38 protein-coding genes are annotated in these 48,640 nt (G+C 35.8%); 9 read left to right on the top strand and 29 right to left on the bottom strand.

All coding sequences use genetic code 11. The features are described from left to right. Positions 1-146: 146 nt before the first annotated feature. The 11 genes from J8281_RS18245 to J8281_RS18295 form a co-directional block, all read right to left on the bottom strand. Positions 147-809, bottom strand: coding sequence for an ABC transporter ATP-binding protein (locus J8281_RS18245; RefSeq protein ID WP_210199105.1), 663 nt, complete (start codon positions 807-809; stop codon positions 147-149). Between the two features lie 12 nt (positions 810-821). Continuing rightward, positions 822-3,176: an ABC transporter permease gene (locus J8281_RS18250; RefSeq protein WP_210199106.1), complete on the bottom strand. Its 2,355-nt coding sequence runs from the start codon at positions 3,174-3,176 to the stop codon at positions 822-824. Between the two features lie 96 nt (positions 3,177-3,272). Beyond that, positions 3,273-5,696: an ABC transporter permease gene (locus J8281_RS18255; RefSeq protein WP_210199107.1), complete on the bottom strand. Its 2,424-nt coding sequence runs from the start codon at positions 5,694-5,696 to the stop codon at positions 3,273-3,275. A 46-nt stretch (positions 5,697-5,742) separates the two neighbouring features. After that, positions 5,743-8,163, bottom strand: a complete 2,421-nt coding sequence (locus J8281_RS18260; RefSeq protein WP_210199108.1) for an ABC transporter permease — start codon at positions 8,161-8,163, stop codon at positions 5,743-5,745. Between the two features lie 11 nt (positions 8,164-8,174). Continuing rightward, positions 8,175-9,278: a S41 family peptidase gene (locus tag J8281_RS18265; RefSeq protein ID WP_210199109.1), complete on the bottom strand. Its 1,104-nt coding sequence runs from the start codon at positions 9,276-9,278 to the stop codon at positions 8,175-8,177. 18 nt (positions 9,279-9,296) lie between these two features. Then, positions 9,297-11,681 (bottom strand): ABC transporter permease, encoded by a 2,385-nt coding sequence (locus J8281_RS18270; RefSeq protein ID WP_210199110.1) that lies wholly within the window; start codon positions 11,679-11,681, stop codon positions 9,297-9,299. Between the two features lie 21 nt (positions 11,682-11,702). Further along, positions 11,703-14,135, bottom strand: a complete 2,433-nt coding sequence (locus J8281_RS18275; RefSeq protein ID WP_210199111.1) for an ABC transporter permease — start codon at positions 14,133-14,135, stop codon at positions 11,703-11,705. A gap of 46 nt (positions 14,136-14,181) precedes the next feature. Continuing rightward, positions 14,182-14,934, bottom strand: a complete 753-nt coding sequence (locus J8281_RS18280; protein WP_210199112.1) for a head GIN domain-containing protein — start codon at positions 14,932-14,934, stop codon at positions 14,182-14,184. A 33-nt stretch (positions 14,935-14,967) separates the two neighbouring features. Next, the gene (locus tag J8281_RS18285) at positions 14,968-15,663 is read right to left on the bottom strand and encodes an ABC transporter ATP-binding protein (protein ID WP_210199113.1); all 696 of its coding nucleotides are present in this window, start codon (positions 15,661-15,663) and stop codon (positions 14,968-14,970) included. Between the two features lie 110 nt (positions 15,664-15,773). After that, on the bottom strand, positions 15,774-17,024 hold the full coding sequence (locus J8281_RS18290; protein WP_210199114.1) for an efflux RND transporter periplasmic adaptor subunit: 1,251 nt from the start codon (positions 17,022-17,024) through the stop codon (positions 15,774-15,776). Position 17,025: 1 nt separating this feature from the next. After that, positions 17,026-18,381, bottom strand: coding sequence for a TolC family protein (locus J8281_RS18295; RefSeq protein ID WP_210199115.1), 1,356 nt, complete (start codon positions 18,379-18,381; stop codon positions 17,026-17,028). A 218-nt stretch (positions 18,382-18,599) separates the two neighbouring features. On the opposite strand from J8281_RS18295, the gene J8281_RS18300 reads away from it, so the two are divergent. Further along, positions 18,600-19,964, top strand: coding sequence for a sigma-54 dependent transcriptional regulator (locus J8281_RS18300; RefSeq protein WP_210199116.1), 1,365 nt, complete (start codon positions 18,600-18,602; stop codon positions 19,962-19,964). Beyond that, a complete protein-coding gene (locus J8281_RS18305) occupies positions 19,964-21,316 on the top strand; it encodes a PAS domain-containing sensor histidine kinase (protein ID WP_210199117.1) in 1,353 nt (450 codons plus the stop codon). Before J8281_RS18300 ends, J8281_RS18305 begins: the two co-directional genes overlap by 1 nt. Before the next feature lie 119 nt (positions 21,317-21,435). On the opposite strand, the gene J8281_RS18310 is transcribed toward J8281_RS18305, so the two are convergent. The 12 genes from J8281_RS18310 to hemA all read right to left on the bottom strand — a co-directional run bounded on the left by J8281_RS18310 (position 21,436) and on the right by hemA (position 32,394). Then, on the bottom strand, positions 21,436-22,881 hold the full coding sequence (locus tag J8281_RS18310; protein WP_210199118.1) for a BLUF domain-containing protein: 1,446 nt from the start codon (positions 22,879-22,881) through the stop codon (positions 21,436-21,438). Positions 22,882-23,017: 136 nt separating this feature from the next. Continuing rightward, positions 23,018-23,413 carry a hypothetical protein gene (locus tag J8281_RS18315; protein WP_210199119.1) on the bottom strand — a complete coding sequence of 132 codons (396 nt, stop codon included), beginning with the start codon at positions 23,411-23,413 and terminating at the stop codon, positions 23,018-23,020. Positions 23,414-23,514: 101 nt separating this feature from the next. Beyond that, the gene (locus tag J8281_RS18320; RefSeq protein ID WP_210199120.1) at positions 23,515-24,129 is read right to left on the bottom strand and encodes a hypothetical protein; all 615 of its coding nucleotides are present in this window, start codon (positions 24,127-24,129) and stop codon (positions 23,515-23,517) included. An 81-nt stretch (positions 24,130-24,210) separates the two neighbouring features. Then, complete coding sequence (gene hemF, locus J8281_RS18325; protein ID WP_210199121.1) at positions 24,211-25,113, bottom strand: oxygen-dependent coproporphyrinogen oxidase; 903 nt, start codon at positions 25,111-25,113, stop codon at positions 24,211-24,213. Positions 25,114-25,134: 21 nt separating this feature from the next. Further along, positions 25,135-25,923, bottom strand: coding sequence for an EI24 domain-containing protein (locus J8281_RS18330; protein ID WP_210199122.1), 789 nt, complete (start codon positions 25,921-25,923; stop codon positions 25,135-25,137). 61 nt (positions 25,924-25,984) lie between these two features. After that, a complete protein-coding gene (locus J8281_RS18335) occupies positions 25,985-27,340 on the bottom strand; it encodes a TrkH family potassium uptake protein (protein WP_210199123.1) in 1,356 nt (451 codons plus the stop codon). Between the two features lie 4 nt (positions 27,341-27,344). Beyond that, positions 27,345-27,653, bottom strand: coding sequence for a hypothetical protein (locus J8281_RS18340; protein WP_210199124.1), 309 nt, complete (start codon positions 27,651-27,653; stop codon positions 27,345-27,347). Between the two features lie 79 nt (positions 27,654-27,732). After that, positions 27,733-27,990 carry a hypothetical protein gene (locus J8281_RS20010; RefSeq protein WP_371812636.1) on the bottom strand — a complete coding sequence of 86 codons (258 nt, stop codon included), beginning with the start codon at positions 27,988-27,990 and terminating at the stop codon, positions 27,733-27,735. Positions 27,991-28,071: 81 nt separating this feature from the next. Beyond that, a complete protein-coding gene (gene hemE, locus J8281_RS18345; RefSeq protein ID WP_210199125.1) occupies positions 28,072-29,109 on the bottom strand; it encodes a uroporphyrinogen decarboxylase in 1,038 nt (345 codons plus the stop codon). Positions 29,110-29,204: 95 nt separating this feature from the next. Next, the gene (locus J8281_RS18350; RefSeq protein WP_210199126.1) at positions 29,205-30,176 is read right to left on the bottom strand and encodes a uroporphyrinogen-III synthase; all 972 of its coding nucleotides are present in this window, start codon (positions 30,174-30,176) and stop codon (positions 29,205-29,207) included. A gap of 53 nt (positions 30,177-30,229) precedes the next feature. Further along, positions 30,230-31,141: a hydroxymethylbilane synthase gene (gene hemC / locus J8281_RS18355; RefSeq protein ID WP_210199127.1), complete on the bottom strand. Its 912-nt coding sequence runs from the start codon at positions 31,139-31,141 to the stop codon at positions 30,230-30,232. Positions 31,142-31,143: 2 nt separating this feature from the next. Further along, positions 31,144-32,394, bottom strand: coding sequence for a glutamyl-tRNA reductase (hemA, locus tag J8281_RS18360; protein WP_210199128.1), 1,251 nt, complete (start codon positions 32,392-32,394; stop codon positions 31,144-31,146). 295 nt (positions 32,395-32,689) lie between these two features. Between hemA and J8281_RS18365 the strand changes: the two genes are divergently transcribed. Next, positions 32,690-33,580, top strand: a complete 891-nt coding sequence (locus J8281_RS18365; RefSeq protein WP_210199129.1) for an AraC family transcriptional regulator — start codon at positions 32,690-32,692, stop codon at positions 33,578-33,580. A 7-nt stretch (positions 33,581-33,587) separates the two neighbouring features. Here J8281_RS18365 and J8281_RS18370 read toward each other — a convergent pair whose 3' ends face one another. Further along, on the bottom strand, positions 33,588-33,767 hold the full coding sequence (locus tag J8281_RS18370) for a hypothetical protein (RefSeq protein ID WP_210199130.1): 180 nt from the start codon (positions 33,765-33,767) through the stop codon (positions 33,588-33,590). 512 nt (positions 33,768-34,279) lie between these two features. Here J8281_RS18370 and hemH point away from each other — a divergent pair. After that, entirely contained in the window at positions 34,280-35,317 is a 1,038-nt protein-coding gene (hemH, locus tag J8281_RS18375) for a ferrochelatase (RefSeq protein WP_210199131.1), read from the top strand. Next, complete coding sequence (locus J8281_RS18380) at positions 35,317-36,699, top strand: MATE family efflux transporter (RefSeq protein ID WP_210199132.1); 1,383 nt, start codon at positions 35,317-35,319, stop codon at positions 36,697-36,699. The genes hemH and J8281_RS18380 overlap by 1 nt, the downstream gene beginning before the upstream one ends. Before the next feature lie 36 nt (positions 36,700-36,735). Here the strand turns inward: J8281_RS18380 and J8281_RS18385 are convergent, their stop codons facing one another. From J8281_RS18385 to J8281_RS18405, 5 genes are all read right to left on the bottom strand, one after another. Next, complete coding sequence (locus tag J8281_RS18385; protein WP_210199133.1) at positions 36,736-37,158, bottom strand: nuclear transport factor 2 family protein; 423 nt, start codon at positions 37,156-37,158, stop codon at positions 36,736-36,738. A 14-nt stretch (positions 37,159-37,172) separates the two neighbouring features. Beyond that, positions 37,173-38,336 (bottom strand): PQQ-dependent sugar dehydrogenase, encoded by a 1,164-nt coding sequence (locus J8281_RS18390; protein ID WP_210199134.1) that lies wholly within the window; start codon positions 38,334-38,336, stop codon positions 37,173-37,175. 142 nt (positions 38,337-38,478) lie between these two features. Next, positions 38,479-39,492 carry an AraC family transcriptional regulator gene (locus tag J8281_RS18395; RefSeq protein ID WP_210199135.1) on the bottom strand — a complete coding sequence of 338 codons (1,014 nt, stop codon included), beginning with the start codon at positions 39,490-39,492 and terminating at the stop codon, positions 38,479-38,481. Positions 39,493-39,562: 70 nt separating this feature from the next. Further along, positions 39,563-41,770, bottom strand: a complete 2,208-nt coding sequence (locus J8281_RS18400; RefSeq protein ID WP_210199136.1) for a DUF5916 domain-containing protein — start codon at positions 41,768-41,770, stop codon at positions 39,563-39,565. Positions 41,771-41,839: 69 nt separating this feature from the next. Next, positions 41,840-43,129, bottom strand: coding sequence for a retropepsin-like aspartic protease (locus tag J8281_RS18405; RefSeq protein ID WP_210199137.1), 1,290 nt, complete (start codon positions 43,127-43,129; stop codon positions 41,840-41,842). 557 nt (positions 43,130-43,686) lie between these two features. Here J8281_RS18405 and J8281_RS18410 point away from each other — a divergent pair. From J8281_RS18410 to J8281_RS18425, 4 genes are all read left to right on the top strand, one after another. Beyond that, positions 43,687-46,830 (top strand): glycosyl hydrolase, encoded by a 3,144-nt coding sequence (locus J8281_RS18410; RefSeq protein ID WP_210199138.1) that lies wholly within the window; start codon positions 43,687-43,689, stop codon positions 46,828-46,830. Positions 46,831-47,005: 175 nt separating this feature from the next. Beyond that, positions 47,006-47,557, top strand: a complete 552-nt coding sequence (locus J8281_RS18415; RefSeq protein WP_210199141.1) for a CopD family protein — start codon at positions 47,006-47,008, stop codon at positions 47,555-47,557. A gap of 200 nt (positions 47,558-47,757) precedes the next feature. Continuing rightward, the gene (locus tag J8281_RS18420; RefSeq protein ID WP_210199139.1) at positions 47,758-48,153 is read left to right on the top strand and encodes a transposase; all 396 of its coding nucleotides are present in this window, start codon (positions 47,758-47,760) and stop codon (positions 48,151-48,153) included. Positions 48,154-48,164: 11 nt separating this feature from the next. Further along, positions 48,165-48,640 (top strand): DDE-type integrase/transposase/recombinase (locus tag J8281_RS18425; protein ID WP_210199140.1); only part of this gene is annotated, 476 nt, incomplete at its 3' end.

Genomic DNA, 48,640 nt, shown 5'->3' on the forward strand with positions numbered 1-48,640 from the left:
AGAAAATTTATTTCTTTCACAAACTGCCTCCATAAATCAAGAGGTAGTTGAGAAAGAAATAAATTTAGCGCAAAGGCATGATGTCGGATAAGTAACAACTGTCAGATCAAGTAGTGGCTACTACAGCTTATTAGCTGTGTAATTATTTACACAATCTCTCCATCCAACAAATTAATGATGCGAGAACCGTAACTAGTATTTTTTTCTGAATGGGTGACTTGGATGATTGTTACTCCTTCGTTATTTAGCTCTTTGAAAATTTCCATGATTTCTTCTCCTTGCTTAGAGTTTAGATTTCCAGTTGGTTCATCGGCAAGTATAAGTTTAGGGTTAGCGATAAGTGCCCTGGCAATCCCAACTAATTGTTGTTGCCCACCACTTAGCTGTGGCGGGAAAAGATCTTTTTTGCCTACAATATTAAAGCGATCTAACATATCGGCTACTAAAGCCTTTCGTTCAGACCCACCGTGCTTTTTGTACAACAGGGGCATTTCCAGATTTTCTTTTACCGTTAATTCATCAATCAAATGATATGACTGAAACACAAAACCGATATATTGCTTGTATAAATTTGCTCTATGTTTTTCTTTAAGCGTGTGCACAGGTTCATCAAGAAAGGTATACTCACCTTCATTAAACCCATCTAGCATTCCAACTACATTGAGTAAAGTTGTTTTTCCAGATCCCGAAGGCCCCATTATTGAAATAAAATCTCCTTCGTGTACCCAAAGGTTTACATCCTTAAGCAGGAATGTTTTTTGACCTCCAGATTGTACCCATTTTGATATTTTATTTAGTTGTAATAACATAGTATTTGTTTTTTATTCTGTTCGTAAACTGTTAACCGGATTGGCTACTGCAGCTTTAATCACCTGAAAACCTACAGTTACAAACGCAATCAGTAGTGCAATTACAGTAGCAGAGGTAAAAAGCCACCAGCTCATTTCGATTTTATATGCAAAATTCTCAAGCCATTTGTATCCAAGGTAGTATGCCAAAGGACTTGCTATTACCATTGCCAAAAGCACTAGTTTTAGAAAATCTTTAAGATGCATTGATGTGATCCCCATAATAGAAGCTCCTAACACACGTCTTATCCCAACTTCTTTTTTACGTTGTTCTGTGGTGAAAGATGCCAGACCAAATAATCCTATACAGGCTATAAAAATGGCAATAAACATAAAGCTAAAAACAACCTTAGACGTTTGTGTTTCTGTCACATAGTTTTTCTCAAAATCCTGATCCAGAAACGAATATTCAAAAGGGATTTCTGGATTTATCTTTTGCCAGGTATTTTTGATACTAGCAATAGTACTTTGATAATCTACTCCATCTCGTAATGTTGCTATGAAATAATTGGCCTGCCCACTCGTGATTCTGGTAATCCCAAATGGTGTTATGGGTTCATGAAGACTTTTGTAATTAAAATCTTTGATGACTCCAATAATCTCTAAATGAAATTTTTCTTTATCCCATTCATAATAGATCTTTCGCCCAATTGCATTTTCTGGCTCGTATCCTAGATTTTTTACAGCCATTTCATTAAGAATGATCCCTAATGAATCCTTGGATGTATTTGTAGAGAAAGCTCTGCCGTGTAGTAATGTATACCCTAAGGTTTTTACATAACCTTCTTGCGATCTAGCAAAATGGGTCCACACATGATCTTCCATGGTTTTATCTTCGGCATAGAAAGAATTATCACTCAACATTTCAAAACCAGGATAACTATCTCCTGCACTAGCCGAAACGACATCCGGGTTTTTCAATAATTCTGTTTTAAACGTCTCATAACTGTTTGCAGCTACCTCGCTGCGTAGCGGAATTACAAGCTGTTGATCTTTTTTAAATCCGAGATCTTTCTTTTGTAAAAATTCCATTTGCTGCCATATAATTCCTCCTACCAAAATAAGTGATGCCGAAACGGTAAATTGAAAAACGACTAGTCCTTTTCGTATCGCTATTGCCGAAAATGAGTTGACAAGTTTTCCTTTTAGTGTTGTAATAGGTGCGAACGAGGAAAGATAAAATGCAGGGTACAATCCTGATAGCAATCCCGTTAACAAGGTAAAGCCCAAAATCCAATAAACAATACTTGGATATTGTGCTAATGCAAGTTCTTTGCCCGTAAGTATATTAAAAGTTGGTAACATAAGAAATACTAAGGCAATCGCAATGCCCAGAGATAGGACGCACAATAACATTGATTCTCCTAAAAATTGAAAGATAAGCGCCTCTCTTTTGGCTCCAAGCACTTTTCGCATACCAACTTCTCTGGCTCTTTTTTCGGATCGCGCAGTGGAAAGATTCATGAAATTAATACACGCAATTAATAACAAGAATGCAGCAATAGCACTAAAAATGTAAATGTAAGTCATGCTTCCATTTGCAGCTACTTCCCATTGAAGGTCTGAAGTTAAGTAAATACTAGCCAGTGGTTGCAAAAAAATTCTTTTCGTAATACCAGGAGTAGTCATATCTGGCATTATATATTTATCGACAAAAGCAGGAAACTTTGCTTCAAGTTGAGATGCACTACTTCCTTTTTTAAGTTTTATATAGGTATAAAAAAGGTTATTCGTCGCCCAGTTTTTTTGTTGATCGATCCATTGTCCCATATCAGAGTTTTTCATGGACAAAAAGATGTTTCCATTGATATGTGATCTGTATTTATCTTTAAAAACTCCTTTTACCGAATATTCATTTTTGGCATACGGTATCTCAATACCAATAACTTTGTTTATCGGATTGACATCCCCGAACATCTTTTTGGAAACTTCTTCAGAAATCACAATGCTATTAGGCTGATTTAAAGCAGTTTTTGGATCTCCATAAACAAAATCATAGGTAAGTACTTTAAAAAAGGTTGAATCGGCATAGTAACCATGGTTCACATAGAATTGTTTGTTTTTGGTTTCATCCTTGAGCAAAAACTTCTCTACATTGGGAAATTTCAACATTCTGGCAGCCTCTTCGATTTCGGGATAATCATTTTTAAGTCCTTCTGCCATAGGCGCAGAAACTGTAGCAATCTGATCATCTAACGCTTCCATGGCAACTCTATAAATTTGATCGGCATCGGTATGATGTTTATCATAACTCGTTTCATCCATGATATATAGTGTAAGCAACAAACAGGTAGCCAACCCAACGGATAATCCAAAAATGTTAATCATTGAAAAGAGCTTGTTCTTAAGTAAGTTTCGCCACGCGATTTTGATATAATTTTTAAACATAACTTTTTCGTTTTTTGATACTGAAGATTTAATAAATTATTCTGCTTTCAGGCTATTTACTGGATTCATCGATGCAGCCTTAAAGCTTTTCCAGCCAATGGTTATAAAAGCAATACACAAGGTGATTAGTCCCGCTAATGCAAATATCCACCACTCTAGTTGTATTCGATACGCAAAATCTTGCAACCAGATATTCATCAAATAAAAACCTAACGGAAATGCTATTAAAAATGAAATGAAGACCAGTTTTAAGAAATCGACAGACAGCATCGCCATAATCTGAGATATACTAGAGCCCAACACTTTTCTGATCCCAATTTCTTTAAAGCGCTGTTCTGCGGTAAAAGTAATGAGTCCAAAAAGGCCCAGACATGCTACAAATATGGTGAGCAAAGCAAATATTCTAAGGATGGCACTCATTTTTTGCTCTTTGATATAGGTTCGGTTATATAATTCATCTAACAATCCATAGCTAAACGGTTCTCCAGAGTTGAAACCTTTCCATAAGCCCTCGGCACTTGCAATCAGTCCTACCATATCAGCTGTTTTTGCTCGAACAATAAGACCCGAACTCTTATTATTCAGCATTATGAGTTGATCAATGGGTTCATGTAACGAATTGAAGTGGAAATCTTGAACTACTCCAATCACCGTATATACTTTAATGCCTCCTTCATTATTGATGGCCATAGTTACGGTCTTTCCAACAGCGTCATCTGCAAATCCCATAATCTTTGCAGAAGTTTCGTTAATGATCATGTTATTTGCTTCTGCACCAAAGTCTTCAGAAAAATTTCTGCCTGCAACAAGTTTCATTCCCATGGTCGGAATGTATTGTTCGTCAATATGATAAACAATACTTCTTCGAATTGCTTCAGAATTCTGACCTGGGTAAATGCTGGTCATATTTGTATACGAAGGTCCCGCGGGAATATGTCCAGACATTGTTATATTAGAAACCCTAGGATCTTTGGCCAATTGTTCCTTAAAAACCTCTTCATCTGTTCCTAGCATCCACGAATCTCTTAACACTAACATCTGATCTTTTTGATAGCCGATATCTTTATTTTGTATGAATGCCATTTGTTGATCTACCACTAGAGTAGCAATGATAAGTCCGACAGATATCATAAACTGAAAAACAACCAAACCACTTCGTAGACCTTTGGTTTTTCCGGTGTTAACAAACTTGTTCTTAAGTGCTGTAATAGGTTTAAATGAAGACAAGAAAAACGCAGGATAACTTCCTGCCAAAAGACTTATAAGCAACCCAGCTATTCCGAAGTACATTAAAATTCTGGGTTCCATGATATAAGATAAATTCAGTGCCTTGCCAGATAACGTATTGAATAATGGCAGTACTATTATAACGGCAATCATTGCTATAGCCATTGCAATGATGGTTGCAATACATGATTCTGCCAAAAATTGTTTGATCAACCCTTTTTTTGAAGACCCTAATACTTTTTTAACGCCTACCTCTTTGGCTCTTTTGGAAGCGGCGGCGGTAGAAAGATTCATAAAATTGATACATGCAATAAGCAATATAAATATGGCTATAGCGCTAAAAATATACACCGTTTTTATATCACCCCCTGGTTCGAGATTAGTGACATCGGCAAAATCTGAATGTAAATGAATATCGGTTAGAGGTTGCAGAAAAAGTCCTATTTCATTTCCCTGCTTAAATTCTTCAAAAGTCATACCCATTGACTGTTGTATCTGGGGACCCATATATTTCTCAACTATCCCAGGCAACTTACTTTCCGTTGCTTTAAAATCTGCTCGGTTATCAAGGAGTAAATAATTGTGATATCCGGATTCTATCCATCGTGCCTCTTTTGCATGAGCTAATCCTTCTAGAGCCCCAAATACATCAAAATGAAAATGAGAATTGTCGGGTAATTTTTGCATCACTCCGGTAACCTTAAATTGCTGATTCCATTCTTTAAAATCAAGTGTTTTTCCTATGGGGTCTTCATTTCCGAAGTATTTTGAAGCCAATTCTTGAGTAACAATAATGGAATTTGGCTCTTTTAATGCAGTTTTCGAATTCCCTTTGAGGAAAGGAATGGTAAATATTTCGAAAAAATTAGAATCTACGTATGCAAATTTATTATCCCTAAAGGTTTGGTTTTGATAAGAAATTTGGGGTGTTCCCTGAGATTTAAGACGGGTCGCTTGAAGCACTTCTGGGAATTCTTCTTGAAGTGTGGAAGCCACAGGGCCAGGAGTAACCGCTTCTTTAATCAACTCGCCATTCATCTTACCCTTAAGGACAACGCGTACAATTTGATCTGATTTTTCGTGAAAACGATCGTAACTCAATTCATCTGAAACAAAAAGAAATATGATTAAAGCGGCTGCAATACCAATGGATAAGCCTAAGATATTGATTGCAAATAATCCTTTATGTTTCAAAAGGGTTCTCCATGCAATTTTTATATGATTGTTAAACATGATTTAATGTTTTTTGATCCGCCACGGCGGACAAGTTGATTTCTAATTATTCATCTCTAAGTGCATCTACCGGATTACCATTAGCCGCCATATAACTTTGCCAACTTACCGTTAATAAAGTAACGCCCAGTGCCGCAAGTCCTGCCAGTACAAATATCCACCAGCTCATCGTTGTTTTTACGGCAAAATTTTCGAGCCATAAACTCATCGCATACCACGCAACAGGAATCGCAATAACAAAAGCAATACCCACCCATTTGATGAAGTCGATGTTGAGCAACTTTAGTATTTTAAAAACCGAAGCGCCATTCACCTTTCTAATACCGATTTCCTTTTTACGTTGTATACAGGTATACGAAGTTAACCCAAAAAGTCCGAGGGCCGCAATAAAGATGGCTAAAGCTGTAAATATGCTGAAGGCGTCATTAAACTTGGTATCTTCATCATATTGAGCCTGAAACTTTTGATCAAGAAACGTGTAATCGAAGGTACGTTGCGGTTGTATTTGGGTCCATTTTTCTTGTATCTTAGAAATAGTGGTACTTAACCCACCACTAGACGCAACAGTTTTATCTAATTTTACCAGCAAATTGCTTCTACTGTTACGATGTAAAATAATAGTTGGCAAGACCTCTTTTTTTAATCCAAAATGATGATAATTTTCTATCACACCAGCAATTATCCAGTCCCTACCAAAAAAGCCTATCGTTTTATGTACTGCATCTTCTGGGTTAAAAATTTCAATTTCCCGCATACAGGCTTCATTGATAAGAATCGTATTACTTTCTCTGCTTGGTTCTCCAATAAAATTTGATCCTGCTAGCAATTTAATATCCAATACATCGAGATAGTTTTTGTCTACTCTATAATTGTAAAATGTTTTCTTTGAATCTTCGACTCCATTAGGATATTTCAGTCCCGTAAATGATGATAAGTTATCATAACTATCACCGGGATAGGTCTGGCTTTTAGCAATATTTTGTACAAAAGGTAATTTTTTAAGTTCGGTTTCTAGCATTTTATATCTGTTCTTCATCAAAGAATCTGATACTTCGTTTAAAAATTCTCCTTGAAAAGAAACCACCTGATCAACTTGCGCCCCAAAGGGTTGCTCTTTTATAAAATTTATTTGTCTTGTTACAACAATGGTTCCTATTAGTAATACAATTGTTGCTAAAAACTGTGTTATGATAAGCCCTTTTCTAATGTTTAATCCTTGCGCAGAAGCACGCACTTTACCTCTAAGCGCTTTTGTTGGCGTGTAATTACTAAGCAAAATAGCGGGGTACAGTCCTGCCAGTAGCATTCCCAATAGGATGACGCCTAAAACAGGTAAGAAGTTAATACTACTACTTTGGTTGAAGTAGAGTTCTTTTCCTGTAAAAGTATTATAAATTGGTAATACAATAACAGCAATACCTATTGCTATTGCGATAGCTATGCTATTTAAAACCAACGACTCAATTAATGATTGAAAAATGACTTGTCTTTTTTGAGCTCCTACCACCTTTCTAACTCCAATTTCTTTGGCGCGCTCCAGCGATTTTGTAGTTGAAAGATTAATATAATTAAGCCATGAAAGAATTAAAATTATAAAGGCTATGGCTGATAAAAACCTAATGCGTGTCACGCTTCCGTTAACTTCGGCTTCATAAGGCTTATCAGAATATAAATGAATTGCTTCTAAGGGTTCTATATTATACCGTTCTTCTTTATCATCTTCAAAATCACTAGCGATAATTTTGTCTCTTAAAATTGTTCTGTTTGCATTTTGATCAATCTTGATGTAAGTAAAAAAATTACAATATGACCAATTCAATTTTGTTTGTTCTTCTGAAGCGAACCAATTATTATATGTCTTAAAAGAAATCAGGAAATTTGTTTTCATGTGCGTGTTTTTAGGAATATCTTTTAAAATTCCTGTAACCGTTAGCACCACTTCTTGACCATTATAAAATCCTGATAAGGTTTTTCTTATCGGGTTTTGGTTACCAAATATTTTTTTTGCAAAAGATTCTGTAAGAACAATTGAATTTGGTGCTGTAAGCACCTTATTGCTCTCACCTTCTAAAATCGGGTACTTAAAAACATCTAGATAGGTTTCATCGGTTAAAGAGCCATTGATCTCTTCAATTATTTTTTCATCATATTTAAATGTGACTTTTTCTAAACGATAGATTCTAACTTGCTCTAATACCTCAGGAAATTCTTGTTTTAAGGTGGGCCCAATGTAATTAGAAGTCTGTGCATCAGATTCTTCAAAAGTTTCTCCTACCAAAGCATCCATGTACACTCTGTATACATTTTCTGATCCTTTAAACGTATCATAGCTACGCTCATAATTCACATAAGCCATGATTAATATAAAAGATGCAATGCCTATGGCTAATCCAATGATATTGATAAACGAATACAGTTTATTCTTCAACAGATATCTAATTGCTATTTTGAAATACAGCGTGTGCATGTTCTTTTGGTTTATGGTTTTTTGATCGATGACGTTGCTTTTTCCTTAAGCACTTCTAGAGCTTTTAAGAGTACTGTATCCGACCCCTCTTCGATATCTGAAATTGGATTTACGATCTGAATGTGAGGTGCTATTCCTTTCCCTTCATAATTGATCATATCTGCTGAAAAATATTGTTGATGTGATAGCGTAACCCACCAACCGTTTGGTAATTTAAAATCATCCATATCCGAGAAAATACCTCGGGTATAGTCCCCTACAATGGTCACATTGGGTAGTTCATTCATCACCAATGTAAATACATCGGTAGCACTTGCAGAATAATCACTGGTAAGCAACACCACTGGTTTTAAAAACTGTTTGTCTCCCATGGGTTTTAGGTACCAGGTTTTAAGGGGTGTAAACTCGTTAGTTCCTTTTTTCCTGGTTTTTTTTCGATGTCCTACTATAGTTTGATCTGTAAATCTACCGGCAATGTGGTATGAGAACTTATCGTCACCACCTCCATTAAACCGAACATCGATAATCACCGCTTTCTTGTTTTCAAAAGCATTTATGGCATCGCTTAAAATAGCTTTTAATTTCCCTTTACTTATTCCTTGCATCGATCGAATGTCTATATAACCATATAGATCTGATGTCGAATATCTTATAATCTTCTTCTCCTTTATAAATTCGGAAAACCCATGTGCGTGCAAAGTCGAACCTGTAACTTTTATAAGATCAGTGATATTTGGAGATTTTTTCTTTGACTTTGGAAATTTCTCGAGCATCCTGGTTGGTGTAGCATTTTCATTAAGCTTTACAATTTTTCCTTTTTTGTACTCGATTAAGTTGACATGATCATCTTTCAATTCATTAACCATTTGACTGCATACCTCAAAAAGCGAGTCGTTAGATGTTTTTTCATTCACTAAAGGACGATATTTCTTGTACACCTCATCCCAATCTACATTTTTGAGTTCAAAATTGGCATATCGATCATTAAACGCTGACCAAAGCTTTTCGAAATTCTCAATGGGCTTATCAACCTTGTCAATTTGAGCGATTAGCTTTTTAGTTGTTACTATAAAAATGGATAGTACGATTAGTATTTTAGATGTAGATGATTTCATTTTTTATTGATGATTTTATTATTCTGTTCTTAAACTTTTTACCGGGTTTTGTAAGGCTGCCCGAACTGCCTGATAACTTATGGTCATGATTGTGATAATCGTTACGCCAACAATCGCAATAGCAAATACCCACCAATCTATAGAGATCCGGTACTGATAATTTTCTAACCAATTATTCATGAAATACCAGGCAAGAGGTGAAGCAATTATTCCTGCAATTAGAATAAGTTTGAAAAAGTCTTGCGTGAACAACAGTAAGATATCGCTAATTTTTCCTCCCAGTACTTTTCTAATCCCGATCTCTTTGGTCTTTTGTGCGACAAAAAATGAAATCAAACCATACAACCCAAGACAGCTAATAAATATGGCTAATCCAGAAAATAATTTGGATAGTGATAAAAACCGTTGTTCTTCTTGATATTGCTCAGCCACACGTTCGTCTAAAAAGGTATAATCAAATATATTTTTCGGAAAAGCTTTTTCCCAGTGTTCTTCAATTGATGCAAGGGTAGGATTTACGTTTTTCCCACTAATTTTTATTGCAAATTCACTATACATATCAATTCGTGGAGCAATAAAAATCGGGGTAATACTTTCATGAAAATTTTGGTCATGAAAATTAGCCACTACTCCAGAAATGGTTGCTTTTATAAACCCTCCATTCAATTCAATAGGTTTACCTACCAATTCTTTTGATGTTAATCCAAGCTTTTCAGCTAATTTTTCGTTAACAACTACTTCTGTAATCGAATCTGATTCTCTAAAATTGCGTCCGGCAATCAATTCTAAACCAAAGGTTTCGATATAATCTTTGTCAGACAGCTTTGCAGAAATAAAAAACTCTTCGTATTCTGGTCGAGTACCAAGTTTTACTCCGGTTCCCCAATTGCTATACGCTGCACCAGGACTCGCAAAACACGCGGTTACATTTTCTACCCCAGCGATTTGAAAAAAGCGATCTTTAAGTGCGTCTAACTTTATTTTTTCTAACTCTTCTGGGATAGCAACCATGACTATTGCATCTTTTTTGAATCCTAAATCGGCATTTACCGCATAATTTATTTGTTTACCAATAACAATAGTCGATACAATAAGTAGTATTGAAATCGCAAATTGTGCAGTAACCAGTATTTTTCTGGTTAATCTTCCACCTGTATCTTTCTGTGTTAATTTGCCTTTTAGTGCCAACGTTGGTACAATTCTAGATAGTAGCACTCCAGGATAACTTCCCGCAAAAAGAGATACAACTACAAGTAATATTAGCGCAAAAACAACCATTTCAAAAGTCATTAATGATGAAATAGACAAACTAAGCCCAAAAAGCTTATTAAACGTTGGGAGTGCAAAAAATGCAATGACACAACCTATTATTATAGCAAAAAGACTGATGATAAAGGTTTCTGAAATAAATTGCCAAAATAAGTGCTGCTTGTACCCTCCTAGCACCTTTCTAATTCCTATCTCTTTTGAACGTGAAAAAGCTTGTGCGGTAGAAATATTGATGAAATTAATACAGGCAACAGTGATAAGAAATAGGCCAACAAGACCAAAAATCCAAAGTAAACTTGTATTAATACCACCATAATTACTATTAAAATGAATGTCATTTAAGGGTTGTAATTTATAACGATGTACATTTTTACTTTTTGGACGATGCTTATTTACTAAAGAAATCAAGGATTCTTCTATATTAGCCACATTTTGATTAGGATGTAATAAAGTATAACATTTCAAAGAGAAATTAATGCCAGTCCAAACATCTTTTGCCACAAAATCCCCTGAACCCTTTAACGTAACAAAAGATACAAATACTTCGCCCTGGACTGTCGAGTTTTTGGGTAGATCTTTTAGAATCCCTATAATTTGTATCGTTTTATTATTTTCTAGGACAAAACTTTTACCTAAAGGATTATGCCCTCCAAATACTTTTTTTGCAAAAGACTCAGTAACATATGCCGTATTGGGATCTGATAAAGACTGACCGCTGATCTTATCCAATAAAGGAAAGCTCAATATTTCAAAAATATCTTGTTCGGTATATGCTACATCATTTTGAAACTGTTTGGGGTCATTATGATCCTGAATATTAATTTGCAAAGCATCTTGGTAATAAATTTTGGCAACTTTCTCTGCATAGTCATACTCTGTTCTAAATGCATTAGCAAAAGCCGGTGGTACAGCTGCTTCGTATCCTATTTCGTTCCCGTGATGCTCCTCGGTTACCACACGGTATATTCTATCTGAATGTTCGTGAAAATTGTCAAATTGAAGATGATGGTTGATAAACAAGAAAATTAATATCGAGCAACCAAAGCCAAGTGCCAATCCCAAAATATTGATAAAAGCAAAGACCTTTCTTTTTTGAAGGTTTCGCCAAGCGATTTTGATATAATTTTTAAACATAACTTTTCGTTTTTTGATGATTTACTCGGCTCGCAAGCTTTTTGTTGGATTAACCATAGCCGCTTTTATACTTTGAAAACTTACAGTAAGTATTGAAATTACAACCGCCAATAACGTTGCAATTACAAAAACCCAAATATTAATTTCAATTCGATACGAAAAACTTTCTAACCATTTTGCCATGGCATACCAACCTAAAGGAAGTGAAACCAGAATAGCGATTCCTACCAATCTCAAGAAATCAATCGATAACTTATACGTGATTTGACCAACACTTGCCCCAAGCACTTTACGGATGCCTATTTCTTTAATACGTCTTTCGGCATTAAAAGTGGCCAACCCAAATAATCCAAGACAGGCAATGATTATTGAGAGTAAAGTAAACGTCATAAAAATACGACCCAATCGTTGTTCTGCCTGATAGGTGTTATTAAAGGACTCATCCATAAAGTAATACGCAAAAGGAGCTTCTGCCGCCATATCATTCCATATGCTTTCTATTTGAGCAATGGACTCAGAAAAATTTCCTGCTTCTAATTTGGCAACCATCACATCAGAGTCCCTTCCTAAAGAAAGGCTTAACGATGCTATATCATTTTTTAAGGAAGTAAAATGAAAATTCTTTACCACGCCTATAACTGTAGAAAATGTTTGGTTTTCTTCTCCTAAATTAGGTGTAAGCCTCATTCCTAAAACTTCTTCTGGTGTAACACCCATGTTTTTTACTGCGGTCTCATTAATAATAATAGCCGTAGAGTCTGATACAAACTGGCGATCAAAATCTCTACCGGCAATAATCTCAAGACCTAATGTTTTTATGTACTCATGATCTACTCGCCAAGCTTGCATGTTGATTGCATGCTCTTGATCCATTACTCCTTCTATGAAAAAAGAGCTATCAGTTCTAGCAGAAGGTGTTGGTAAAAAGCTACTCATAGAAGCGCTTTTTACTGACCCCAATTTTTGCACTTCTTCTTTAAACGACAAAGCCTGATCCCCTGCACTGTATACGTCTTCGATCACCAAGACCTGATCTCTAGAAAAACCTAAATCTTTATTTTGAATAAATTTGAGCTGTTGAAAAACGACCAATGTACTTACAATCAGAAAAATTGAGATTGTAAACTGTACTACAACCAAGGAATTTCTGATTCCACTGCCCCCTATATTACCTTTACCTGATCCTTTGAGTACTTTGGCAGGAACAAATTTTGACATAAAAAATGCAGGATAAGATCCTGAAAGGATTCCTAACAATAAAGCTGAGATCAATAGTAAAATCGAGAAATAAGGATCGCTAAAAGGAATGGTAATATTGGTATCTGCCAGCTCATTAAACAATGGTAACACTAAGGTTGCCAATAGTACTGAAAACAGAAGTGAAATAAATGAAATCAAACTAGATTCAGTCAGAAATTGTCTGATTAATCCGGCTTTATTAGATCCTAAGGTTTTTCGAATTCCAATTTCTTTTGCTCTTTTTAGCGATACTGCTGTCGACAAGTTCATGAAATTAACACTTGCCAACACAATTAAAAATATTGCTATTACTGCAAGAATATATACATTTTGTATACTACCATTCCTGCTTAACTCTGCAGATCTGTCTGAATACAGATGAATATCTGTTAAAGCAATAGAATCATAGCGTAGATGATTTCCTGCTGCGATAAATTGTTCCTCAGTGATCCCAGGAAAATATTCTTGCGCCCACGGAATTACATAAGCTCCTAAAACAGTATTCAAATACGCTTGGAAACCTTCAATTTCAGCATTAGGTGTAAGTTTTATAAATGTAGGATAATTATGATTTCCCCATTCACCATTTCTAGAATCCTCATAACTTGCCATGGATATAAAAATCCCATGATTTCTTAGAAATGAGTTTTTGGGCATATCTTCAATAATCCCGGTTACGGTATAGGTAAATTCATTATCCATTACTAACGTTTGCCCAACAGCATCGGCAACATCAAAATGTTTTTCTGCTGCCGTTTTGGTCATTACAAGCGTATTAGGCTCGGTTAACGCGGTTTTTGAATCTCCATACAGCAAATCAATACCAAACATTTTAAAAAAGGTAGAATCTGTAAAAGCAACACCGTTTTCTTTTACGTTTAGTGATTCATCCTTTTTTCTAATCAGCATACTACCGTTATTCCTGAAACGGGTAGTCAACTCGATATAAGGATAATCCTTTTGAACGGCTTCGGCCATCGGTGCTGATACCTCGGCAAACACTTGTTCGGCTCCTCCAAATTTTACATCAGCATTGATTCGATAGATGCGATCTGCGTCTTTGAACATCCTATCAAAATTGAGTTCGCTATGTATGTATAAAGAAATAAGAATACCTCCAGCCATACCCAAAGCAAGCCCAAAGGTGTTCAAAAATGTAAAAAATGGCTGCCTTTTAAGGTTTCTCCAAGTGACTTTGATATAGTTTTTAAACATAACCGTTCGTTTTTTGATTGTTGAAATAAGCGTGATTGATGAGCACTTAGTTCATTTTTTGAATTTTTGCTTTGCCAATAACGATTCCTTTATTGACAGACGGATTTCCGTTATATGCTACGTTTGCTTCTCCGTAAGCCGTTACCTTTAAGTTATCTGAAACATTGATTCTAAAGTTTCCTTCACCATAGGCAGTGATCTTGGTTCTTTCATTATTCATCCCTAGCGTATTTACTTCTCCTTCACCATAGACCGTATATTTTTGACGCTCCACCCTTCCTTCTTTTACTTCAAAATATCCTTCTCCATACATGGTTACGTTTAGTTCTTCGGTCTTTAAAGCATTCATAGTAATTTTAGATTCTCCGTATACTTTAAGTCTAAAATCTTCTTGCTTAATTGGGCTTTTGCATAGGATGACTTCTTCTCCTCGAATAGAAAGTTCGTTCAGGGTTTTGTAGGTTACTTTTGCTACTACCTGGGTACCTTTGTACATAGGTTTTTTGGTTTTCCACCCTTTGTGATTGTACTCTTTTTCAGTTTTAGTAACCATTTTTGCACCATCTAGATAGATTCTTAATGTTTTTCCTTCTACTTCTACATTAATTTTGTTTTTGGCAACACTGGCACTTTCTATAGTTACATTATCTTGAGTTCCTTCTTCAAAAGTTACTTGTATGTGTGGACTAACGATTACTTTATCAAAGTTATCTACGGCAATAGTTTCCTGAGCATAACTAGTTATGATCGAAACCAGAAAAAGAACTAAGGCTACTAGGTATTGAGATACTTTTGTCATGACTTAAGATTTTTGTGTGTTTAATGATGTTGTTTATGCATTTACCTCGAAAGGTTTATTTTGACTTTCAGTTACAATTTGTCCGTCGAATAGATTGATGACCCTGTGTGCGTAGTGCGAATCTCGATCAGAGTGCGTTACCATTACTATAGTGGTACCTTCTTGGTTTAACTCGGTAAGAAGGTTCATCACCTCGATCCCATTTTTTGAGTCCAGGTTTCCGGTGGGTTCATCGGCAAGAATCAATTTTGCATTGGTTACTACCGCTCTTGCAATTGCTACACGCTGTTGTTGTCCCCCTGATAATTGCTGCGGAAAATGTTTCTCACGATGTGCAATTTTCATGCGTTCAAGCACTTGTTTTACTTTTTGTTCGCGTTCACTTTTTTTCATGTTAAGGTAAATCAGCGGAAGCTCTACATTTTCAAAAACCGTAAGCTCATCAATCAGATTAAAACTCTGAAATACAAATCCAAGGTTTCCTTTTCTGATTTTGGTGCGTTGGTTTTCTTTTAACCCTCCTACTTCGTGACCACCAAAATGATAAGTACCTGCTGTGGGATTATCCAACATACCGATAATATTAAGCAAAGTGGATTTACCACATCCCGAAGGACCCATGATGGCTACAAACTCACCACCTTCTACAGTTAAGTTAACACCGTTTAGTGCTAGGGTTTCTACTTCTTCGGTTCTAAAACTCTTTTTTAAGTTTTTTATCTTTATCATCTTTTGATTGATTTATTGGCACCGCCAAAGGGTTTAATACCTCTGAAGCTTGCCTCGAAATTAAAATTCAGTTTCTTACGAATGTCTCGCGGGCTTGCCTCGAGGTCATCTTACTTTAATATTATTTTTTCGGCATCACCAAAACTATCGTAGTTTGATGTAATTACTTTTTCTCCGGCTTCAAGTCCTTCTAACAACTCGTAATGTCTTGAGTTCTGCTTTCCGATTCTAATTGGTCTTTTCCATGCTGTAGTTCCAGAAGCATCTACCACAAAAATCCATTGCCCACCCGTACTCTGAAAAAAGCTTCCTCTTGGTAAAAGCAAGGCATCGTTTGAAGCACCAAGCTGTAATCTCAGGTTATAACTTTGACCTGATCGGATGGTTTCAGGTTTTTGATCTACAAAAACCAGGTCTACATTAAACTTACCGTTACGCACTTCTGGATATACTTTTCTTAAGCGCAATTGGTATTCGGTTCCGTTACGCTCTAGTACTGCGATTAAATCTCTTTTCACTCGATCGATATAATGCTCGTCTATAGCTGCTTCAATTTTATAGTCGGTTAGTACGTTTACTTGTCCTATTCGCTGACCTTGCTGAATGTTTTGTCCTATTTCGGCATCTAAAAACCCAAGTTGACCGTCTGCAGGAGCTCTTACATTAAGGTGATCGATACGCTCGTACACCATTGATAATGTTTTTTTCATTCTAGCCAAGTCAGCGTCTAGTTCTTTTAAAGAGGTGCTACGCAAAACATTATCCTGATCGGTTTGTAATTTTATGATATCGAACTGCTTTTGTGATAAATCATAATTCTCTTTAGAGGTAAGATATACTTCTTTCGATATCAGCTCGTCTTCGTACAATGCTTTATTTTGTTCGTAGTTTCTTTTTAACCTTTGTAATTCATACCTTGAATTTACCAGATCCTTTCTTCCTTCAACTTGCCTGGAATCAAAAGTAAGTTTGGTAGATCTCAAATCATTTTGTTTTAATGCCAGGTTGTTTTCACTTGCTAATATTTGTTCATAGAGACCTCGGTTTTCAAGTTTCAGGATAATATCTCCTTTTTTGACCATGGCTCCTTCTTCGATTAACTTTTCTGTTACTCTACCTCCTTCATAAGCATCCATGTAAATTGTGCTAATCGGCGCTACTGATCCATTTATAGTGATATAATCATCAAATTTTCCGAAGGAGACCTCTGCAATCGATAATTTTTCTTTATCTGTTCTAAAGGTAGCCGCCGAATTTCCGAAGGCAATTTTCCAACTTAAAAAAACCAATACTACCCCTATAACAATATACCCATAATGTTTAGGTCTTAGTCCTTTTTTCTTTTCAATTTTTATGTCCATTTTATGGTGTGCTATCAATGTTAAATACTGGTAATCCTTTATAAAAGTCTAAGGTACTTTCATTCACTTTTAATCGCAATTGTACCTGTAGATTTTCGTTTTGTGAATTGGCAAAAAGATTTTTTGATTGGTTAAGCTCAATAGCATTGATCATTCCTTTTTGATATCGTTTTTGTGCAATCTCAAATGCCAATAGTTGTGCTTTCATTTTTTGTGAGCTTTGCTCATATTCTGTTCGTAACGCTTCTCCTTCTTGCACAAGCTGTTGTATTAACTGATACATTTCTTGTTTTTGAAGATTATAATTATTTTCGGCTCGCATTAAAGCCACCTTCTGCTGTTTTACACGAGAGTGATTTGACCATCTGTTACTTATAGGAATATTGATGGATACGCCTACAAATTGAGAAGCATTATCCTTTATTTGCGTTGAAAACGGAACCAACATGCCAGTATCGTTATCAAAATTATTATCTACATACCGTGATTGATATCCTGCAGAAATTGCCAATGTTGGAAACAAATTTCCTTTGGCCATAGCTAATTGTTTCTTTGCTGCTTTGGCTCTTAGTTCTTGTGCCTTAACGATAGGTACAAAAACTTTGGCCTTACTAAAAATAGAATCCTGATGGGTTTCTAAAGCGTTGCTATCGTTAAAATCTACAACTGAAGATGTAATCGAAATTGTAGATGCATTTTCAAGATTCATTTCCTGCATCAATCTTAGTTTTGCAGCAACTACGTTATTTTGGTTTTGCGTGACTATTAATTGATCTGCAATCAAAGCAGATTCTGCTTCATACAGATCTGCTTTAGCCATTTGTCCTAACTCTACTTGTCGTTGTACCAAATCAAAGTTATTTTGTGACACCTCTTTTTGTTCTTTGGATATAGAAAGTAAACCTTCCATAAACTGAATATCATAAAAGGCAGCCATTACTCTAAAGGCCAACAAATATTTTTGATGTAGCGTTTCTTGGTTGGTAGCCTTATACAAAAATTTTGATGCTTTAATAGCATTTACTTTTTGAAAACCCTGAAACAAATCGATCTGTGCATTTAAGGCATAATTATTAGATATAAATTCATTGTTCACGAAGTTACTAGTATTTGGGTCTAATGATCTACCAAAATTAAGATTGTAGTCTGAGTATGCACTAACACTGGGTAAAAGGCTTCGTATGGATTGTTTGTAGGTCTCTTTATTAGACACTTGATTGTATTTAAAATCTTTAAGCTGAAGATTATGTTGTATTGCATAGTTAACACACTTGTCTAACGACCAGGATTCTTGAGCATAACTTGTGCTAAACACAAGAAAGAGTATAAATGATATGATGTTATTTGTATACTTCATTGGTTATACCTATCTAAATAACGTTTTGATGCCAAACTATAACCTAATCATGTGCCAAAAATGTAATATTTTTAAAATCAAATAATTACAATTAATCTTTTACATACCTGAATTTAGAATTGTAAAATAATTATACAAATAGTGTCCAGTTTTTTTACACAATGTGTTATGTAATGGTTCTAATTTGTAGTTTTATTCTAGAATTCAAACCCTTTATCATGCAAGACGGGAAAATCTTAGTTATCGACGACAATAAAAGTCTATTAAGTGCTCTTGAAATTTTATTGCAATTCGAATTCAAAACCGTCAATACGATTTCGAATCCTAATCAAATTTCATCATTACGCAATTTAGATACTTATGATATTGTATTGTTGGATATGAATTTTTCGGCTGGCGTTAATACCGGAAACGAAGGACTGTTCTGGTTACGAGAAATTAAGAAAAAAGTACCTTCTATTTCTGTTATTATGATGACGGCTTATGGAGCGGTAGATCTTGCAGTAAAAGCTCTCAAAGAAGGTGCTTCTGATTTTATTTTGAAACCCTGGAATAATGACAAACTACTCGCCACTATCAATTCGGCATACCTATTACGCAAATCTCAAAATGAGGTACAAGAATTAAAGCAAAAAGAGAGTAGTCTTAAACAAGTAATTAATCAGGACGGCAATCTTATTATTGGCAACTCTAAAGCATTGATGATGGTACTCAATCTGGTACGAAAAGTGGCCAAAACTGATGTGAATGTGCTCATTACCGGTGAGAATGGTACAGGTAAAGAAGTAATCGCCAGAGAATTGCACAGATTATCTTCGCGACAAAATGAAGTGTTTATAGGGGTAGATATGGGTTCAATATCTGAAACTTTATTTGAAAGTGAATTGTTTGGACATACCAAAGGAGCTTTTACCGATGCAAAAGAGGATAGAGCCGGTAAATTTGAAGCTGCTAATAAAGGTTCTTTATTTCTAGATGAAATAGGAAATCTCTCGTTACAAACACAGGCTAAACTATTGTCTGCTATACAGAACAGAACTATAGTTCGTGTAGGTTCTAATAAAGTCATTCCCGTAGATATACGTTTAATTTGCGCCACTAATTGTAACTTAGATCAAATGGTTACAGATGGCATTTTTAGAGAAGATTTGTTGTATCGAATTAATACCATTCATATCGAAGTACCCCCACTACGCGATAGAGAAAATGATATTCTGATACTTGCTGATTTCTACCTGAAAAAATACATATCAAAATACAACAAACCCGCTGTAAGAATAAATAATGCTGCCCAAGAAAAATTATTGACCTATGCATGGCCAGGTAATGTTCGAGAATTGCAACATACCATAGAAAGAGCCGTTATCTTGTCTGAAGGTAATGTGCTCAAACCTACAGACTTTCTACTAAGTAAAAATACCGATTTGGCCTTAAGCGCCAAGCCAGAAACGCTAGACGAGATGGAGCGTATCATGATTCAAAAAGCATTAGATACGCATCAGGGAAATCATAGTGCAGCCGCTAGCCAATTAGGAATTTCTAGACAAACTTTATACAATAAAATAAAGAAATTTGAACGATAATGGCGAGTAGAAACTTTTATATTCAGAGCATTATCAGGATGATAGTACTGGCTACTACTGCGCTCTTTACAGCTTTTGTATTTTTTGCACAGCATTATATTTTAACAGGTTTTTTAGTCTTTGTCTTCATCATACAGGTTGTTTTCCTAATTACATTTGTAAACCGTAATAATAGAAAAATTGCCTTCTTTTTTAATGCTATCAAGAATGAAGATTTTACACTTAGATTTCCAGAGCATGAGAATATCAAATCGTTTAACGAATTAAATCAAAGTCTTAATACCCTGAATAGTATGATGCAAAAAGTACATCTAAAGAATCAGGAACGAGAGCAATACTATCGAGAAATTATTAAACAAGCCGAAATTGGAATGCTTACTTTTAATGATAAAGGGCACATTCTTTTTGCAAATCCCAAAGTTGAAAAGTTATTAAATTATTCTCCATTACATCATATCAAACAACTCGCTCATATCGACATAAAGCTGTATGAACTATTTAAAAATATACAACCATTTGAGCAAAAGCTGTTTCAGTTAACCAACGAACGAGAAACCATACAGCTGGCTATAAAGTCTAATGAAATTTTGCTAAATAAGGAAAAGTTAAATTTGATCACTATACAAGATATCAATACCGAATTAGACAAAAAAGAAACCGATTCGTGGATAAAATTAATACGAGTACTTACCCACGAAATCATGAATTCTGTAACACCTATCACTTCGATTTCGGCATCTATATTAAGATATTTTAAAGATGAAAAGGGAATAGTGCTGGCCGACCAAATTGATAAAAACAAAATATACAATGCTGCCAAAGGATTAGAGGTGATCAAAAATCAGGGAAACGACTTAATGAGTTTTGTACAGTCCTATCGTAGTTTTTTAAATGTCCCAAATCCGGATAAAGAGCTTATCAAAGTAGAACCTTTGTTAGAAAAAGTAAAAGTCTTGACTAGTCAGGAGAAAGGGTTTGACTCTGTTTCGTTTGAATTGATTTTGAATATCGAAGATCTTGAAATTTATGCTGACGAAAAATTAATCACTCAAGTCTTGTTGAATCTTTCTAAAAATGCAGTTCAATCCCTTCAAAAAACTCAAAATGCCAAATTAACTTTTGTTGCAGGCCATGCCAAAGACGAAAAAAAATATATCGTCGTTAAAGATAATGGTCCCGGTATTTCACCAGAAATAATAGACAAGATTTTTATTCCATTCTACACCACCAAGAACGAGGGTACAGGTATCGGTCTTAGCCTTTCCAAACAAATTATGCATTTACATGGGGGAAATTTGAACGTCTATTCTATCCCCTATCAAGAAACTGCATTTACATTAATTTTTGAGTAATACCAATTCAAATGAACTACTTCAGGACAGAACTATCAATGTCTCAGAATTATGACCGCTTCGCTTTAACCCCTATTATACGAGATGGACTTAAAATAGCATTTCGGTACATTCACCTTTTAGGATCTATTAACTTTCAAGATATTAAGGACTCTACGCCATAAGATATCTGAAAAAATTTCAGAATCGTCTATTCCTTCCATAATCGGAGCCAGGTTAGCAAATGTAAGATTCGCACTATTGCCACTTATATTCGTATCTTTTTCCCCGAGAAACGCCAAAGACCACTCACCAAAAGTACGCTTGGGTTTAACGCCTTTCCAAATCAACTCTACAGTATGGTGTCGTTTATCTTTTAAGATATTATCGTATAATTTTAAAACCTCTGATTTAGTACCCTCTATGATTTGAAAGAAAACTCCAGAGTGATAGACTAACGCTCCCGTAACTGAATGATCAAGGTTATTTTCGATAGCTTCGGAAACTAAATGCTCGACGTCATCAATAGTAGTTTCTTCTGAAGCTTTTGATTTGTAGCTCAGTTCAAAGATCATTTCTCCTGTATAGAATGAGTTCTTAAAATCAGAAGGAAGAACCCCAAAATGCTCAGTAAAGATTTTAGAAAAATAACTACGACTAGAAAAACCAACTTTATAACAAACCTCAGAGACAGTTAACTCTGTAGTTTGTAATAACTGTCGAGCGCGCTCAATACGAAGACGCTGAATCAAATTTCCTATAGTTTCGCCATATAGATAGTTACAAGCTTTCTGAAGTTTTTTAGCGTTAAGCCCCGAAATTTCAGAAAGTTGATCTACGCTGATTTTAGTGTTCATATTGTCTTTAATATGATCTCCCAGCTCGATCATTTTATTCAAATCACCTTTCGAAATTTTTACACGCCTAGATACATTTCTATACTTTTCATGATTGAGTAGCTGTGATGCCAAGGTGTTAAGTATGGCACCCTCTGTGATCAACATACCAATTACATCTATTCTTTTATTTTTTACAAGCACCTCTGCAAATTGAGATGTTTCAGGGTTAATCTCGCCAAAAAAATTACTTTTTTGATCCAGCTCAAAGCTTAAAGCCAGATCACTCAAAGCGCCTTCCAAACGTTTCGCTTTCTTATTTCCCACTTTTTCGAATCGATCTGCACTCAAAAAAAGAATGCTAATTTGCAAATCGACTTCACTCGGCAAATAAATTTCATGTCCATCAAAATGGTTTCCTGATAAAATTACATTTTGATTCTTGGCTATTTTTTCTAAAACAGATTCATTCTCAAATTTGTGAAAATAGTATCCTTTAACACAATAAACAAAGTATGTTGGATGATTATCAACTTCCTTTTTGGTAAACTTCAGCTCTTTTGTTAATCTTAGATTATACACTTTGGCAATTAGTCCTGAAAATATTTGGTAGGTAGAAATAAATCCTTTGCCGTGATGATTGTCAAAGGTTAACTTTGCAGAGTTGTAGTTTTCTATAAAATCAGCACCAAGGTGATTTGCCATCTGGCGTAACTGCTCAATTTCATCATTTTTTTCAATATGCAACATATTTTAACGCTTAAACATTGCAAAAATAAGGATGGTTAATAACATTATTGAAACGGATATTAACAAAATAAATCTGCTTATCAGATCATTAAAACGTGGTTTTTTAAGAATACTACTAAATTGATTTCAATTCAAACTATTTTAGCCGTAACGTTTTTAAAAGGGCTTCAAAATAATATTCCTCTTGGTGCGGAATAATGACTGTTTTATACGCGGTGTTTTGAATAACATAGTATGAAGAATCATCGGTCGAAAGACTGTCAGAATGAACATTCACAATTTTCTGAATGAAATCATTGATTAAAAGTACCTCTTCATAAGTGATTTCTCGGCGAACAGTAGGCAAATCACTTTTAAATACCAGATAATCATTTCTAAAACTTATAGATTGGCAAGTGTTTTCATTATTGTGAAATTCGAATGTAAAATCCTTAGAATCAAAGATTTTGTTAATATTTTCTACGGTAGGTGGCACTTCTCGAGCACAACTTATAAGAAAATGAAATACAAAAAGCATTAGGATAGTTCTCATAGCTCGTTTTAAAGTAATACCGAAATAAATAATAGAAGCCGCACTCGGATTCGATAAGTAAATCCTTACGCGGCATTTTATAAGGTTGGTTTGAGGGGGTATTATTTTACTGCAAGTTTCTTGATCGAATTTTCAAAATCTACATCTTCTACATTGCTTATAGATAATCCTATCCCACCGTATTTAGAGGCTACAATATATTCTGTCTGAAATTTCTTTTTCGTTTTATACGCTTTTAAATACTTTAACTTTACAACTTTAGAAGTTGGTGTAAAGAAATATCGACCATGTATTCTTTTGTATTTTACCTTTTGATCGTTGGATTCATCTTTTAATTGATCGTTAAGGCTAGCTACCACACGTGCTGCTCTATGCTCATCTAACTTATAGAAATCACAAGCATACACAAAAATATAGTTCTCTACGTTATCTTCATCTACAAAAATTTCGAAATCTACTTTTTTATTTTCGATTTTTTCCAATTCTTGTAACGCAACCGTTTTAAACTTCGCCTTGTCTTCTAGAAGGTTTACACGTGCTTTAAATTTTTCTGCCGTAGTTTTTGTATACCCACTTGTAAGAAGAATCGTATTGTTTTTGAACTCAATTGTGTTCTTCTTAAATTTAGGAAATTTAGAGTTATCTGATACGCCGGTGGACAAGTATCCACAACTGGTCGCAAAGATAACAATGCATAATAGTAGAATTTTTTTCATAGGGCCATTGTGTTAATTATTTATGTTACAGTACTATAAATTTATTGTAACAGCCCTGCAATATAGTAAAAATAAATCACATTATAGCCATTCAACCGATTTTTTGAGCACTTTAACTAGTTTTTCTTCTTCACTATCCGGTTCTGGGTGATGATCATATTGCCACTGCACATGAGGCGGAAGGCTCATCAGTATGCTCTCGATTCTACCATTGGTTCTCAAACCGAATAATGTTCCTTTATCATGAACCAGATTAAACTCTACATAACGACCACGACGAATTTCTTGCCAATTTCTTTGTTTTTTTGTGTATGAACTATCTTTTCTTCTCGTTACTATAGGTATATAGGCCTCTAGAAAACTATTTCCGACATCGCTAACAAATGAATACCAGTCTTGCATCGACATCTCGTTTGATGCTTTGCAATAATCAAAAAATAAACCACCTATTCCCCTGGCTTCCTCGCGATGCGTGTTATAAAAGTATTCGTCACATTTTTTCTTATATGTCGTGTAAAATTCGGGGTGATGGGCATCACAGGCGTTTTTACAAATTTGATGAAAATGTTTTGCGTCTTCTTCAAAAAGATAATATGGGGTAAGATCTTGTCCGCCGCCAAACCAACTGTCTACTACGCTTCCATTTTTGTCGTACATCTCGAAATATCTCCAATTGGCATGTACAGTAGGAACAAAAGGGTTTTTGGGATGTAGCACCAACGATAATCCGCAGGCAAAAAAGTCCAAATCCCCTACCTTAAAATAGTGTTGCATTGCTTTTGGAAGCGCCCCGTGTACCGCAGAAATATTTACCCCACCTTTTTCGAATACCGCTCCGTTCTCGATTACTCTGGTTCTTCCGCCGCCACCTTCAGGTCTTTTCCAAATGTCTTCTTTGAAGGTGGTTTTACCATCAATTTCTTCAATTTTTGAAGTGATGGTATCTTGTAATTCTTGTATGTATTTGTAGAATACCTCTTTCATACGTTACAGTGTAAGTAATAGTTAGTGTAGCTTTTGTGATTCAGTTTGAACTATCGAATTAGGCGTTGTAATTACCTGTTCTTTGCGTAATACGTTCACCGTTTCGGTAGATGCGGCTACTACCGCTATGGGTAAAGTAATAATAAAACCAATTACAGGTATAAAAAGCATAAGAACAAATACCATTCCGTTACCTATAGCTGTACCTCGGTGTTTTTTAACAAATTGAACACTTTCCTTATAGTTAAAATAACGTTCCATCGTGTAATCCATATTACCAAAACCAACATAATAGGCTTGAACCAAAAAAATAAGAAAAGTTCCCAAAATCCCAATTACCGGTATAAAGCTCAGAATTAAAAGCGGAATCATATATAACAATTCTTTAATCAAATTGCGTGAGTTGATACGAATACCCCGTAATAACTGTTTGACGAATGATGATTTTGACCTGGTATCCACTACGCCGAGAAGATATTTTTCAATTTTTTCTGAGACCGGACTCATAAATGGAGCCGATAATGCCATGACGATATGCTTATAAAGGATCAACCCCAATACAAAGATAACGAGACCTCCAAAAAAAGTGCTTATCGTGGCAAAGGTTTCAGATCCCCACTCCCAGACCCATAGTTTCGCGACAATTTGCCCAATGGTATCTGAAAACGTATAGGCCAAAGCCATGAAGGTACATCCGGCAACTACACTAATCAGTATCGGAATCGCAAAATATTTCCATAATTTCAGTTTAGAAATAAGGGAAAAGGTTCCTAAATAAGCTTTGATAGCATTATATATAGCAGCAAGCATGTATATTCTTGATTATAGGATTACTAATATCGTTAAACGGCAATTTTTTAGCTTCAAAAGATTATACTGCAATATCTTCTTCTAAAACCTCACCTTCCTCATTAGTTATACTTTTAGACCATATGGCGAGACCAAACGTAAGTACACCCAACCTACCGATAAACATAAGTATGATGATTACAGATTTTCCTAGTACAGAAAGATCACCGGTGATTCCGGTACTTAAACCAACAGTTCCCAGGGCTGAAGCCACTTCAAACAAAATTCGTTCAAACTCAAACGATTCTGAAAATGTAAGCACAAAAGTACCTACAAAGATAATAGTCGTATAAAATATAAAAGACGAGGTAGCTATATAGAGCCGTTCAAAAGGGATTGTTCTACCTAAAAAGGTAATCTTTTTACTTCCTCTAATTCTGCTTTTCATGATAGAAAAAACTGCAGTAAGGGTGGTAATTTTCATTCCGCCGGCGGTACCAGAAGGAGATGCTCCTATGTACATTAAAAAAGTAGTAACTAAGAGCATTGGGAGCATAAAACTTCCAAAATCTACCGTATTAAAGCCAACCGTGGTCATGGCTGTCATAGATTGAAAAAATGCTGCTAGAAATCGTTCTTTGCCTGATAATTGAGAGACTGTGGGTTCTACAAAATAAAAAAAGCAAAAGCCAAAACTTAATAAAAGCAGAAAACCGATGAAAATAATTTTAGTCGTAAAGCTTAATTGATGACTCTTTCTTTTAACCCATAGCATGAAATCGGTGACAACAATAAATCCAAGAGATCCGCCAATAGCCAAAAATGAAATGATAAAATTAATAAAAGAATTATCTACATATTCAGTAAATCCGGAATTAAAAAGACTAAACCCTGCCGTGCAAAATGCACTAATGCTATGAAATAAAGATATCCAAATAGCCTCAGAAAAAGATTTCCCTTCTTGCATAAAAGCAATTAAAAACAAAACGGTACCTATAACTTCCATAGTTACTGTAAAAAGAATCACAGATTTTAAAAAATCTTTAATTTTGATGGTTACCGGTAATGTAAATTCTGAAGTTAATAGACTTTTATGCCAATGTGTTATTCTTCTCGTAGTAGACAAGATCATAAATGTAGTAAACGTAAGATACCCAATGCCTCCCAACTGAAAAAGAATCATAACCACTAATTGCCCGCCAAAATTATAGGTATCAAAAACGCTAATAGTCACTAATCCCGTTGTAGAAACAGCTGATGTAGCGATAAACAAATGATCTAGAAACGAGGCAGATTGTTTTTGCAACCACGGAAGGCTTAAAAGGATAAATCCCCCCAAAACGTAGGTTAAAAAACCGTAAAACAAGTTTTGTTGTGGTGACCAACTTCGTTTTAATAAAACGTATTTCTTATTTAAATTGCTAAATACTTTTTTCATTATACTACAGATGAACCAAATTGTCTGGAAAATTTTTTATATCACTACTATTTTCTACACGAACGGCGGTTCTTGTTTTTTGTTTTACAAGATGTATCAAATCCAGGTGAGACCTATCTTTGAATTGTACAAAAAGATCTCTTCCAATTTTGTTGTTATGAAGATCCATTGCTCGCTCTAGTTCACTATTAGGAGAAAGGTCTTCATGCAAATCTGTGACTTGCTTTGCCCAATCTACAGCTTTTTGTTCACATTTCTTAACGTTATAGGTAACTTTACAGAATAATACCACTTCCACTTTAAAATTACTCATCAAAAATTGCCCTTTTCCGTTTATACTTCAAAATAAAAAGCAACCATAGCTACGGCTATGATTGAGTTTTCTTTTTTGCCTAAACAAAAAATGACTGCTTTTTTATTTGAGCAATTTTAAAGTAAAACTGGTATAAAATATTCCATAAAGCATGCCTAAATGCATTTTCTTTACTCTGTCCATTATGAATATCTCCATACAATTGGTTACAAATCAATACCGTTCGTTTTGTTGTGCTAAGGGTGGGCCAGATTAAAAGTGGCTGTCGAAACATGAGAAAGGTAAGTAAGCCGATCTCGCGTAAACTTAATCCTTTTATAATGCTCCATAGGTTCATTTTGTATTAAATTGACATAGATTTTAAATTAAAGATACCTGTTGGTTTTGTCTTTGTTAACACCGTAAAATTCAGGTCAATTTAATATTCGCTCCTGTATTCTTTTACTGCATCTACAAATGCTTTGGCATTAGAAACAGGTATATTAGGCAAAATACCGTGACCCAAATTAACGATGTATCTATCTTTACCAAATTCGTCGATCATGGTTTTAACCATTTTTCTAATTTCGGCAGGCGGTGACAACAACCTCGATGGATCGAAATTACCCTGTAAGGTAATTTTACCACCCGTAAGATATCTTGCATTTTTTGGAGAACATGTCCAATCTACACCAAGTGCCGACGCACCCGATTTTGCCATATCTTGTAAAGCAAACCAACATCCTTTACCAAAAACAATTACTTCAGTCATATCTTTTAAAGCATCTACTATTTGCTGGATATATTTCCATGAAAATTCCTGATAATCTACAGGAGACAGCATACCTCCCCAACTATCAAATACCTGCACAGCATCAACACCGGCGGCTACCTTCTGCTTTAAATATGCGATCGTGGTATCTGTGATTTTTTGTAATAATTGATGTGCTGCTTGCGGTTGGGTAAAACATAATGCTTTGGCTTTATCAAAATTTTTAGATCCTTGACCTTGTACCGCATAACACAGTATCGTCCACGGGGATCCCGCAAAACCAATTAGCGGTACACGATTATCCAACCGTTCTTTGGTAAGTTTAATGGCATCCATTACATATCCCAGCGTTTCTTGAATGTCGGGAACAATAACTTGCTCAACGTCTTTTAATGATCTAATAGGGTTTGGTAACCATGGCCCAATACCCTCTTTCATCTCTACCCCAATATTCATCGCCTGCGGAATTACCAAAATATCGCTAAACAAAATTGCAGCATCTGGACCAATAATATCAATAGGTTGTACAGTGATCTCTGAAGCTAGCTCGGGGGTTCTACATCGGGTAAAGAAATCATACTTTCGCTTTAGCGCCATAAATTCTGGAAGATATCGTCCTGCCTGTCTCATCATCCATACCGGTGGGCGCTCTACGGGTTCTCCTTTGAGGGCTTTAAGAAATAAATCGTTTTTAATTTGTGTCATAATTTTATCGTCTTCCCGAGCTTATTAACTATCTGGTAGGTAGCATTTCCAGGAATTTTTTATCATTTATAGTATTTTCCGATAGCTCCCAGGATTTAAGTCTGAGATGACAAATCGTTTTTATAATATTTTACTGCTCGTACAATCACATTCTCTACGGTAGGTTTATTTGCGACAATTACCTTTTTTGTATATTTTTTAGCTTCAGAGGCTGTTGTATTGCCAATACAAAAAGCAATACTATCACCCATAGCATTTTCTGTTACATAGCTTTGAACTGCCGATGGACTAAAAAATAAAATTCCGTCAAAAGATCGATCAAATTTTCGCGTATTCAAATGCGTATTATAAACAATGTGCTCTGTAAAATGTACCTTATGCTGACTCAGCAATTCAGGCAATTCATTTCTTCTTAGATTACCGCAAAAGAAGGAAAATGATTCGGTTTTGTACTTTTTTATAATGATTTCAGCCAAATCTGAGGCATTTTGAGCAATTTCTGCAACTTTATACCCGTTTTCTTCTAAAAGCTTTTTAGTGTTTGAACCTACGCAGAAACAATTCTGAATTCTGAATTCTGAATTCTGAATTGATCGTACAGCATTTTTGCTGGTAAAAATTGCATTCTTTTGTATACTTCTGATTCCTGAAATATCTAAAAGCTCAATTTTTATTGCATCGTATTCTACTAATCCGATTCCGGCATTGAGCAACAACTCTTTTTGAGATTGTAATAGTTTTTTTGAAGCCAAAACAGTCCCTGAGCTGTTCCCTCTTCTCGAGGAGAGAGCTAGGGTGAGGGGTTCTTCACTATCCATTATACTCCTATTTGGAATTTCTTTTACAGAAGAAGAAGTCTTAATCGACCTCTTACTACTTGACAAAATTAATTCTAGTACTATTTGATATTTAATATTGACGAAATCTACGATGTAATTTTTGATAGGGTATTGTCTTCTAAACTTCAAATTTTCGAATCCCCCATTTCTAAGGTGTCTCCACAACTTAGCTTCAGCTCTAGTCTGGTCTTTTCGAAGTAATCTTGATATTTGAGTTTTCGTATTCATGCTCCTCACCCTAACCCTCTCCCCAGGGAGAGGGAACTGATGCTAACTTATATTTACTTAATTATCGATTTGATCTCCTGCATTAACTCTCTCCCACCATTATCTAATATTTCCTGTGCACAGCTGATCCCTAGATTTCTTGCTTCGCCAATGTTTACTTTTTGGGTTACCTCTACCTTCCTTTTCCCATTCAGACTAAATAAAGCCCCGGTAAACTCAATTTGGTCATTTTCAAGCGTAGCCAGCGCTCCTATAGGTGCCGTACATCCTCCTTCTAATACTCGTAGAAACTCTCTTTCGATATGTACACAAATTTCAGTTGATTTATGATTAAGTTTTGCCAGGGTATTTCTACAATAATCATCCTGTTCTTTGGCTACCACTAGCATAGCACCTTGAGCAGGTGCAGGGATCATCCAATCCAAGTTTATATAATTTTCCGGTTTAAGGTCGATACGTTCTAATCCTGCCGCGGCAAAAATAGCACCATCCCAATGGCTATCTGCTAATTTTTGTATACGAGTATTTACATTTCCACGTAAATCTACAACAGTATGCTTCTGATATTTGTGCAACCATTGTGCTTTACGCCGTAGGCTACCTGTAGCAATTGTTCCTTTATTATTTAAGAAATCTAAACCTTTATGTACCAAAATATCCAGTACACTGGCTCGTTTGAATACTGCAGCTTCTACAATACCTTTTGGTAATGCTGTAGGAACATCTTTCATAGAGTGCACAGCGATATCAATGTCTCCATTGATCATAGCAATATCCAGGGTTTTTGTAAAAATCCCGGTAATACCTAATTCGTATAAAGGTTTATCCAGAATGATATCGCCAGTTGATTTTACAGGTATCAATTCTGTTTGGCACCCCAGATCAACTAAACTACGCTGCACCGTATGCGCCTGCCACAGCGCTAATTCGCTATCTCTGGTGCCTATTCGTATCGTTCTACTCAAGATTACTTATTTTGTAATTGAAAAACTTTTTGTATCAATTCCAGACTTTCGCTTGCCGAAGTATTTTCATCCTTTAAATGATTAGCAAAGTGGTTGGTAATCTTCTGAATTATGCGACTGCTGATGATATCTGCATGTTCTTCATCAAAATCTGTATACTTTTTGCGCTGTAGATTGATTTCAGCTTCTTTTAGTGAGGTAAGTTTATTTTTTAGCGCTTTAATTGTAGGTGCGAATTTTCTAGTCTCTAACCAGTTATCAAATTCTCCTTTGATCTCTGTAATAATAGTTTCTGCCTTTGGAATATGTTGCTTTCTACGTTGCAAGGTCTGATCGGTCATCTTGGATAAATCATCAAGATGCACTAGTGTTACATTTGGTAATTCGGTTACATCAACAGCTACGTTTCTGGGTATTGATAAATCTAAAATCAGTAAAGGCTTGTCAGAATGAATCAATGCTTTGGAAATGGTGGGTTTTTGAGCTCCGGTAGCCACTATTAATACATCTGAAGTTGCTATCTCAGACTGAATATTGGCATAATCCTTTACGACCAGATTAAATTTTCCGGCAATCTCCTCAGCTTTGGTTTTGGTTCTATTCACCAAAACAATGTGATCGTTCTTCGTGTGTTTTACAAGGTTTTCACAAGTGTTTCTACCTATTTTCCCTGTGCCAAAAAGTAGTAAGTTTTTACGAGAAACATGAGGTACTCGTGCCAAAATATATTGTACCGCGGCAAAACTTACAGAAGTCGCCCCACTAGAAATATCGGTTTCATTCTTTATACGCTTACTTGCCTGTATAACAGCATTAACCAAGCGTTCCATAAAAGGATTGACCATGTCCTCCTTTTTAGATTGCTTAAAGCTTATTTTTAGCTGACTAATAATCTCAAAATCGCCAAGGATTTGACTATCCAAGCCGGTACCTACCTTAAAAAGGTGAGCAATTGCAGTATTGTTTTTATGTACATAGGCAACTTTTTCAAACTCTTCGACAGTACCATGTGTATGCTCACAAAGTAATTTAATCAACTGGAAAGGATGTTCGGCAAAACCATACAATTCAGTTCTGTTACATGTTGAAATCACTACAAGAGAAAAAATTCCCTCTTGCTTAGCCTGTACCAAAATATTTCTTTTGGCATCATTTGCAATACTAAAATGACCTCGTATCTCGGCATCTGCTTTTTTATAGCTAAGACCAATGGCATAAAAATTTTTTCCGTTCGCTTGCAAATGGGGCTCCATGTATTGTATATTCCTTTTACTCGATAATCTAGATGTTAGTGCTCGTTAGATATATCTTGTAATGTAAACCTTTTGTTAACCTATGCCTCATTAATTTTTATAGAGGATATTAATTTTGACAAAAATATTTTACATAATCTTTAAAAAATAACGCTAGAAGAATAATAAGTAACGAAATACGGTATTATCGATAGTTTTTTAGATGAAAACGAATAAAAACCTTTATTTTTGGTAGACATCAAAGAAACTTTTTTCGATAGTTTAGACTGTTTCTAAATAAATCACATTTCTTCTTATGGAAATTAAACAAAAAAATAACGCTCCAGGGGTACTTGAAGAAACTCAAATAGAAGATGGTTTCTTCATCTTAAAATTTCAAAATGAAACGCATGATAACCAAAGGGTTATAAGAGATATTGATAGTAGTTTTATTCAGTTCCACTTTTGTATTAAAGGTGCCGTACAATTTAATTTTAACAATGGAAGCTATACTATTCCGTTGGTTGAAGAAAATTCTCTGTTACTGTATAATCCACAGCGAGATTTACCTATGAATCTCGAAATGGACAAAGATTCCTGGTTAATTACTGTCTTAATTTCTATTAAAAAATTTCATTCGCTATTCTCTAAAGAAGCAGACTATATTCCTTTCCTGGGTCAAGGAAATCGTGATAAAAAATACTATACAGATGCCAGTATATCTCCTGCTATGGCCGTTGTTTTAAATCAAATAATGAATTACAGTTTGCACCCCTCGATCAAGCTATTGTACTGTAAAGGAAAGGCTTATGAATTGCTAAGCCTATATTTTAACCGCCCGGAAGATGCAGATACAGAGCAATGTCCTTTTTTGGTAGATGAAGAAAACGTTCTTAAAATACGTAAAGCCAAACAAATAGTAATCGCCAGAATGGCAGAGCCCCCAACATTGCAAGAATTAGCCAACGAAATAGGATTGCCTCTAAGAAAGTTAAAGGATGGGTTTAAACAAATTTATGGAGAACCGGTATACGCCTTTCTGTTTGATTACAAAATGGAAGTAGCCCGACAACTACTAGCTTCGGGAAGTCATAATGTAAATGAAGTAGGTTTAAAGGTGGGATACAGTACAGCAAGCCACTTTATTGCTGCCTTTAAAAAGAAATTTGGCACTACTCCAAAAAAATATGTAATGAGTCTTACTTAAAACGCTATTACTCGGCAGATTCCACCCGTGGAATACCTACACCCTTTTGTAAAGATACTATTGAGTCATACATTCCTCGATTTTCTTCTGTAGTATCTGCTAATACAGAAACAAAATCAAACTGCTCTAATAATTCTAAAACAAAAGGTAATTTGTCTTTTTCGACGTCTACGATTATACGTTTCATGTGTTCTAAAAATTGTTTGTTAACAGTCACATGTAACCCTATACTTACACTCGTAAATTAGTACCTTTGCGCAATTTATACCAAATTACTTTACGCTTTGGTAGTATTGGGTTCATCTTGCTTTTATCTTCTAAAAATACTAAAATAAAATTACTCAACTTTTAGTTTATTAGAATTTAACGAATTTATAAGGTTGTTTATGCCGTTGTAAAGTCTAAATAATGAAGATCCGTAATTTAACCTAAACGGTTGGTGTCAAGCTGAATACTGAAACGAGTTCAGCACAGGCTTGTTTCAGCTTCTCATCTCAGTGTACTGAAAATAAACGTAATGAGATCCTGAAATGAATTCAGGATGACTTCTCAGTTAAATTTTAAGTATAATAACGAACAATCAAAATCTAAATTATCCTTATGGTAATATTTACATATCCTTGTATCAAAAACTCTTATGGTTTTTATCAACATTCCTTTATATAGTTTGTATTTTTGTTTTGCGAAAAAAGAAAAATTATGAGCAAAGGTGTTCTCCTGGTTAATCTTGGGTCGCCAGACAGTACAGACCCTAAAGATGTAAAAAAATATTTGGGTGAATTTTTAATGGATCCCCGTGTTATCGACGTTCCCCTATGGGCAAGAACATTGCTTGTAAAAGGAATTATCTTAAACACACGGCCCAAAAAATCGGCAGCTGCGTATCAAAAAATATGGTGGGATGAAGGCTCTCCGCTCATTGTTATTTCTGAAAGGTTACAGAAGAAAGTAGCGCAACGCACCTCAATTCCGGTAGGTTTGGCTATGCGCTACGGGTCAATGAGTATTGAAAAAGGATTAAGGACATTACATGATCAAGGTGTAAACGAGGTAATGCTTGTGCCATTATACCCTCAATTTGCTATGGCTACTACCGAAACCATTTTAGTTTTGGCAGAAGAGCTTCGGCAACAGCATTTCCCAGACATGACATTTGTAGATATCCCGGCGTTTTACAAAAAACCTGAATATATCGAAGTGCTTTCAAAAAGTATTGCCGAAAAGCTTGAAGGTGTAGCCTATGATCACTTATTATTTAGCTATCACGGTGTTCCCGAAAGACATATTCGAAAAAGTGACATTAGTAACGGAAACTGTAAAATGGATGGCAAGTGCTGCTTTAAAAAAGGAGCTGTACAACATGAGTTCTGCTATCGCCATCAATGCGAAATGACTACAGTACAAGTAGCAAAAAAACTAAAACTTAAAAATGGAACGTATTCTACCTCTTTCCAGTCTCGTTTGGGATTTGATCCATGGCTACAACCCTATACCGATCGTACTATTGAAAGAATGGGAAAAGAGGGTATTCAAAAAATGGCCATCGTAACTCCGGCTTTTGTTTCTGATTGTTTAGAGACTTTAGAAGAAATTGCAATGGAGGGTGAAGAAATTTTTCACGAATCTGGCGGAAAAGAATTTACAACAATACCCTGCCTTAATGATCGCGATGATTGGGCTGATGTCTTGGCAACCTGGGTTAATGAATGGGCAAAGACTGAAATAGAGATTGCATAATGGCAAAAGTCACTGCTGAAGCCTTAGGGACAGAGCCCATAGGAAAATTACTAATCAAACAGGCTGTTCCTGCTTCGATAGGTATTTTGGTGATGTCTCTTAATATTCTTATTGACTCCATTTTTGTTGGTAATTGGATTGGCTCAATAGCTATTGCGGCAATTAATGTTGTTTTACCTGTCTCTTTTTTTATCGCTGCCTTAGGAATGGCCATAGGTATTGGTGGATCTAGTATTATTTCACGAGCTTTGGGTGCCGAAAATCGAGAAAAAGCGTTGCATACCTTTGGCAACCAGGTCACGTTAACATTTATTTGCACAGTATCTTTGGTTATCCTCGGATTACTGTTCGTAGACGAAATCATCCCAAGATTTGGAGGAAAAGGAGCTATTTTTGATCCTGCTAAGATCTATTACACTATTGTTCTTTATGGAGTGCCCATCCTAGGGTTTTCTATGATGGGAAATACAGTAATACGTGCAGAAGGTAAGCCAAAAATAGCAATGATTGCAATGATCATCCCAACCGTAAGCAATTTATTGATGGATTATCTATTCATCAACATCATGGATATGGGTATGCATGGTGCCGCTTGGGCTACAACAGGTTCGTATTTTGCTTGTTTTTTATATATTTTTTGGTTTTTCTCTTCAAAAAGATCAGAACTCACCCTTAGTTTTCGTCACTTTGGATTACAAAAGAACATCGTTTCTGAAATAGCATCTCTGGGAGGGGTTACTCTGGCAAGACAAGCCGTAGTTAGCCTTACTTATTTGCTGATGAATAATATACTATTTAACATAGGACAAGAGGGATTGGTAGCTGTATATGCTATTATTGGTAGAACACTTATGTTTGCTTTGTTTCCGGTATTTGGTGTGACTCAAGGGTTTTTACCTATAGCAGGTTACAATTACGGTGCGAACCGATATCCGCGCGTTCGAGAAACTATTAATACAGCAATTGCATACGCCGCTGCCGTCGCTACACTGGTATTTATAGGCTTAATGACTTTTCCTGAAGACATAGCTGCATTATTCTTAAGTAAAAATCCTGATCTTAGTGCAGAAGAACTAGCTTTAAATAAATTTGTACTGGCAAATACTGCCGAACCTATGCGATGGGTATTTGCTGCAACACCCATTATAGCCCTACAGCTTATTGGCGCAGCATATTTTCAAGCTGTCGGAAAAGCCGTTCCTGCATTATTACTTACATTATCTAGACAAGGGTTCTTTTTTATTCCGCTCGTTCTTATCCTGCCAAAATTCTATGGCGCATTGGGTGTTTGGATCTCTTTTCCCATTGCAGATGTTTTGGCAACCATCGTTACTGGCTATTTTTTGAATCGTGAAGTTCGCAAAAATATGATCGTATCCTAAATTAAAAATAGCTTTGTTTATTCATAAAATTCTTATCTATTTCATTTTTGTTGCGGCTTTGCTTATGATTTTCCACTTACCTTTAATTTTTTTAAGTAAAAATATATCTATATACCTGGTATCTTTTCCCTGGGCAAGTATTTCAGCTTTTGCCATGGCAATATCATTTTCTTGATCCACAGAAATTATTTTCCCTATCCTACCGTTAAATTTATCTCTTTCTTTTTTTTCGAACCAAGATGCATATTCTTCAATGGGTGCTATCCATATTTCTTTTTCTTTATGTGAAAGGAAAAGGGTTGCTTCTTTATAAAATGCTTCTTTTATTGTTTTAGGCTTATTATACGACGTGCCTTCGATATATATATTGATTGTAGTTTTAATTCGTTCTTCTTCAGACTGTGCCATGAAGATAGAACTAATCATCAAAAATAAAAGTGTAAAAAAATTGGTTCTCATAAGGTGTAGAGTGTTTAAAGTGTATCATTTTTAATTCTCAAAATTTTACCGTTATCTTCATCGGTAAGCATATACAGTTTTCCGCCTGGGCTTTGAACTACTTTTCTGGATCTCACTCGATCATCTATAAATAATTCTTCGGCACTTTTGATGGTGTCATTTTCGATTCTGAAACGCCAAAAACTACCTCTCGATAACCCTGAAACCAAGAGATCATTTGTCCATTCTGAAAACTCATTTCCCGTATAAAATACAAGTCCTGTTGGTGCTACTGTATGCTGCCAATACCACATAGGATCCGTAAATATGGCTCCTTTGATTGTTGGGGGAACATATTCCCGACTTCTATACCCGCCGGTAGTTATAATAGGCCAGCCATAGTTTGCACCAGCTTTTAATAAATTGAGCTCATCACCTTGCCGGGTACCGTGTTCACTAAACCATAGTTTGCCGGTTTCAGGATGTACGGTGATCCCTTGAGCGGCTCTAATTCCTATAGCAAAAATCCCGGGTACAGCATCATCACCAAAATCAGGGTTATCATGGGGAATACTCCCGTCAGGATTTAGGCGATAGATTTTACCACGTTTATCTTTAACATCCTGTGCAATGGGTATTTTGGGTTCATCTATCTCCTTGAATAGCCGTTCGCCAATGGTAATGTAGAGTTTTTTATCTGGACCAAAAGTCATTCCGCCGCCATAGTGAAAATACTCTTGAGTATAGGGGGATGCTTCTAGTATGGTCGTGATTTGAGTTAAAGAATCATTTTGTAACGTTGCTCTCACTACTTTGGTCGTACTTCCTTTTCCTTGTATTTTGGCAGCATAAGAAAGATATATGTAGTTATTTTTTTCAAAATCTGGATGTAATAATACTTCAAAAATCCCTGAATTATCGCCTCTCCAAAGCACCCGAATACTATCGGTTACATCTCTTGGAAAGCCTTTGATCACACTCTTCTTTTTTGAAGAGAAATGAACTCGCAAAAGATCTCCGTCTTTTTCTGAAACCAACGCCTTATCCTCAGTTATAAAAGCCATACTCCAAGGGTGCTTCAAACCATCTATAATCGCCTCTTTACTCGCTTTTGTTTTTGAAGGAAGCTGCGCTGATTTTTCATTTGTAACGCACCCACCAAAGACCGCTAATGATACAAAATAAAGTAGCTGTTTCATTTTTTGAACTTTTTAAGTAAACTCATCGAGGCAAGCCTCGGGGTAGTATACCCTTTGGGCGACGCCAATCAAATTAAAGTACCGCAAAATGGAAAACATGCACCTAAAACTCTTTAAAAAACATGATTTTTAAGATGATTTTTTAAGCTATCTTAAAATTGTTTCGGTAATGTGAAGGAGTAATTTCAGTTTCTGCTTTAAAAGCAAGGTTAAAAGAGGTAACGTTGCCAAAACCACAATCGTAAGCTATAGTGGCTATTTTCTCATTAGCATAATGAGGAGCCACTAGTAATTCTTTGGCTTTTTGTATTCGATAATGATTAATGAATTCTGAGAAATTTTTTTGTTCATTCTCATTAATCACTTGTGATAATTCACGTGGGGTAATTCCTAAATGATGGGCCACATCAGCTAATGAAATATCATTTTTTAAGAATATTTCATCCTCAACAAGTAGTTTCTTAACATTTTGAAGGACTTTTTTTGAAGCACGCCTATCGATTGTAGAGTTGCTATATTTTTCTAAAGTAAATACATGTTGCTTCAATAAGAGATACGTAAATAAATACATTAAAAAAGAAAATGAAATCGCACCTAATATGTAAAAAGGAATCCATTCTAAAAAGATTCCAATGTACAAAGCCCAGATGATAGTCACCCCAATAACGATATTTTGATACCATTTTACTAATTGTGGTCTAATTTGTTCTTTCTCTTTTGAAATATAGTTCCAACAAATCCCTAGATAAATTCCCAGATGAACAAGTACAGCTGCATATGCACTATAAGACAGACTATCATTTTGGTTTGGGATTATTGGACTAAATACTACAAATAGTGCAAAAGGCACTAAATGCACATAGCGCCTATTTAAAAAAGTTTCATGCTTTTCGAAAATTGCCTTGCCATAAAACCATAAAAAAGGACCCACAGCGAGGATAGTGGCAATTGCTACATTTCTGATTCTTGGATCTACCGCTATATAATTATGAAAAACCGATTTCCCAATTCGAATAGTCAATCCTAGCAGCACAAAAGCTAAAAATGTATTCGCTCTTTTGTTTCCTTTCTTTATCGTAAATAAATAAAAGCATAAGAATAAAGCCTGGATTACACCTAGACAACTAAGTACTAATATAAAGCTTTTAACAATCAAAGAATCTATAAATAAATATGAATCGTAGCTAATAGTTTACCATTACATTGAAGTGTTTTAAACTACTTCATTATATATTTAACCAATATGTCAATTTTAAAACAATAGAGCGATTTCTGATATCTAATGCAAAACGGTCTATTGTATCTATATTACCCGTAAGGTAATTATCAGTGTACACGATGATTAAATCGGAAACAGGAGCAAAACGCCATTGTATCCTCGCATTAATATTGGTATTATCGGTTTGTGAGTTGTATTGTATAAAAAACGAGGTGAATAAACTCTTGGATAGCGTATAATCTATACGAGGACTTATTAAAAAGGTTTGCCTGCTTCCATCTAAATGCGGCATATTAAAGGTATTGACTGCATAATTAAGGGTAAATGATCCATACGGCTGATATCGTATAGTAAAACTCCCATCGGTACCATAACGCCAACCGTTAAAATATTGCCCTAAATATGGGTTGACCTCCCAGCTAAATACTTTTCTTGTGTCACTGCGAAATCTTCCTGTAACGTTAACATATGAAAAATCCTGACCGGCAGCTAATTCGTCAGATTCAGTTCCTGTAGGGTCAAATGCATTGAACAAAAAAATATATTCATGATTCACACTGAAGTTGAATTGAGCCCTTTCCGTAAATTGCCCTCCAATACCCAAAGAATAGGTATGATCGGTTTTTCCTAGTTCGGGTCGCCAAAACATGTCCATTTCTGCACTTATCGCATAATCATTAATCCATTTATTTTGCGGATAATAGCGCAACTCGGCACCCGGACTAATTCTAAAATAATCTTTTCTTCTCACAAAACCCACCTCGGCATTGTAATTGTCATCAACATATTCGTGACTCCAAAACATCCCTAATTTTCTCGTGTTATACTCAAAAAAGGTTCCGTGGGCCAGTTGTGCATCATTATCAGGTGTAAATGAAGTATGTACAAACGTTTTACCCGAATAGGTATTATCGTAGCTGGCATAGTTAAAATCGGCTCCCAGAACTCGATTATAGGCATTAATCGATACGCTATCGGGAGTAACGTCTTCTACGATTTGTTTATTTACGGCTATAATACCTACATTGGATCGAGACCACAGTTTACGCTGTATCACACCTACCCCATAGTTTGTGCCCGGTACCCCACGACTTTTTTCAGAGGCTGTTTGCATATTTAAAACACCTATTCTGGTTTTAGGATCAATTTTTCCACTTAGCCGAACTCCACCATAAATTCTATTTTGAATAGTCGCATCAGTTTGTGTATCGGTGCCTACACCAATACGTCTAGAAAAAAACGGATTTATATTGCCAAAGCCAAACTCTCCAAAAAGATCTGCATTCTCTAAAAAAAACTGCCTTCGTTCGGGAAAAAAGATCTCGAATCGATCCAGATTTGTGATTTGTGCATCTACTTCTACTTGAGAAAAATCAGGATTTACAGTTAAATCCAGGTTTAAGCCAGGAGTAATTGCAATTTTGGCATCACCACCAATTTCATAAATAGTGTTTGTAGCCGTATCGTCTTCATAATTTTTATTAATCCCACTAGTTACAAAAGGAATTAGAGAAACTGAACCGCTTTTGGTATCCAAAGTTTTTTCCCAGATCATATCACCAGAGTAGGCCATATTGGTAATATTTTGATTAATCGGGGTGCCAGGCCAGGTACTAATTTCATTGGTTTGTGAATCAAATCGATACGCATAAAATTTCCATTTTTCTGAAGGAATATTGTATCGTAACGTACTAAAGGGAATGACTAGCTCTGCCGTATAATAATTATCATAGACGTGGGATCGTCCTTTCCATTTGTTTTCCCAGGATAGCGAAAAATCCCCCCCGTTACTGATAGTACCTTCTCTTAACACACCTTCTGGATTAATACCGAAAAAAAATGCGTTGGTTCCGTCAGAAAATGTATCAAACAGCAAAGTAATATTATCTGCTCCACCAGCCTGGTAATCGCGACGCAGCGAGTTTACAATCCAATTATTACCACTCGAATGACAAACTACACCTATATGTAAATGTTGATCGTTGGCAAACATATAAATTTGTGTGGGTGCTCTGGCAGGTACAGAGTCACTAGGAAAATTTTGCCTAAAGTTCTCGATTGGAGTGAGTTTTGACCAGATCGCCTCATCAAGCTTGCCATCTAATGTTATGGTTTCATTAGCGTAGCCAATAGTTATTGATTTGTTAATGTTTGATATTTGTGCACTACACAAACCCGATATGAGGATGCTACAAATGCAAAAAAGATGCTTCATGGCATAAAATTATGGGTTTCGAAGCTGTATAAAGGGATTTTAATAATAGTTTAACCATTTACAAGCTTATTATTCAAAATGTACAAACATAGACTCAAAATTTAAGGTTACAGCCTCGAATTCTCTAATAACATCTTGACCAATATTTCCGTAGAGACCAGAAGAACGTTTATAATTTTCATCTGTAATTAGAGACACACTATCTAAAGTAATCGGCTTGTTATTTATCTCTAAATGTAATGGCACTTTATATCCCATCACATTCACTACCCCTCCCGCTCCACCCATACCCAGGTCGGTTACTGCATATACATTTTCTATACTGTCTTTAAATTTTTTAAAATAAGGTGCATATAAATGTGTTTCGGCAGCACCAGTATCAAAGCTAAAAGGTAAATATGCCCCTTGGCTTTTCAATTCGATAATTGGAGTTAACGAATACAATGCCATGGCATTACCGCTATGCTCATGAGGGCGATTGGGTATTATCAATTTATGATCTGCAGTAATCGTTACTTCTTTCATCGCTTCTATAACCGGAAATCCGAGAATGCCGTTGATCTGATAATCAATTTGAGGAAAATGGAGTGCTTCATCGGGTAGTACCAAAAAAATTACATGGGTGAGTATCCCGTTCCCAAGAAATAGCTCATGAGCAACTGCAAGAGTAGCATCTACTGTTTTTCCGGTTAATGCTTTTACCTTGATTACAGTATCGATACGTTGCATTTGCTTGGCCTTTGATGCAACAATCACAGATAGATTAGCTCCGGTATCAAAAATAAAGTCTAGCGTATCTTTATTAATCACTACAGCCAAGTTTTTCAACCCAGCTTTGTCTTTACTCATTCGTATCTCAGTTTTTTTAAAAGAAGCTTTTTGCCGAGGTATTTTTCGCAACGCACCCCATAGCGCAATATCATCTTCTAATTCTTCTTTCTCATTTGGCAGTAGCATATGCTGAAAGTTTTTCAATTTTTGATAGGTTTCATAAGCCGAATTATAGGCGTACAATTTTTCATAATTATCAGCTTGAATTTTAAGACATTGATATCTTAAAGTATCCGTAAGTTCATCTTTATACTCATTAAAGATTCTATCTATTAACTGGTTGGAAATGTCTAGCTTATGAAAAGTAGTATTGATTTTTGATGCAATTCGCAAACTATCCAAAGAAGATAACTCATTTTGATATTGCAAAAATTTTCTTTTTGCTTCAAAAAAAGATGTTGCATCTATCAAAGAATCTATAGCAAATGTTAATGATCTATCATCTTTTATGGAATCAGCATTTCTATCTGAGCATGATAAAAGAGCCACTCCTAGCATAACGTATACTATAGTATGTACATAATTCATAGGACCTAATTTTGATAAACTTATCAAAACTCCTTATTTTTATAAAACACTTTAACTTTTCGTTATTGCTTTACAAATCAATACCATAGAAGAAGTATTCATCAAACCGGTTTAAACTTTTTTGATTTAGGCTAGACCGACAGATAGTAATGTGCTAGATCGTACGATTGCGAAAGGTTTTATACTTTTATCTAAGAAAATGCTAAAAACGTAGGTTTTCATTAAAATATCTATACATTTAACCTGGATTATGTATTAGAATTCCGTAAAGAAGGTATATTAAGCCGTAATACCTGCCCGCCTTTTTCTAAATAAAATGGCAGGCGGGGATTTTAAACCCGATTTATGCATTAGAATTTCGTTATGAGGGTTGAAAATGCCATAAAACCAAGTGTTTTCTAAGTTTTAGCATAGCATCGCTATGGTGAAACTTAAAAATACAACGTAGTGATTGGTTTTGCAGCAGTTTCAAGCTGTAATAGATTTTCTAATGCATAAAGCGGGTTAAAATGCATAATCCGGGTTTAAAGACTAAATCAACTCAATCTCATATTCTAATGCATAATTCTTTATCGAAAGTAGTGGTTTTAGCGCTAGCACTACTTCTTAGTAATTTTCTATCTTTTTCTCAACGTAAAAAATTAAAAGCTTCACAAGATGTAAGCTACCCAGAAGAACTATACGATGCGCTTGAGTATCGACTCATTGGACCTTTTCGCGGTGGTCGAAGTGCCGCAGTTACCGGGGTGCCTAACAAACCCAATGTATTCTATTTTGGAGCCACCGGTGGTGGAATCTGGAAAACTACTGATGGTGGTCGTACCTGGGAGAATATTTCTGATGGATTTTTTGGAGGCTCAATTGGTTCCATTTCGGTGTCTAAGAGCGATCCTAATGTCATTTATGTAGGGGGCGGAGAAAAAACACTTCGCGGTAATGTGTCTTCGGGCTACGGAGTTTGGAAAAGTGTAGATGCCGGTAAAACATGGACGCAATCTGGTTTGCCCAAGAGTAGACATATCCCTAGAATAGCCATTCATCCCACTAATCCTGATGTTGTATATGCTGCCGTATTGGGAAATATCTATAAACCTACTGAGGATCGAGGCGTCTACAAAAGCACAGATGGCGGAAAAACCTGGAATAAGATGCTGTTTGCTAATGCCAATGCCGGTGCGGTTGATCTTACCTTGGATCCTAATAACCCGAGAATTTTATATGCTTCTACCTGGAATGCCCGAAGAACACCGTATAGTTTGAGCTCTGGAGGAGCGGGTTCTGCATTGTGGAAAAGTACCGACAGTGGTAGCACATGGAAAGAAATTTCAAAAAACAAAGGATTTGCCAAAGACACGTTGGGGATCATAGGAGTTACTGTGTCACCAGTAGATAGTGAGCGCGTTTGGGCTATTGTTGAACATAAAGAAAAAGGAGGTGTATATCGAAGTGATGATGGCGGAGAAACCTGGCAGCAACTTAATAGTGATCGAAGCCTGCGACAACGTGCCTGGTACTATTCTAGAATTTATGCAGATCCTAAAGATAAAGATGTAGTGTATGTGGTTAATGTATCGTATCATAAAAGTAAAGATGGTGGTAAGAACTTTAGTAGTTACCGAGCACCACATGGAGACCATCACGACCTTTGGATTGCCCCAGAAAATCCAAATCGCATGATTATTGGGGACGATGGTGGGGCGCAGGTTACCTATGATGGTGGGCAAACCTGGAGTACCTACCATAACCAGCCTACTTCACAATTTTATCGAGTCACTACAGATAATCACTTCCCCTATCGTATTTACGTAGCACAACAAGATAATTCGACATTACGTATTAATCACCGAAGTACCGGTTATGCCATTACTGAAAGGGATTGGGAACCTACTGCAGGTGGTGAATCAGCACATATTGCCGTAGATCCCAAAGATAATGATATTGTATACGGAGGTAGCTACGACGGGTTCTTAACGCGCAGAAATCATAAAACCGAAACCGTACGATCAGTAAGCGTTTGGCCTGATAATCCTATGGGACATGGAGCCGAGGCTATGAAATATCGTTTTCAATGGAATTTCCCGATCCTATTCTCTAAACATGATCCCAACAAACTATATACTTTTTCTAATCATGTTCACGTAACCGAAAACGAAGGACAAAGCTGGAAAGTAATTAGTCCTGATTTGACAAGAAATGATCCTGAAAAATTAAAATCGTCAGGAGGGCCTATTACACAAGATAATACGTCGGTAGAATATTATTGTACCATTTTCGCTGCCGCGGAAAGCCCTATTACTGAAGGGCTACTTTGGGTAGGAAGTGATGACGGATTGGTACATGTAAGTAAAGATGGTGGGAAAACTTGGAATAACGTAACTCCTAAAGGAATGCCAGATTGGATGATGATTAACAGCATCGAACCCAGTACTTTTAACGAAGGTACTTGTTATATTGCAGGTACCCGGTATAAATCCGGAGATTTCACGCCGTATCTCTATAAAACTACAGATTATGGCAAATCCTGGGATAAAATTACCAACGGAATCGCACCAGAGCACTTTACACGTGTTCTAAGAGAAGATCCTATGCGTAAGGGATTATTATACGCCGGTACCGAAACCGGAATGTACATCTCTTTTAATGACGGAAAAGACTGGCAACACTTCCAGCTCAATTTACCTATTGTACCGATTACCGATCTTACCGTTAAAGAAAATAATCTGATTGTCGCTACGCAAGGTAGAAGCCTTTGGATCCTAGATGACCTTACCGTTTTGCATCAGTTAAATAATGACCTAAAAACAAAAGACTACATTTTATATCAGCCAAAAAAAACATACCGTATGCGGGGTGGCAGCATCAAAGATTCTAAAACAAAAGGAACCAATCATCCCGCCGGTGTGATGACCTATTTTTATCTCAAAAATTTTGATGAAGAAAAAGATACGATTGCGCTTACTTATTTTAGTACTAAAAATGATACGATCAAGTCTTTCAGCACAAATGCAAAAGAAAAGAAGGATCAGCTAACTATCGAAAAAGAAGGTGGGCAAATATTTGTTTGGAACATGCGTGGGGATGGTGCCGAGAAATTAAAAGGGATGATCTTATGGTGGGCGAATCTAGACGGACCCAAAGCAGTACCAGGTGATTATAAAGTGAGTTTAAGTGTTAACGGAAATGAAGTCGCCAAACAACCTTTCACTATTGTTGCAGATCCAAGAGCAGAGGCTACACTAGATCAAATGCAAGCACAATATGACTTTATAACTGATATCAATACAACCGTTGATCGCGCGCATCAATCGATTAAAAAAATCAGAAAAATAAATACGCAACTCAAAGCCTTTTCAACCCAATACAAATCTGATGAAAAGACAAAGGATTTGGTAAAAAAGGCATCAGAATTGCGCAAACAATTTGGCGAGATCGAAAAAGCGTTGTACCAAACCAAAAATCGAAGTAATCAAGATCCATTAAACTTTCCAATCAAATTGACCAACAAGCTTGGGCATCTCAATTCTTTGGTGGGTATGGGTGATTTTGGTCCAACCGAGCAAGATATGGCTGTAAAAAACGAACTTACCCAAAAGATAGAAGTTCAATTACAAGCTTTTGATGCACTAATTTCTGAAGAAATTAGTGCATTTAATAATGCGTTTCATACTTTAGAACTGAATTATCTTTTTGTGGAAGATTAACCTCTCGACTAAACCTGTCCCGAACTTGACAAAAGGCTCGAGGTGACCGTACTTGATTATTTTATATTTTTGACACAAATTTTACTAACGCCGTTATCTCGAGCGGAGTCGAGAGACATTTCAACTTATTAGCACCTCGACTCCGCCCGGTGTGACAGACGATTTAAAAAAGAATATGCTAGAATACTACAACTACATAAAATCCTTGCACCTCATCTTTGTAATTACCTGGTTTGCTGGATTATTTTACATCCCTAGATTATTCGTATATCAAATTGAAGCTTTTCAAAAACCTTCTCCAGAAAAAGAAATACTTGGTAAACAATTAAAATTAATGGCCAAGCGATTGTGGTTTATCATCACATGGCCTTCTGCGATTTTGGCTACTCTTTTTGCAATTTGGTTATTAATTTTGATGCCTGCATGGTTGCAACAACCCTGGATGCACGTAAAACTCGGATTCGTCATATTGCTTTTTGTATATCACGGTATAAGCCATCGTATTTATAAGCAACTTCAACAGGATGTTGTAAAATGGTCTTCAAATCAAATGCGAATATGGAATGAGGGCGCTACAATTATTCTTTTCGCAGTAATATTCTTAGTAATTGTTCGAGATGCCGTAAATTGGATTTATGGGGTTATCGGGATTCTTGTTCTTGGTGTTTTACTAATGCTTGGTATCAAATTGTACAAAAGAATTCGAGATAAAAATCCCAAGGCCTGACTTGATTTGAGTCTGTGAGCTTGTGAGTCTGTTAGCCTGTGAGTTTTTGAGTCGCTGAGTTACTGAGTCGTTAAGTTGTAGCATCTACGTTGCTACGGCTGGAAGTTCTTTATTTTGAATGACAAGCAAAGAACTAAGAGCCAAGAATCATGTACGTCCCTGATATAGGTTGACCACTTTTACAAAGAAGTGATTACCTTATGAGAGCAAATTTAAAGACAATCAGGAAGCAACGAGTTTATTCAGAAGATTTTAAACGACAGTTGGTTTCGGATTTTGAATCAGGGAAATTCAGTGTTCCTCAATTGGAGAAGTTACATAAAGTTTCCAATGCTAGTATTTATAAGTGGATTTATAAATATTCTACCTTTAACGAGAAGGGATTTAGAGTTGTAGAGATGAAAGAGAGCAGTAATAAAAAGATGAAAGACCTCGAGCAAAGGATTAAAGATCTGGAACAAGTTGTTGGTCAGAAACAGATAAAGATTGATTACTTAGAAAAGATGATCGACATAGCGAAGGATGAGCTGGATATCGATATCAAAAAAAACTACAACACCCCACAATCAGGTGGTTCAAAAACAACAAAAAAATGAGAGGTTTTAGTATGAACCAATTATATAAAACAATTGGCATTAGCAAGCAGGCTGTATATCAATATGCTAAGCGCCAAGCTGTCTTTGACCATAGAATCAGTTCCCTTGTTGTGAAGGCAGATTCTTTGCGAAGGGATTTTCCTGGCTGTGGGGTGGAGAAAATGTATGATATATTACAACCGGATTTTATAGGAAGGGATCGATTTGTAGAAACAATGATGTCTCTTGGGTATAGGCTCAAGATCAAGAAGAACTATAAAAAAACAACCATAGCATCCAAAGTATATTATCCTAACTTGATAAAGGGAATGAAGGTGGACAAGCCTTCAACGATCTGGCAGAGCGATATCACTTATATTCCGATAAATGGGAAACATTATTATGTCGTTTTTATAATAGATGTTTATACTAAGAAGATTGTAGGGTACTCAGTCTCTGACCATATGCGTGCTACTGCTAATCTAAAGGCTCTTAAAATGGCCTTAAA

Origin of the sequence: Aquimarina sp. U1-2 (assembly GCF_017897595.1) — a bacterium.
Taxonomy (GTDB): Bacteria; Bacteroidota; Bacteroidia; order Flavobacteriales; family Flavobacteriaceae; genus Aquimarina.

Excerpts from the sequence above, each read along its gene's own strand:
- J8281_RS18245 (WP_210199105.1), bottom strand. The coding sequence starts at position 809 with ATGTTATTACAACTAAATAAAATATCAAAATGGGTACAATCTGGAGGT.
- J8281_RS18250 (WP_210199106.1), bottom strand. The coding sequence starts at position 3,176 with ATGATTAACATTTTTGGATTATCCGTTGGGTTGGCTACCTGTTTGTTG.
- J8281_RS18255 (WP_210199107.1), bottom strand. The coding sequence starts at position 5,696 with ATGTTTAACAATCATATAAAAATTGCATGGAGAACCCTTTTGAAACAT.
- J8281_RS18260 (WP_210199108.1), bottom strand. The coding sequence starts at position 8,163 with ATGCACACGCTGTATTTCAAAATAGCAATTAGATATCTGTTGAAGAAT.
- J8281_RS18265 (WP_210199109.1), bottom strand. The coding sequence starts at position 9,278 with ATGAAATCATCTACATCTAAAATACTAATCGTACTATCCATTTTTATA.
- J8281_RS18270 (WP_210199110.1), bottom strand. The coding sequence starts at position 11,681 with ATGTTTAAAAATTATATCAAAATCGCTTGGCGAAACCTTCAAAAAAGA.
- J8281_RS18275 (WP_210199111.1), bottom strand. The coding sequence starts at position 14,135 with ATGTTTAAAAACTATATCAAAGTCACTTGGAGAAACCTTAAAAGGCAG.
- J8281_RS18280 (WP_210199112.1), bottom strand. The coding sequence starts at position 14,934 with ATGACAAAAGTATCTCAATACCTAGTAGCCTTAGTTCTTTTTCTGGTT.
- J8281_RS18285 (WP_210199113.1), bottom strand. The coding sequence starts at position 15,663 with ATGATAAAGATAAAAAACTTAAAAAAGAGTTTTAGAACCGAAGAAGTA.
- J8281_RS18290 (WP_210199114.1), bottom strand. The coding sequence starts at position 17,024 with ATGGACATAAAAATTGAAAAGAAAAAAGGACTAAGACCTAAACATTAT.
- J8281_RS18295 (WP_210199115.1), bottom strand. The coding sequence starts at position 18,381 with ATGAAGTATACAAATAACATCATATCATTTATACTCTTTCTTGTGTTT.
- J8281_RS18300 (WP_210199116.1), top strand. The coding sequence starts at position 18,600 with ATGCAAGACGGGAAAATCTTAGTTATCGACGACAATAAAAGTCTATTA.
- J8281_RS18305 (WP_210199117.1), top strand. The coding sequence starts at position 19,964 with ATGGCGAGTAGAAACTTTTATATTCAGAGCATTATCAGGATGATAGTA.
- J8281_RS18310 (WP_210199118.1), bottom strand. The coding sequence starts at position 22,881 with ATGTTGCATATTGAAAAAAATGATGAAATTGAGCAGTTACGCCAGATG.
- J8281_RS18315 (WP_210199119.1), bottom strand. The coding sequence starts at position 23,413 with ATGAGAACTATCCTAATGCTTTTTGTATTTCATTTTCTTATAAGTTGT.
- J8281_RS18320 (WP_210199120.1), bottom strand. The coding sequence starts at position 24,129 with ATGAAAAAAATTCTACTATTATGCATTGTTATCTTTGCGACCAGTTGT.
- hemF (WP_210199121.1), bottom strand. The coding sequence starts at position 25,113 with ATGAAAGAGGTATTCTACAAATACATACAAGAATTACAAGATACCATC.
- J8281_RS18330 (WP_210199122.1), bottom strand. The coding sequence starts at position 25,923 with ATGCTTGCTGCTATATATAATGCTATCAAAGCTTATTTAGGAACCTTT.
- J8281_RS18335 (WP_210199123.1), bottom strand. The coding sequence starts at position 27,340 with ATGAAAAAAGTATTTAGCAATTTAAATAAGAAATACGTTTTATTAAAA.
- J8281_RS18340 (WP_210199124.1), bottom strand. The coding sequence starts at position 27,653 with ATGAGTAATTTTAAAGTGGAAGTGGTATTATTCTGTAAAGTTACCTAT.
- J8281_RS20010 (WP_371812636.1), bottom strand. The coding sequence starts at position 27,990 with ATGAACCTATGGAGCATTATAAAAGGATTAAGTTTACGCGAGATCGGC.
- hemE (WP_210199125.1), bottom strand. The coding sequence starts at position 29,109 with ATGACACAAATTAAAAACGATTTATTTCTTAAAGCCCTCAAAGGAGAA.
- J8281_RS18350 (WP_210199126.1), bottom strand. The coding sequence starts at position 30,176 with ATGAATACGAAAACTCAAATATCAAGATTACTTCGAAAAGACCAGACT.
- hemA (WP_210199128.1), bottom strand. The coding sequence starts at position 32,394 with ATGGAGCCCCATTTGCAAGCGAACGGAAAAAATTTTTATGCCATTGGT.
- J8281_RS18365 (WP_210199129.1), top strand. The coding sequence starts at position 32,690 with ATGGAAATTAAACAAAAAAATAACGCTCCAGGGGTACTTGAAGAAACT.
- J8281_RS18370 (WP_210199130.1), bottom strand. The coding sequence starts at position 33,767 with ATGAAACGTATAATCGTAGACGTCGAAAAAGACAAATTACCTTTTGTT.
- hemH (WP_210199131.1), top strand. The coding sequence starts at position 34,280 with ATGAGCAAAGGTGTTCTCCTGGTTAATCTTGGGTCGCCAGACAGTACA.
- J8281_RS18380 (WP_210199132.1), top strand. The coding sequence starts at position 35,317 with ATGGCAAAAGTCACTGCTGAAGCCTTAGGGACAGAGCCCATAGGAAAA.
- J8281_RS18385 (WP_210199133.1), bottom strand. The coding sequence starts at position 37,158 with ATGAGAACCAATTTTTTTACACTTTTATTTTTGATGATTAGTTCTATC.
- J8281_RS18390 (WP_210199134.1), bottom strand. The coding sequence starts at position 38,336 with ATGAAACAGCTACTTTATTTTGTATCATTAGCGGTCTTTGGTGGGTGC.
- J8281_RS18400 (WP_210199136.1), bottom strand. The coding sequence starts at position 41,770 with ATGAAGCATCTTTTTTGCATTTGTAGCATCCTCATATCGGGTTTGTGT.
- J8281_RS18405 (WP_210199137.1), bottom strand. The coding sequence starts at position 43,129 with ATGAATTATGTACATACTATAGTATACGTTATGCTAGGAGTGGCTCTT.
- J8281_RS18410 (WP_210199138.1), top strand. The coding sequence starts at position 43,687 with ATGCATAATTCTTTATCGAAAGTAGTGGTTTTAGCGCTAGCACTACTT.
- J8281_RS18415 (WP_210199141.1), top strand. The coding sequence starts at position 47,006 with ATGCTAGAATACTACAACTACATAAAATCCTTGCACCTCATCTTTGTA.
- J8281_RS18420 (WP_210199139.1), top strand. The coding sequence starts at position 47,758 with ATGAGAGCAAATTTAAAGACAATCAGGAAGCAACGAGTTTATTCAGAA.